42 protein-coding genes and 1 riboswitch (2 of these 43 cut by a window edge) are annotated in these 57,671 nt (G+C 48.4%); of the genes, 6 read left to right on the forward strand and 36 right to left on the reverse strand.

The genetic code is table 11. The annotated features are described in order from the left end of the window. From OCV59_RS01620 to OCV59_RS01660, 9 genes are all read right to left on the reverse strand, one after another. Nucleotides 1-328: the 5' portion of a hypothetical protein gene (locus OCV59_RS01620; RefSeq protein ID WP_147592582.1), read on the reverse strand. 458 nt of this gene lie to the left of the window's left edge; only the first 328 of its 786 coding nucleotides appear in the window; it begins with the start codon at nt 326-328; its stop codon lies off the left edge, out of view. Nucleotides 329-346: 18 nt separating this feature from the next. After that, entirely contained in the window at nt 347-1,807 is a 1,461-nt protein-coding gene (locus tag OCV59_RS01625; protein WP_147592583.1) for a SipW-dependent-type signal peptide-containing protein, read from the reverse strand. 217 nt (nt 1,808-2,024) lie between these two features. After that, nucleotides 2,025-3,143 carry a SipW-dependent-type signal peptide-containing protein gene (locus tag OCV59_RS01630; RefSeq protein WP_147592584.1) on the reverse strand — a complete coding sequence of 373 codons (1,119 nt, stop codon included), beginning with the start codon at nt 3,141-3,143 and terminating at the stop codon, nt 2,025-2,027. A 126-nt stretch (nt 3,144-3,269) separates the two neighbouring features. Continuing rightward, on the reverse strand, nt 3,270-4,502 hold the full coding sequence (locus OCV59_RS01635) for a SipW-dependent-type signal peptide-containing protein (RefSeq protein ID WP_147592585.1): 1,233 nt from the start codon (nt 4,500-4,502) through the stop codon (nt 3,270-3,272). 192 nt (nt 4,503-4,694) lie between these two features. Beyond that, on the reverse strand, nt 4,695-5,921 hold the full coding sequence (locus OCV59_RS01640) for a SipW-dependent-type signal peptide-containing protein (RefSeq protein WP_147592586.1): 1,227 nt from the start codon (nt 5,919-5,921) through the stop codon (nt 4,695-4,697). A gap of 193 nt (nt 5,922-6,114) precedes the next feature. Next, a complete protein-coding gene (locus tag OCV59_RS01645) occupies nt 6,115-7,338 on the reverse strand; it encodes a SipW-dependent-type signal peptide-containing protein (protein ID WP_147592587.1) in 1,224 nt (407 codons plus the stop codon). Nucleotides 7,339-7,526: 188 nt separating this feature from the next. Beyond that, nucleotides 7,527-8,699: a SipW-dependent-type signal peptide-containing protein gene (locus tag OCV59_RS01650; RefSeq protein WP_262584042.1), complete on the reverse strand. Its 1,173-nt coding sequence runs from the start codon at nt 8,697-8,699 to the stop codon at nt 7,527-7,529. Between the two features lie 179 nt (nt 8,700-8,878). Beyond that, entirely contained in the window at nt 8,879-10,192 is a 1,314-nt protein-coding gene (locus OCV59_RS01655; RefSeq protein ID WP_147592589.1) for a signal peptidase I, read from the reverse strand. Between the two features lie 87 nt (nt 10,193-10,279). After that, nucleotides 10,280-11,626, reverse strand: a complete 1,347-nt coding sequence (locus tag OCV59_RS01660; RefSeq protein ID WP_147592590.1) for a M73 family metallopeptidase — start codon at nt 11,624-11,626, stop codon at nt 10,280-10,282. A 530-nt stretch (nt 11,627-12,156) separates the two neighbouring features. Between OCV59_RS01660 and OCV59_RS01665 the strand changes: the two genes are divergently transcribed. Beyond that, nucleotides 12,157-13,527, forward strand: coding sequence for a sodium-dependent transporter (locus tag OCV59_RS01665; protein WP_147592591.1), 1,371 nt, complete (start codon nt 12,157-12,159; stop codon nt 13,525-13,527). A gap of 654 nt (nt 13,528-14,181) precedes the next feature. On the opposite strand, the gene OCV59_RS01670 is transcribed toward OCV59_RS01665, so the two are convergent. From OCV59_RS01670 to OCV59_RS01700, 7 genes are all read right to left on the reverse strand, one after another. Beyond that, complete coding sequence (locus OCV59_RS01670; protein WP_147592592.1) at nt 14,182-15,381, reverse strand: VWA containing CoxE family protein; 1,200 nt, start codon at nt 15,379-15,381, stop codon at nt 14,182-14,184. Further along, on the reverse strand, nt 15,381-16,211 hold the full coding sequence (locus OCV59_RS01675; RefSeq protein ID WP_147592593.1) for an AAA family ATPase: 831 nt from the start codon (nt 16,209-16,211) through the stop codon (nt 15,381-15,383). The genes OCV59_RS01670 and OCV59_RS01675 overlap by 1 nt, the downstream gene beginning before the upstream one ends. A 722-nt stretch (nt 16,212-16,933) precedes the next feature. Then, nucleotides 16,934-18,100 carry a SipW-dependent-type signal peptide-containing protein gene (locus OCV59_RS01680; protein ID WP_147592594.1) on the reverse strand — a complete coding sequence of 389 codons (1,167 nt, stop codon included), beginning with the start codon at nt 18,098-18,100 and terminating at the stop codon, nt 16,934-16,936. A 251-nt stretch (nt 18,101-18,351) separates the two neighbouring features. Beyond that, nucleotides 18,352-25,890 carry a Spy0128 family protein gene (locus OCV59_RS01685; RefSeq protein WP_147592595.1) on the reverse strand — a complete coding sequence of 2,513 codons (7,539 nt, stop codon included), beginning with the start codon at nt 25,888-25,890 and terminating at the stop codon, nt 18,352-18,354. Between the two features lie 297 nt (nt 25,891-26,187). Further along, nucleotides 26,188-26,445: a TIGR04076 family protein gene (locus tag OCV59_RS01690; RefSeq protein WP_147592596.1), complete on the reverse strand. Its 258-nt coding sequence runs from the start codon at nt 26,443-26,445 to the stop codon at nt 26,188-26,190. Nucleotides 26,446-26,638: 193 nt separating this feature from the next. Further along, nucleotides 26,639-28,264 (reverse strand): amidohydrolase, encoded by a 1,626-nt coding sequence (locus tag OCV59_RS01695; RefSeq protein ID WP_147592597.1) that lies wholly within the window; start codon nt 28,262-28,264, stop codon nt 26,639-26,641. Nucleotides 28,265-28,329: 65 nt separating this feature from the next. After that, on the reverse strand, nt 28,330-29,775 hold the full coding sequence (locus OCV59_RS01700) for an MFS transporter (protein ID WP_147592598.1): 1,446 nt from the start codon (nt 29,773-29,775) through the stop codon (nt 28,330-28,332). Nucleotides 29,776-30,575: 800 nt separating this feature from the next. Between OCV59_RS01700 and OCV59_RS01705 the strand changes: the two genes are divergently transcribed. Both OCV59_RS01705 and OCV59_RS01710 read left to right on the forward strand, forming a co-directional pair. Next, nucleotides 30,576-31,106 carry a hypothetical protein gene (locus tag OCV59_RS01705; protein WP_147592599.1) on the forward strand — a complete coding sequence of 177 codons (531 nt, stop codon included), beginning with the start codon at nt 30,576-30,578 and terminating at the stop codon, nt 31,104-31,106. Between the two features lie 126 nt (nt 31,107-31,232). Then, complete coding sequence (locus tag OCV59_RS01710) at nt 31,233-32,597, forward strand: MFS transporter (RefSeq protein WP_147592600.1); 1,365 nt, start codon at nt 31,233-31,235, stop codon at nt 32,595-32,597. A 307-nt stretch (nt 32,598-32,904) separates the two neighbouring features. On the opposite strand, the gene OCV59_RS01715 is transcribed toward OCV59_RS01710, so the two are convergent. Further along, the gene (locus OCV59_RS01715) at nt 32,905-33,609 is read right to left on the reverse strand and encodes a pseudouridine synthase (RefSeq protein WP_147592601.1); all 705 of its coding nucleotides are present in this window, start codon (nt 33,607-33,609) and stop codon (nt 32,905-32,907) included. Nucleotides 33,610-33,750: 141 nt separating this feature from the next. On the opposite strand from OCV59_RS01715, the gene OCV59_RS01720 reads away from it, so the two are divergent. Continuing rightward, a complete protein-coding gene (locus tag OCV59_RS01720; RefSeq protein WP_147592602.1) occupies nt 33,751-34,944 on the forward strand; it encodes an ATP-binding protein in 1,194 nt (397 codons plus the stop codon). A 98-nt stretch (nt 34,945-35,042) separates the two neighbouring features. On the opposite strand, the gene OCV59_RS01725 is transcribed toward OCV59_RS01720, so the two are convergent. The 17 genes from OCV59_RS01725 to metK all read right to left on the reverse strand — a co-directional run bounded on the left by OCV59_RS01725 (nt 35,043) and on the right by metK (nt 53,135). Next, a complete protein-coding gene (locus OCV59_RS01725; protein ID WP_147592603.1) occupies nt 35,043-36,875 on the reverse strand; it encodes an AMP-dependent synthetase/ligase in 1,833 nt (610 codons plus the stop codon). Between the two features lie 205 nt (nt 36,876-37,080). Then, nucleotides 37,081-37,812, reverse strand: coding sequence for an ABC transporter permease (locus OCV59_RS01730; protein ID WP_147592604.1), 732 nt, complete (start codon nt 37,810-37,812; stop codon nt 37,081-37,083). Beyond that, entirely contained in the window at nt 37,809-38,537 is a 729-nt protein-coding gene (locus OCV59_RS01735) for an ABC transporter ATP-binding protein (protein ID WP_147592605.1), read from the reverse strand. The genes OCV59_RS01730 and OCV59_RS01735 overlap by 4 nt, the downstream gene beginning before the upstream one ends. A 15-nt stretch (nt 38,538-38,552) precedes the next feature. Next, nucleotides 38,553-39,191: a TetR-like C-terminal domain-containing protein gene (locus OCV59_RS01740; RefSeq protein WP_147592606.1), complete on the reverse strand. Its 639-nt coding sequence runs from the start codon at nt 39,189-39,191 to the stop codon at nt 38,553-38,555. A gap of 308 nt (nt 39,192-39,499) precedes the next feature. Continuing rightward, nucleotides 39,500-40,195 (reverse strand): HAD family hydrolase, encoded by a 696-nt coding sequence (locus OCV59_RS01745; protein WP_262584045.1) that lies wholly within the window; start codon nt 40,193-40,195, stop codon nt 39,500-39,502. A 152-nt stretch (nt 40,196-40,347) separates the two neighbouring features. Continuing rightward, nucleotides 40,348-42,837, reverse strand: a complete 2,490-nt coding sequence (locus tag OCV59_RS01750) for a phosphatidylinositol-specific phospholipase C domain-containing protein (RefSeq protein WP_147592608.1) — start codon at nt 42,835-42,837, stop codon at nt 40,348-40,350. A gap of 239 nt (nt 42,838-43,076) precedes the next feature. After that, nucleotides 43,077-43,454, reverse strand: a complete 378-nt coding sequence (locus OCV59_RS01755) for an SdpI family protein (protein ID WP_317239665.1) — start codon at nt 43,452-43,454, stop codon at nt 43,077-43,079. Nucleotides 43,455-43,464: 10 nt separating this feature from the next. Then, nucleotides 43,465-44,001 carry an LOG family protein gene (locus tag OCV59_RS01760; RefSeq protein WP_147592610.1) on the reverse strand — a complete coding sequence of 179 codons (537 nt, stop codon included), beginning with the start codon at nt 43,999-44,001 and terminating at the stop codon, nt 43,465-43,467. Nucleotides 44,002-44,200: 199 nt separating this feature from the next. Beyond that, nucleotides 44,201-44,578 carry a type II toxin-antitoxin system death-on-curing family toxin gene (locus OCV59_RS01765; protein ID WP_147592611.1) on the reverse strand — a complete coding sequence of 126 codons (378 nt, stop codon included), beginning with the start codon at nt 44,576-44,578 and terminating at the stop codon, nt 44,201-44,203. After that, nucleotides 44,575-44,817, reverse strand: a complete 243-nt coding sequence (locus OCV59_RS01770) for a type II toxin-antitoxin system Phd/YefM family antitoxin (RefSeq protein WP_147592612.1) — start codon at nt 44,815-44,817, stop codon at nt 44,575-44,577. The genes OCV59_RS01765 and OCV59_RS01770 overlap by 4 nt, the downstream gene beginning before the upstream one ends. A 242-nt stretch (nt 44,818-45,059) precedes the next feature. Further along, nucleotides 45,060-45,422, reverse strand: coding sequence for a type II toxin-antitoxin system HicB family antitoxin (locus OCV59_RS01775; RefSeq protein ID WP_147592941.1), 363 nt, complete (start codon nt 45,420-45,422; stop codon nt 45,060-45,062). Next, a complete protein-coding gene (locus tag OCV59_RS01780; protein WP_147592613.1) occupies nt 45,406-45,663 on the reverse strand; it encodes a type II toxin-antitoxin system HicA family toxin in 258 nt (85 codons plus the stop codon). The genes OCV59_RS01775 and OCV59_RS01780 overlap by 17 nt, the downstream gene beginning before the upstream one ends. A gap of 418 nt (nt 45,664-46,081) precedes the next feature. Continuing rightward, nucleotides 46,082-46,951 carry a KilA-N domain-containing protein gene (locus tag OCV59_RS01785; RefSeq protein ID WP_147592614.1) on the reverse strand — a complete coding sequence of 290 codons (870 nt, stop codon included), beginning with the start codon at nt 46,949-46,951 and terminating at the stop codon, nt 46,082-46,084. 216 nt (nt 46,952-47,167) lie between these two features. Continuing rightward, a complete protein-coding gene (gene guaA / locus OCV59_RS01790; protein WP_147592615.1) occupies nt 47,168-48,736 on the reverse strand; it encodes a glutamine-hydrolyzing GMP synthase in 1,569 nt (522 codons plus the stop codon). A gap of 21 nt (nt 48,737-48,757) precedes the next feature. Next, nucleotides 48,758-50,266, reverse strand: a complete 1,509-nt coding sequence (locus OCV59_RS01795) for an IMP dehydrogenase (RefSeq protein WP_147592616.1) — start codon at nt 50,264-50,266, stop codon at nt 48,758-48,760. 191 nt (nt 50,267-50,457) lie between these two features. Continuing rightward, a complete protein-coding gene (locus tag OCV59_RS01800) occupies nt 50,458-51,774 on the reverse strand; it encodes an aspartate kinase (RefSeq protein WP_147592617.1) in 1,317 nt (438 codons plus the stop codon). Between the two features lie 167 nt (nt 51,775-51,941). After that, nucleotides 51,942-53,135 carry a methionine adenosyltransferase gene (gene metK, locus OCV59_RS01805; protein WP_147592618.1) on the reverse strand — a complete coding sequence of 398 codons (1,194 nt, stop codon included), beginning with the start codon at nt 53,133-53,135 and terminating at the stop codon, nt 51,942-51,944. A 420-nt stretch (nt 53,136-53,555) separates the two neighbouring features. Beyond that, nucleotides 53,556-53,681, reverse strand: a riboswitch (SAM riboswitch). A gap of 264 nt (nt 53,682-53,945) precedes the next feature. Between metK and OCV59_RS01810 the strand changes: the two genes are divergently transcribed. After that, a complete protein-coding gene (locus OCV59_RS01810) occupies nt 53,946-55,145 on the forward strand; it encodes a hypothetical protein (protein WP_147592619.1) in 1,200 nt (399 codons plus the stop codon). Here OCV59_RS01810 and OCV59_RS01815 read toward each other — a convergent pair. Both OCV59_RS01815 and OCV59_RS01820 read right to left on the reverse strand, forming a co-directional pair. Beyond that, nucleotides 55,129-56,211 carry a serine hydrolase domain-containing protein gene (locus OCV59_RS01815; RefSeq protein WP_262584046.1) on the reverse strand — a complete coding sequence of 361 codons (1,083 nt, stop codon included), beginning with the start codon at nt 56,209-56,211 and terminating at the stop codon, nt 55,129-55,131. The genes OCV59_RS01810 and OCV59_RS01815 overlap by 17 nt on opposite strands. Nucleotides 56,212-56,370: 159 nt before the next feature. Further along, the gene (locus OCV59_RS01820) at nt 56,371-57,429 is read right to left on the reverse strand and encodes a serine hydrolase domain-containing protein (RefSeq protein ID WP_147592621.1); all 1,059 of its coding nucleotides are present in this window, start codon (nt 57,427-57,429) and stop codon (nt 56,371-56,373) included. 105 nt (nt 57,430-57,534) lie between these two features. On the opposite strand from OCV59_RS01820, the gene OCV59_RS01825 reads away from it, so the two are divergent. Beyond that, nucleotides 57,535-57,671: the beginning of an aldo/keto reductase gene (locus tag OCV59_RS01825; protein WP_147592622.1), read on the forward strand. It continues 994 nt past the right edge of the window; 137 of the gene's 1,131 nt are visible here — the first part of the coding sequence; its start codon is at nt 57,535-57,537; the stop codon falls past the right edge of the window.

Consider the following 57,671-nt stretch of genomic DNA (forward strand, 5'->3'; position numbering starts at 1 on the left):
CTGACGGATTCAGCGTCACTACATACTGCGTATTTGCAGCCAGCGTATAAGTGCCGTCTGACTCTTTTTTTAGTGTACCGGTATTTGCCGCATCGGCGGAATTGCCGGAAGTGCCGTCTGTCTTCACTTTCACGGTCTCGTTAAGAGTGTAGCTCTTCGCAGTTATCGTGGACTGCGACTGCACGCCTGCCGTGAACCACGCCCAGGACATCCCCGCGAGGCAGATCAGGCAGACCATGATCCCCAGAAGAGACGGGCAAAGCATTCGCAGGATCGAGCGTTCCTCCGTATTTTTGCTGTTTATCAAATTGTTCTGTCGTCTTTTCAACGGTCACACGTCCTCTCGTTATTTTTTCGAAAACCCAGTCAGTTTAGCGTTATTATCGATAGAAATTTTTCCATCCTGGTCAAACGTATTTTTATCAAAACTCATATTCGCATCAGCTATCCCGCTGATCTCAACTGCCGCAGCTGCATCGCAGTTTTTCAGGCCGGTGAATGTGTTTCCAGTCAGCACAAGCTCTTTCGTCTCTGCGCCTTTTATGCAAAGCACGCGGTGTGCGCCTGCAGCGAGCTTCTGGTCTGATGCCGCAGCTCTAGCGTCGGCATTCTGGATCTTGCATTTTTCGCTGTCGTATTGATGCCCTGCCGAGCCTGATGCTTCCGGTACTGTAAAGGTGCAGTTCGTGATGCTTATGGACGCATCTGCTTTTGCATCTATCTCGATGCTCGACCACTGCGGTTCTTCAAATCGACATCCGTCCACGGCCAGATCACCGGAATAATTCTCAGCTTTCAGGCTGACGCCTTTATTATCCGATGTCCTCGGTGATCTGAACGTGATGTTTTTCAGCGTTACATTGCTGCCTGAGCCGATCTTGATAGCTCCGCCTGAGATTACCGCACCGCCGACGCTCTTGATCGTAACATTTTTATTTACAGTCAAGTCTCCATTCAGCGCAATGTTCCCAGTCAATTCGATGGTATCGCCGTCAGAAGCCTTTTCCAAAGCAGTCTGCAGTTCCGAAGCATTCCCTGCCGGATATGTCGCTTCCCTGTCATAATCATTTCCGCTGCTGTCCGACTCCTCCATCGCCTGCGTTGCGCCGAGGCTGATACCCAGATCGATCGAAAGCCTGTCCTTGCCGTCGCTGGTCTTGTCTACAGATTTTCCATCCGAATCCTTGTCCGGATAGTTCGCAAGGTTGTATTCGTAGTCTGTATCTGAGTTTGGCTGCCAGTACAGGATCACCCCGTATACAGCGCTTGACGTGCTCTTAGCAAGCTTCTGCGTGCCGTTACCTGCAGCCTTTTCCAAAATATTCAGCTGATTGCCGGCTACAGCCTTAAAACCCTGGTCATTCTTGAGACTGTCTTCCTTCAAATCATTAGCCGTCACTGCCCGATCTAAAACCTTGACCTTCAGCACATCCTTCAGCGACTTGTTAGTCCCTTTGATAGTATTCGCATTGTTCAGATCGAGCGCAAGCCTGTAGTTCAGCGCCAGATCGCCTGCATTCTTTACTGTGAAATTTTCATAAGCCACCGCGCCCGGCTCCCAGCTTATCGCCTCGCCGTTCTTGTCCGTGAACAGCAGCGTGCTCTGCGTTACAGCTTCTTCCTTCGTAACTTTAGCATTCGTATGCAAAAGCTCGACCTTCAGGCTGCCGGTCGTGATCTTGTTGCTGCCGGTGCTGACGCTGTCGGTGAACCATGCAAATGTGCTGCCCGCCATCATCAGCATGCTGAACAGCAACGCGCACGTACTTATGAAAAGAGCTTTTTTCGTGATACTGCTCCGAGTCATATCCGAATCTCCTTCTGTTGAATCTTTGATAATATTTTTCAGTGAATCGTGTTCCAAAACACTGCGGTTTCTTTCTATTCAGAAATCAAAAGGCACCCGCTCAAGGGTCTTCCCTTTTATGTAAAGCCGCCAGCCGCGGCATGCCCGTGCCCTTTGATCTCCGCCCGCCTGACGGCGGGTGGAAAGTTGAACGCCGGATAGCGTTTAGTAAGCTTTATTATTTAGGAACTACTGTGTACCAAACGTCACCGTTTGCCTTTGTTTCTGAAGTAACTTTATAGCCACTAGCTACGAAGTTGCCGCCATTATTGTCATCACCCTTGCTCGGATCGTAGTTTACGAATGTACCACCCTTGACAGTGATAGTTCCAGGGTTGTTGTTCTGCTGATTCAGGACATAGTAGAACCCTCTCCAATTATAGTCTGTCTGGAAGAATCCTCCCTCAATAATGATGTTGCCGCCATTACTTTCGATAACAGAGTTTCCTCCACCTTTGGCATCGCTTCCAACTGTAAATGTGCCACCTTTAATTGTAACTGTTGCACCATCTGCTACATGTATACACTGGTTATTTCCACCAGAGCCGCCATCGAATGTACCTGCAGTGATAGTAACATTAGTATTTGCACCTGTTGCTTTTACTGCAATAGCATTTGCATTCGTTGCTGTTATACCAGTATCAAGAGTGTGCGTTCCACTTTTGAATGTTTTACCAGCAGCGATCGTTTCAGTGTACTGAGCATCCTTATCGTACTGATTATCAATGCTGTCATTTTCTACTGTATCCTGCGTTGCGTATACTGTGATGCTGATGCCTTCGATAGTCAGTCCCTGATATTCATTGCCTGCTGATTCCTGCATGTGTCCCTGGAGAGTCATAGGCTCAGATTTAGCTCCTGCCTTAAGATGCTGTTCTGTACTAATATCAACACCATTCATCGTCCAGTCGATTACTTTATTCAGCTCTTTATCGCCTTCGATGCCAGTCACTTTTACTTTGTACTTCAGTGCAAGATTACCATTATTCACAACCTTGATCTGTGGCAATTTGTAAGTACATCCCGGTTCCCAAAGGATGTTTTCACCTTCAGCTACAGTTTCATCTGCCTGCTTCTGTAAAAATTTCAGCGTCTTTCCTTCCGCATTATTCCATGTAGTTCCATCTGTCGAATACAGTAACTGCACATCCAGATTACCTGACTGGATCTTGTTCACACCTGTACTTGCAGTGTCTGTGAACCATGCGAATGTTGTTCCGATCAGCAGTACGATGCATAAGAATAATGCAAAGAGGCTGCCACGGAGCGCTTTTTTAGTCTTTGTACTCTCGTTCATTGCTCCATTTTCCTTTCTGATTTTTAATTGATTTTTTATTGTATCTCCTGAACCCTCTATCCCCTTATTTTTCACTCAACAACTTGTTAATAAAATTAAATTAACATATGCTCTCTGTATTTGTCACTATTTCGGAACTACCGTGTACCATGTATCTGATCCATGAGCTTCGGATACTACTTTGTAAGCATCTGCCACGAAGTTTGTTCCTGCACCTTCTGCAGTATTGTTTGAAGGATCGAAGTTCACATATGTACCGCCTTTGACAATAATTTTTGCTGTACCATTTTCGTAATTCGCATCAACACAGTTTAATACATACCTGTAATCATGTGTACCAATATCCGGTGCAACCTGGAAGAAACCATCATTTACAACCAATGTACCCTGCTGAACATTGAAAATCGTACCTCCGCCATAATAATTACCGCCATTAACAGTGACCGTGATGCCTTCACCTGCAATGTGAGCGACATATGGACCGCCTATGTATGATGCGCTTGCATCAGTCTTATCCAGACAGTTGATTCCGCCATTGCTCGATGCATTGATCGTAAGATCTTTCGTTACATATAATGCTGCCCAGTTATTCGAATCCTCCAGGCTTCCCGGAACTGTATAAGTAGCTCCTAAATATAATGTAGTTGGCTCCTTAACAATTACGCGATCAGCTGCTGTCGTTTTCGTCTCATCTGCAGTGATGTTATCATTTATCGCAATAGCGCCACCACTAGCAAATGCATCCTTCATATCAGAATACTTTGCAATCGGATAGCCTGCATTTTCATCATATCTATTATTGAAGCTGTCATTTTCTACTGTATCCTGCGTTGCGTAAACGGTGATGCTGATTCCATCAATTGACTTGTCCTGGTATTCATTCCCGGCTGATTCCTGCATATGTCCCTTTATTACAAGCTCATCAGAAGTTGCCTTTGCTGCAAGTTTATGATCCGCATCAAGAGCAGTATCGCTGATAGTCCAGTCGATGACTTCATTCAGCCTCTCATCACCCTGAATACCATTTATCTTGATTTTATATTTAAGTGCCAGATTTCCCTTGTTGACAACACGAAGTGCCGGCAGTTCATATGTACAGCCTGGCTCCCACAGTATCTTATCTGCCGCTCTGTTATCCGCAGTTTTGAAGGTAAGTGTCTGCCCCGTTGCATCTTGCCATTGATCTCCCACTTTGTATTCCAGGCCCACTTTGAGTGTGCCTGACTGGATCTTGTTCACACCTGTACTTGCAGTGTCTGTGAACCATGCGAATGTCGTTCCGATCAGCAGCACTATGCATAAGACTAATGCAAGGAGGCTACCGTGAAGCGCTTTTTTAGTCTTTGTACTTTCGTTCATTGCTCCATTTCCTCTCTGATTCTTACTTGTAAATCAATTTGACATATCTAAAATCCGACAATACCGTTTTCCTATTCGGAAAGTAAAGGGCACCGTATCGGTCTGCTCTGTCACGCGATAGCATGTCCTTTACTTTCCGCTCACCAGCCGGTGAGCGGAAGATTTAAATAAATAATATTTAAATATCAATAATTAGTTGGCTTTTACTACTGTGTAGTAAGTATCTTCACCTTTTGCTTCTTTAACTACTTTGTAACCATCTGCTACGAAGTTAGTCCCAGCTCCTTCCGCAGAGTTATTGGAAGGGTCGAAGTTAATGAATGTACCACCCTTTATGATAACTTTTGCAGTTCCATTTTTGTAAGCGGCGTCAACGCAGTTGATCAGGAAATTGTATCCATACGGATCACCAAACGGCTCACATGCAAATGTCCCGCCATTGATTGTCAGCGTACCTTCCTGTACCTGAACTGCAGTGCCACCGCCGTAATAGTATCCATTATTGATAATCAGGTTAGCACCATTGCGAACGTTGATTCCGTATCCACCATTCACACCTGTGTCTATACCACCGTTTTTAGTTGCATTAATCGTAGTATCTGCATCAACAATCAATGCGCAGAAATTTTTGCCGTTATTTCCCATGTTATCCGGGCTGATGATTTTTGCATCCAGATTCAGTGTCGTCGGGTTCGAAATGATTATACGAGCATCTGCAGTATCTTCACTATTATTAGTCTTGATATCCTTTGTTACAGAAACAGTACCACCATTACTCAGTGATTCTTTCAGCTCAGCAACTGACTTCACTGGATAAGTCGCACTCTTATCATATGTATTGTTGAAGCTGTCATTCTCTACTGTATCCTGCGTTGCGTAAACAGTAATGCTGATACCTTCGATGGACAGTCCCTGATATTCATTCCCTGCGGATTCCTGCATATGTCCCTGAATAGTCATCGCAGCTGATTCTGCTTTAGCAGTCAGTGATTTTTCAGCATCTAATTCGCCACCATCAATAGTCCAGTTAATAACTTCGTTCAGCTTCTTATCGCCCTCGATACCTGTCACTTCCAGTTTGTACTTCAGCGCCAGGTTACCGTTATTCACAACTTTAATCTTCGGTAGTTTATAAGTACATCCCGGTTCCCAAAGGATATCTGCATTTTCGACTAAACTTCCATTTGCTTGTTTCTGTAAAAACTTCAGCGTCTGTCCTTCTGCATCATTCCAAGTAGTTCCATCATCTGTCGAATACAGTAACTGCACATCCAGATTTCCCGCCTGGATTTTGTTCACACCTGTGCTTGCAGTGTCCGTGAACCATGCGAATGTCGTTCCGATCAGCAGTACTATGCATAAGAATAACGCAAAGAGACTGCCTCGCAACGCTTTTTTAGTCTTTGTGCTTTCGTTCATTGCTCCATTTCCTTTCTGCTTCTCAATGATTGAATTAATATGATCGCTCCAAATCCCATTACTGCCTTAATTCCAATTCGGAAAGTAAAGAGCACTGTATCACATATCATATGCATCAATAGAATGCCCTTTACTTTCCGCTCACCGGACGGTGAGCGGAAGATTTAAATAAATAGTACTTAAATCTCAATAACTAGTTGGCTTTTACTACTGTGTAGTAAGTGTCATTGCCCTTTACTTCAGATTTTACTGTGTAGCCAGATGCCAAGAAGTTAGTATCTTTACCTTCTGCCTGACAGTCTGCCGGGTTAAAGTTGATGAAAGTACCGCCCTTAACTATGATCTTGGCAGTTCCATTAGCGCGGTTTGCATCATAACAGTTCAATACGAATTCATCTGCCTTGGCTGCATCTGGGTATTTCTGCTGTACGGAGTATGTACCGCCTTCAATGATTGCAGTTCCTTCATAAACATATACAGCATGAATATTTCCTACAAATGTACCATTTTTGATAACTACAGTACTTCCGTCCTGTACATCTACAGCATAGCAGTCGTTAGCCTTTGCCTTGAATGTACCGTTACCGTCGATTGTCAGACTCGAGCCATTCTGTGCAGAAACCAGCGACCAGTTGTTTGGGGCTACATCCCAAATATCACTAGTATTAGCAATCGTTTTGCCATTCATATTGAGTGTAATGTCTTTCTTTTCAGCGATTAAAGTTCTCTCCGGAGCAACACTTTCGTTTACATTGATCACCGATCCAGCTTTTTTCATAGCATCACTGATTGCGGCTACACTATTTGCGTCTACACGAGCGTCTTTATCATACTGATTATTGAAGCTGTCGCTTTCTACCGTATCCTGCGTTGCATATACAGTAATGCTGATACCATCAATCGACAGGCCCTGATATTCATTACCTGCGGATTCCTGCATATGTCCCTGAATAGTCATCGCATTCGAAGGTTGTCCAGCGGTCAAACTGTCATCAAAATCTGTCAATGCTTTACCATCAATAGTCCAGTCAATGACTTCATTCAGCTTCTGATCACCTTCTACTCCAGTTACCTTCATGGTGTACTTCAGCGCCAGGTTGCCGTTATTCACAACTTTAATCTGCGGCAGTTTGTAGGTACATCCCGGTTCCCAAAGGATGTTTTCACCTTCAGCTACAGTTTCATCTGCCTGCTTCTGTAAAAATTTCAGCGTCTTTCCTTCCGCATTATTCCAGGTAGTTCCATCTGTCGAATACAGTAACTGCACATCCAAGTTCCCTGACTGGATCTTGTTCACGCCTGTGCTTGCAGTGTCTGTGAACCATGCGAATGTCGTTCCTATCAGCAGCACGATGCATAAGAATAATGCAAAGAGGCTGCCGCGGAGCGCTTTTTTAGTTTTTGTACTCTCGTTCATTGCTCCATTTCCTTTCTGCTTTTCAATGATTGAATTAATATGATCGCTCCAAATCCCATTACTGCCTTAATTCCAATTCGGAAAGTAAAGAGCATTGTATCACATATCATATGCATCAATAGAATGCCCTTTACTTTCCGCTCACTTGCCAGTGAGCGGAAATACATAAAGCTTATATTGCTTCGCTTTTATTTGCTGACAACATACCAGTCGCCATCCTGGGTTACTTTACATCCGGCTCCAAGGAATACTTCATTTGGTCCCATCGCAGGATTGGATGGATCGTATTTGTAGAATCTACCACCGTTAACGATGATTTTCGCTTTTCCTCTGTCTGTGTCCTTAACATTAAGGGTATTATCCGGTGTAACCGCCTTAAAGGTTCCACCATTGATTTCAATCGTCGATTTATCCGTTGCATAAATCAAATCGCATATTGGATCATCTTTCGGAACTCCTACCTGACGGAAGTCTCCTCCATTGATGATAACCCTACTGGTTCCACCAGCTTCAACAGCCATGGCACCGCCATTATTGTACACGGCATATACGTCAGCATTAATGGTAAACTGAGCACTTCCCTCAGCCTGAACTGCACCAAAGCCGCCATTTGCCTGAATTTTTCCAGTAATGTTATGCTGTCCAGAACTGTAACTTACTGTTGAAAGAGTCGTTGCAGCGTTTTCATCATATGTATTATTGAAGCTATCAGATTCCACAGTTGCCTGAGTTGCATTTACAACCAGTCCCAGTCCTTTCAGTGAAGGCTTACGCCAAGACTGAACATTGTTCGCTTCATTACCAACTGTAGTCGGCATATAGAGAACAACCGCAGTTGGTGCACTCTTTTCGCCAGCCTTCAGAACAGTCCAATCTTTACTGATCGGAGTTTCTTTTGCTATTGTCTTCTCTGTATCAGCGATTGCTGCAATCGCTGCTTCGCGGTTTGCAAAAGCAGTATCCGTCTGCGCTGTACCAATCTTCAGATACTTGTCGATGTAGAAGAAATCACCAGCAGCATTTTTTCCTCTTTCCATATCATAAGAGTTTGTAGCTATATTGTATTTCAGTGCCAGATTTCCAGCATTCTTCACACGGAGATATACAACCTCTGTGTGCCCCGGTTCCCAAAGAGTGTCGTCATTAAACATCTGAGTATTCTGGTTTGCAGTCTTCCAAGTGCTGCAATCTGTACTGTATTCCAGCTCTACATCCAAGTTACCCGCCTGGATCTTGTTCACGCCTGTGCTTGCGGTGTCTGTGAACCATGCGAATGTTGTTCCGATCAGCAGCACGATGCATAAGAATAATGCAAGGAGACTGCCGCGGAGCGCTTTTTTCGTTTTTGTGCTCTCGTTCATACTTTTCTTTTCCTTTCTCAAAACGGCCTTTATTACCCCCCCCCTGTACAAAATTCTATACATTACTATATGCAGGAGAGGTGGGATAATCCGGCAAAGCTCCACTGCGAACAAACGCTGACCTGTATTATCGGATCATTCCCTGTTATTTCATATAAAGCATTGCGCTTTTATATATCTTATTTATCCTGATCGTCAGGCTGATCACCGACGATCGACCTGATGTCGAAGCTGCTGCGCTGCGCAGTATGTGCCGCCTGCGGTCTGGCCTGCTGAGTACGCGGTGCAGTGTTCTGTGCCGTGCGGGTCTGCTGATATCGCTGACTCATGTCCTGCTGCGGCATCTGACTGTGGCGTGAAGGCTGTGTATACTGCACGTCTGACTGCGTCGGACGCGCTGCCTGTGCCCGTCGAGCAGCCTGCTGTGTGTACTGTGGAGTTGCCTGTGCCTGCGGCTGTGCCGGTGCTTGTGCCGGTCGAGCCTGCGGCTGCATCTGCTGAGACTGCTGAGCGTATGTTCTGCTCTGCTGGCTCATCTGAACCTGCGGATCTGCAGTACGCTGCGGCTTTGCATTAGAAGGCTCTGCCTGGACTCTCGGCTGAACCGGAGTCTGAGGCTGCACCGTATGCTGCATATTTGCATCATGCTGGACGCCTTGCGGAGCGGAAGCCTGCGGATTTGCATAAGTCCTGGTCTCCGGCTGATGGTTCTGCTGAGTGCCTTGCTGAACGCCCGGCTGAGGCTGGGCTGCCTGCTGCGGCATCTGCGGCTGAGCCTGCTGTTGCTGCTGTATGTACTGCTGCATCAGTTCCGGCGATACCGTGCCGCCGTTCTGGCCCATCTGCTGCTGCATGCGCATCAGCTGTGCCATCATTTCCTGTGATTTCAGGCGCTCCTCCTCGAGCTCTTTCTTTTCCTTCTGTATCTCTTCCACCTGTTCTTTCTTGTACTTGCGGAAAAGCTTGATGCTGTTTCGCGCCTGTACGAGTATCAGTATGAAGAATGGTGTGAATATGCAGATAAAGTATCCGGGAACGGTCTTCAGGAACTGGAAGAATGTTCCGACGTTCGGTATGTGACCTTTGTATTTACCGATGACCAGATTGTATGTAACGATGCCCTGGTCGTTCGAATCGGTGGTGGTTCCGTATGTCACGAAGCCGGGGTTGCCGTCTTCGTCGGTGGTCACTTCGCGTATCTTATGTGTCACGATCTCGCCGTAGTTGGCTTCGTCCGGCGACTGGAACGAGATGATGTCGCCTTCCTTGAGTGTGCTCGGGTCGGTCTGTTTGATGATTACCAGGTCGCCTGCATCGAAGTCTGTCGCTTTCATGGAGTCGGACAGTACGATGAATACGCTGTAGCCGAACACGCTGCGGTCCGCGCGGTCGAATGTCGTGACGGAAATGATCGTGAATGCCATCATTCCCACTGAGAACACGACGATCATCCACACGATCACTTTTTTGATGATGTTCCAAGTTTTTTTCATTTAATCAGTTCTCCTTAACCGGTCTGTCGACTTGTCCAAGCCGATTTATTCAAGTCGCTTTATTTGAGTCGCTTTATTCGAGTCGATTTATTCGAAAGCGTGCCCCGGATTGTTGCGCACCTGTGTAGCTGTTGCGCTCATCCTGAACGACAGGTTTTTGTCCTGCGCTTCGTTGCCTCTTTCTTTAGGGAAGTAAAACAGTATCGTCAGGTTTTTGCTCTCACCTGCGGTGATGATGTCATCGCTGACTGCGGCCGAGCCTCTGGTGAGTTCGTCTGCCGTGCCCTGATACAGGACTTTACCGCTCTCGTCGTCGGTTATCGTCAGCTGGAGCACATCTGCAAGGTCGCCTGCGACGTCTTCCATATATACTTTATAATAGGCGTCTATCGAGCCTTCGTTTTTGATGAAGAAATGCTTCTGGACTCTCATGCCGGGTTCGAACAGGTACTCGTTTTCCCGGATCACCGGTTCACCGTCATTGAGGTTGATCCTGACGATGCCGGTCTCGAAGGTATTGTCCTTAACCGAAACGATAGAGGTTATCAGCGCGAATGTGGTCACGATCAGCATCAGAGCAAGCAGTACTGCGATCAGCATGCTTCGGTGCAGCTTCTTCTGGACTGCTGCATCTGCTTCGTCGCTGTTCGGGTCGTCCTGGCTGCCATTGCTGCTCCCTCCGCTTCCACTGTTGCGGTCACGGTCTATGCGGGATTTGATCAGCAGGATGATTATAGCCAGCGCGCATGCTGCGAATACCGTCCACAGCACCAGATTCATAGTGTCGCCGGTATTTGCCGTCAGACCGCCGTCGCCTTTGTCGCCCCCACCCGGTTTGGTCGGAGTCGTAGGGGTTGTCGGCTGGCTTGGCTCTGTCGGTTCCGTATGGCCTCCGTCGTCCTTTACATACCAGTACAGGTCAGCCTTGAGCAAAGCCTGCTGATATTCATTGCCTACGCTGGTATCGAGCCAGGCATCTACCCTGTACGTAACATCCGTACTGCCGCCCGCCGAGCCTGTGATGGTCTGCGAGAACTCCACTCCGTCCAGTTCTGCAAAGGTTCCGCGGCATACAGTCTCGCCGGAAGCCTCATCAGTGACGCTGACCTGCAGGACATCGCCCAGCTTTTTCGTCTGCTCGGTGACCTCGGCCTTGAAGTAAAGTGTCAGCGGGTCGTTGTGGTGGATGCGCACCGTGAAATCCTTCGTGACTTTGTCTCCCGGCACCATATTGCTCACATCGAAAGCCTCGTTGTCCGATGCGTGCCTTTTGTAAAGCTCAAGCGTCGGCGAATCTCCGCTTCCGGGTGCGGCCGATACGACCACAAGACCCGCGCCGCTCAGCACGAGCAGCACGCAGAGGATACAGATAATACGCCGCAATATGACCGGTGATTTTAAAGTTTTTTTATCGTTAGATTCTTTGTTTATCATGGTTGTTTTCTCATTCGTTTTTTTGAAAAATCATATCAATAATTTTTTATGTGCCTTTTGTGACCTTATTCTGTTTTTTGCGACACAAAAGACACATTTATATTACACCCGCCCCCTGATAGTTGGCAAGTATTTTTACATACCATTAACATTTTTCCACTACTATTTTATATATATAAAACTGCACTGCTGCCCGACGTTCTCAGAAGGTCCGAAAGTTGCTGCCACAAATCGCCGTTACCAACATTAAGTCTGCGTACCTGTCTTGTTGGTAATTTTATATGTAAAAGACCGGGAAGCGCGCGATTTGAGGCCTTGCATGAAAAGCCCGGGAAGCACGCGTACTGCGGCTTTGCACAGGAAACCGCAAGGGCATACTCCATGCAAGATCCGCATGTATCGGGATCCACCGGCGCACCTGCATCACGACCCCGCCCTGTGGGCTGATATTATAATTGAAATCCCCTGCTTTCTGATGGTATAATGAAACGCAATGCACTAATTCATGTACATCAGGAGGAAAATATCAGATGGAGAGAGAAACGTTAAAATCCCGGATGGGATTCATCCTGCTTTCTGCGGGATGCGCTATTGGTATAGGTAATGTATGGAAATTCCCGTACATGGCCGGTCAGGGCGGAGGCGGCGCCTTTGTTCTGTTTTATTTCATATTTCTTGTGATCCTGGGTCTGCCGATCATGACTATGGAGTTCGCTGTCGGCAGAGCGAGCCGCAGAAGTCCGGTCAAGGCTTATCAGGAGCTGGAAAAACCGGGCAGCAAATGGCACATACACGGATATTTCACACTCATAGGCTGCTATCTGCTCATGATGTTCTACACGACAGTCACGGGCTGGATGCTCTACTATTTTTATCTGACTGCCGCCGGAAAATTCGATGGCGCTGACGTCGATACAGTTTCCGGGACTTTTACAGGCATGCTCGGAAAGCCGGGCGTCATGACGCTCTGCATGGTGATAGTCGTATGCATCGGTATCTTCGTATGCATGAGAGGTCTGCAGAGCGGTCTTGAGCGCATCACGAAAATAATGATGATCGCGCTTCTGGTTATCATGGTCGTGCTGGCGATAAACAGCTTCTTCATGCCAGGTGCAAAGGAAGGTCTGCGATTCTATCTGCTGCCTGACTTTGACCGTATGCAGGAAGTCGGCATCATGAACACGCTGGTGGGCGCGATGAACCAGGCGTTCTTTACGCTGAGCCTCGGTATCGGCGCGATGGCGATCTTCGGAAGCTACATCGGCAAGGATCACTCGCTTCTCGGCGAATCGACCAGAGTCGTTATCCTCGACACGTTCGTTGCGATAACATCGGGTCTCATAATATTCCCGGCATGCTTCACATATAATGTAGACCAGACTTCAGGGCCAAGCCTGATCTTCATCACGCTGCCGAATATCTTCGCGAACATGTCGATGGGCAGACTGTGGGGAAGCCTGTTCTTCCTGTTCATGTCGTTCGCAGCACTTTCGACGGTTCTGGCTGTGTTCGAAAACATCATCAGCTGCGGCATGGAGCTTACGGGATGCAGCCGAAAAAAATCAGGTCTCGTGAATCTCGTTCTGATCACAGCGCTGTCGCTCCCGTGCGTTCTCGGATACAATCTCTGGAGCTGGGACGGATTCGCTGTTTTCGGCGGAGCTGTGCTTGACGTCGAGGATTTCTTCGTAAGCAACATATTCCTGCCGCTGGGTTCGCTCGTGTATCTGCTGTTTTGCGTCACGCGCTACGGCTGGGGCTGGAGCAAATACAAGGAAGAGGCCAACACAGGTCACGGTCTCAAGATGCATGACTGGATGCGTCCGTATCTCACATATATACTGCCGCTGATCGTTCTGTTCATATTCGTGTTCGGTATCTATGACAAGTTTTTCGCATAGTTTGTGTTTATGCAAAAATGCGGAAGACCCGTGTGTCATGGGTTTCCGGCGCGCCCCTGTCTGCTTGACAGAGGCGCGCCGGGGTCCATGATGTGCGGGTCGTTTTTGTTGCAACGGGTGTTGCTGCCGGGCCGGCGGAACTCGGAGAGGCCTGGTGGAATTCGGAGAGACCTGGCGACTCCGGCGGGCGCGCCGGAGTCTACGGAATCGCCGTGCCAACCGAAGCCGGCGGGCCCACTGGGCGCGCCGGCAGCTCGGATATTACCAAGATTGCCGCTGCAGGTCTTTTCTTTTGGTAAAAATCACCTGATATCCTTCATCTTAAAGAGACCGTTTACCAAACGACTTATTTTATCTATGTCTTTTGGGTAATTTTCTACGGAAAATATCGCTTTTTCCGTAATAAAAATACCAAAAGTAAATATCAGGAATCCTATTTTGGGTATTCCCCATGAAAAAAAACAGGCGAATAACTGCTGTTTTTACCAACAACAGCCAGTCGCCTGATAATCTTTGGTTTTTAATTGAGATCTATTGACCTCCTGTCGCCGCAAGCCGTCCGGGGCTCAAGGCCAAGCCGTCGATCCCATACAGGCGCCAAGACTCGATACCCCAGGGTGCAAGCATCACGCCTCAGGCGCCGAGACTCAGAACTCAGCGATCCCGTAGCAGTCTGTACATGCCTTCCTTCAGTCCGTCTATCGAAAGCCGGAACATCGGGAATACTTTTTCGATCTCGAGAAACGATTCCGGCATCCATGCAGGATTCTCCTCTCTTTCCTGAGGGTGTAGCCATATCGAATGCCTGTACTTTTCCTTAAAACGTCTGAACCACGTGATGCCGTCTGCGGGAGCACCGGCCCAGCTGCTGTACGTGCTGTATGAGCCGTCCGTCAGCTCATGCATCGCCATGTCCGCATCGCCCACGAATATCACCTTGTAGTCTCCTGAGATATTCCTCAGCACCCAGTCGGTCTTCAGCGTTTCTTCAGTATCGATAGATGGATCCTTGTAAAGCCTCTCCTCGAGGCAGTTGTGGAAATAATATATCTTCAGATCCGCGAACGTGTTCGCTTTGTGCAGCGACTGGAAAAGCAGGCTGCAGAGCTGTTCATAAGGGCGCATCGAACCGCCCGAATCGATCAGCAGCAGCAGCTTCAGTCTGTTTTTTCTCGGCGGCTGCATCCGTATATCGAGGATCCCCCCGCGGCTGCATGTGCTGTCGATCGTTCCGCGTATATCCAGCTCCTCTTCACTGTTTTCAAGCTTTCGCGACAGTTCTCTCAGCAGCCTGAACGCCATCTGGAACTGCCTGGACTCGATGGTGCAGTCAGTGCGCCAGTCCCTGAACTTTCGGTCGCCGCGCGCGTGTATCACGCTTTTCCCGCCGGCGCCCTGCACCATCGTACCGCCGCCTGCGCCAGGTCCCGCACCGATCCCTGCGGAAGCATTCCCCGCGACCTCGCTGCTCCCGAACACGGGACTGCCGTCGCTGTCACCGCCACTCTCCGAAAGCCGAGTTTCCATCGCCGCCATTATCGCCCGCAGATCCATATCATTTTTATCCATATAAGGCGCGAAAGCCCTTTCCACGAGCTCCGGACGAGCCTGGATCTCCGCGATCTCAGCCTGCAGCTTTTGCGAACCGGCATTCCTGAAATACCTGTAAAACAGATCCTCGAACTTGTCCAGATCGCTCTCCGATTTGACGAGCAGCGCCCGGCAAAGAATATAGAATCCCCGCATTGACTGCCCGTGAAGCCCTGACTGCAGCCCTTCCATCAGCGCCAGCCAGTCATGCATCGATACCTTGAAACCGCCAGCGCGCAGGAACAGCAGAAATTCCAGAAACATTATCTGAGCCCTCCCATGCTTTTCTTCACGTCTTCCAGATCCTCATCCTTCTTGATCAGGAAACTGAGAAGCGGCAGATCGCGCCTGAGACTGTCCACCGGCAGCCCGCTGAGCCTGAGCGCACTGATCCAGTCAAGCAGCTCGCTGGTGCTCGGCTTTTTCTTCATCTCAAAATACTCGCGCACGTAGAAGAACGCATCGAGCGCCTGCTCCATCAGTTTTTCCTCGATATCCGGATAATGTGCCAGTATGATCTCTCGCATCTGCGCTTCGTCCGGGAATTCGATGAAGTGGAAAGCGCACCTGCGCAGGAATGCGTCAGGAAGCTCTTTCTCGGCATTCGACGTGATTATCACGATCGGCGGGTTCTTCGCTCTGATCGTTTCATCGGTTTCGGGTATATAAAACTCCATTCGGTCGAGTTCCCAGAGCAGGTCGTTCGGGAATTCCAGATCGGCTTTATCTATTTCGTCTATCAGCAATACGCACTGCTTTTCCGCCGTGAAAGCTTCGCCGATCTTGCCCATTTTTATGTATCTTTTTATATCGTCGACGCCTTCATTCCCCAGCTCGCTGTCGTACAGCCTGCGAACGACGTCGTACTGGTACAGGCCATCCTGCGCCTTCGTGGTAGACTTGATGCTCCAGACTATCAGCTCCTTGCCGAGCGCTTTTGCGATGGCTTCCGCAAGTGCGGTCTTGCCGGTCCCCGGCTCGCCCTTTACGAGAAGCGGCTTGTTCATTTTTATCGCGATGTTCATCGTCAGCATGAGGTCGTCGCTGATGATATAGTCGTCAGTTCCTTTGAACTGATATGTGTTTTCGTTCATGTCTTTCTCCTGTTTTATGCAAAATTGCAGCATTGTTTTTTCATGCGTTTACAAACTTTACAATATAGGATTCTATCACGGTTTGGGCATTTCGTCCACTTTCATGGATATTTGATGTATTTTATTATATGTTTTGGAATCTTATGGTATCTCATGCGTGTTGTCGCTCCTACCGTCGCTCCATCGGGGGCCTGCTCTTTGATTGCTTTGACTGCTAGACTTTATCTTGTGTATTATTACGAGATTAATGAAAATCCTGCACAATCTGCGTTTGAGATGTGCAGGATAATATGAAGCTGAAAAGAATCTACACAAGGAAAATCGCCAAAACGATAAAAATCTACCAAAATCTCATAAAATCGTCTTATTTTTAGCATGATCTCCGATTTCCTTGTGTAATGATTTTTACTCTTTACGGTCATCTGCACAATCGGAGGAGCCATTGTGCAGATATTATCCGAAAGCCCGATTTCTACACAAAATGTATCCACTACACGCGTTTAATGCGCCGTAAAATGGCTCCGCCAATTTCTCTATGAGAAATTTCCTATTGCTGTAAAAAAACACTTGTCCCGAAATGTGAAAACAAGCGTACTTCTCCGATGATGATAGGTACGCTTGCTTTTATTTATCCGCACTTTCGATTACTTCTGCGTTCTCCGTTACAATAGGAGCAGAAAGTGCAAACCACCAGTTCAACTGGTGGTTGCGATTCTTATAGATTATTCTGGAACAACATTGTACCAGTCGCCGTTCTGAACGACCTTGTAGCCGTCAGCAATGAATATTTCACCTTCGCCGACAGTGACATTGGACGGGTCAAACTTGTAGAACGAGCCACCCTTAACGGTGATAGTGGCAGCGTCGCTGTCATTACAGTTCAGCGTCCAAGCCGGGCTGACGCACTTAAAGGTGCCGCCTTCGATGGTGATCTTCGCACTGTCCTCTGCATAAATCAAGGACAGCGCGGAACCTGCGGGAGCCTGGTTTGCAAATTCGCCGCCCTTAATGATAATCTCGGATCTACTGGAGGCGCAGACGGCCATCGCGTAGTTGCTGACATAAGTGCCGTAAACCGTTGTAGCATCTACGGTAATCTTTGCAGTACCCGTTCCGTGAATTGCACCGGATGTGCCGTTTGCCTGAATGTTACCGGTCACTGTATGTACGCCGTCAGTATATTCCACGCGCTTGAGCACGGTAGCCGCATTTGCATCGTAATTGTTATCAAAGCTATCGCTTTCCACAGTCGCCTGAGTAGCGCGCACCTCAATGCCGAGGCCGGAGACAGAGGAAGGTCTGTGCCTTGAAGCATTGGCTTCGTTACCGACAGATGTAGGCATGTAGATCGCTACGGCAAAGGGTTTGGACTCTTCTCCTGCTTTCAGAGTAATCCATCCGTCGGTGAGCATAACATCCTTCGCCAAAGTCTTTTCGGTGGCGGCAATGGCAGACCAAACATCCTCGCGGTTTGCAAACTTGGTCGCGGTCCCGGCAGTGCCGATCTTCAGATAATTGTCCACACGGTACCAGTCGCCGTTAACATTTTTGCCCCTGTTTGAGGTGTAATTTTTGGAGAAGCCGGTCTCATATTTCAGAGCCAGATTGCCGGCATTTACAACCTTCAGATACACCACCTGCGTGTAACCCGGCTCCCAAAGTGCATTGTCGTCAAAGAGCTTAGTCTGCTCGGTGGCTTCCTTCCATGTCTGCATATCGGTGCTGTACATGAGCTTGACGTCCAGGTTGCCTGCCTGAATCTTGTTGACACCGGTGGATGCGGTGTCGGTGAACCACGCAAAGGTGGTACCGATGAGCATTGCCACGCACATAAAGATGGCCAGTACGCTGATAATCAATGCCCGCTTGGTAGATTTGCTGTTTGTCATTATGTTTTACCTCCTTATTCTAGTTTTTTCAATGACAATATGTAAACACTGGTTTTACAGTGATTACACCGTAGTGATGTCGTACGGTATCTAGTCCTTTTATGTCGACATTTCGCCGTTACTTTTCGCCATCTGCGCTTTCATTTGCAGAAACAGAATGAGAATACAAGCGATATAGCCGGCTCGTACATTTTCATTGGATTCTCATTCAGTTTTCACTCAGCTTTTATCCCATCATGTGCGGCAAATACTTACTTGCGTGATTTCCTGCGCGATATGATGATCACCACTGCGATGATGCACAATGCAGCGATCATGATCGCTATGATCATTCCTACAGGCGTGCTGTCGCCGGTATTAGTATGGCTGCCGCCATTTGCACCGGGATCGTCGCCCTTCGAAGGATCATCCTTCTTCACCTGCTTGTTGTTGAAGACGATATGATCATCCTCTGATGCGCTGCTCGTTACACTGAGCGTGCCGTCTTTGTTGTCTTTTACCGATACATGCACGCTGTGGCCTGCGGTATCGAAGATAGTGTTCGCATCGCGTCCGCCTGCCGGAACGACTTCACGGATCACATAATCGTGTTCGCCCGGTTCGGAGTAAGTGATCTGACCGAAATCGACGCTTCCTGCCTTGCCGGCCTCCGCTGCGGCATTAGTGCCTGTCGCGATCACGGACTGCTCGCCGTCTTTCATCTCCAGAAGCTCGAACCGGAATTCGCCTTCCTTGAGATCACGTCCGGTCAGGATCTTGTCGACCCTGAACATAGTGCCGATATCGACAGTCTTGTCCTCTATGCCGTAAGTGTTGACAAAGCTGAATGCCTCTTCTTCATTTATATCCTCGACATAGAACCGTTTTTCGCTGTCGCTGTATTTTACCGTAACGTTCACGTCCCTGCTGACATTGCTGTCATTAGTGACGCCTGCAAAGCTGCCGCTTTCCGTGATCGTGTACCTGAATGTGCGCGTCCTCATACCGTTTTCGTCAGGTTCGACGCCCTCAAAATCGGAAGCCTGCAGGACTATACGGCCAAAGTCGATCTCACCTGTCGCACCGTTGACAGCCTCCGTCATCTCCCTGCCGTCAAGCACCGGAACAGGCGCAGCGCTTTCCACGACGCCCTGAGTAGTCTCAACGCCTGTCAGCGTGAATGTGAACCTGCCGGTGATATCAGCCGGAGTCAGAACCAGCCCTTCATGCTCATTTTCGAGCAGCTTCAGCCCCGTCACAGGGATCGAGGCCTTATTCGTATCGTACTCGTTTTCAAATGCGAGCTTATCACTTCCGTCCGGATACGTCACTTCCGTCTTCAGCGTGCCGTCACCGTTATCGCTCACCGTCACAAGGATGCCGAACGATGACTTCACAGGCGAAACACCTGCCGGCAGCTTGTCAGTGACCTCAGAAACGAGATACTGATAAACATACTTTCCGTCTTTCTTCACGGCAAGGCCGTCTTCGACGTCCTTTTTGAGCTGCTTCGTCGTATACGTTATCCTGCCGAATTCCACCGCACCGGCTTTGCCTGCTTCTGCTGCCGCATTTGTTCCCTCGGCGATCACAGTCTTCTGTTCAGCCTTGTCCTCCGCATTCGTGATGTGGAACCTGAACTCGCCGTCTTTCATGTCTCTTCCGGTCAGCGTCTTGTCAGCTGCGATCTTTACAGCTCCATCGCCGTTCAGCTCTCCGGAAGCTTCATACGTGTTTGCAAAAGGCACCTTCGCGATCTTCCTGTCGCCTGCAGCTCTGCTGCTGACGCTGGTCCTGTCGATCTGCTTTCCTGCAGCCTTGTCTTTCACTGTCGTCTGTGCCGACAGCACGCCTTCGCCGTCATCAGTGACCTTGATATCCACACGGTAGGTATGTCCGTCGTAGCTGTAGCCCGATTTACCGTCGTTCTGCTCCGAGATCTCGTAGCTGAACGTCTTGCCGCCGTCATTCTGTGTGAATTTCACTGCGGTTCCGTCAAGAACATCTATCGTGCAGCTCTGGCCGTCCAGTGCCGCGGTCGACTTGAATTCCTTCTCAGTCTGTTCGCGCCCGAAGCCCAGCTTATATGCCGCGTCATCTGCAGTCGTGTTCCCGTCTTCATTATCCAGAGCCTTGACGATGAATGTGAACTGTCCGTCCTCCATGTCTCTTCCGTCAAGAGTCTTTGTGATCACGATGCCTGCCTGATCGCTGTAAATGACTGATGAGCTGTATGTATTGTAAAAATCAAGATTCGTTATCGAGTCTTTTGCGACTTCCGCAGCGAGACTACCCTTGCCGTCGTCAGTCACATATACCGGTATCCTGTGCGGCTCGCTGTCATAGACGATGCCCTTCACTTCACTCCTGCCCGGAACAGTCTCGGTAATGAAAAATTCATAAGGTTCGCCTGCAGAATCCTTCGTGAACCTGATCGAATCGAAATCCAGCGTCACAGTCTGCTGTCCCTTTGCATCTTCATAATCTGCCGTAACTACACCGAACACAGCCTTGTCGCCCTCGACATGGTATGAATCATTCGGTACCGCAGCCAGCAGTTCCTCGTTATCCGCAGCTGCCCAGAGAGTGAACGTGAAGCTGTCGCCTTCCTTCCAGTCACGGCCTCGCAGCGTCTTCGTGCCTTCGAGCTTCATTGAACCTGCAGCGCTGTAGCTGTTAGTCCACGAAACAGTATCTGCATTCACTGCATCTGCTCCGCCAGCTTTCGCTTTCAGACTGCTGCTGATCGCGAGCTTTCCGTCTCTCGGATCACTGGCGCTCGATGTCAGCGTCAGCTCGTACGATGTCGTATCATACGTGACACCGTCCTTCACATTATTGTCGGCATCTGCCGGGATCTTTTCCCTGAGCGTATACTTATATGTCACTCCCGCCTTGCTGAACTTCACTTTGCCGAAATCCAGATCCGCGGAGTTTCCTGATGACGGCTTTATCGTCACTTCTTTGACTTCCTCGCCGTTTTCATCGACCGGATACGGCGCACTGCCGTCCGGTGTGATCGCGAATGTAAAGCTGTCGCCTTCTGCAAAGTCGCGGCCCTCGATCGTCTTCACGCCTGTGATGTCATAGCTTCCGCTTTCTTTGTATTTATTGACGAACTTCGCAAGGCCGGTCTCTTCATGACCGCTGTTATCATATGAAACCTGCGCTTTCAGCCTGCCGGTCTTGTTACCGTCATCGTCTTTATCAGTTACCGTCACTGTCACGGTGCTGATATTGTCATCATATGTTATCCCCTTCTTCACGCTGTCCTTCGCATCAGCCGGAACGTTTTCCTTTACACGGAATCTGTACGTGCCGACCTTATTGAATGTGACGGATGCTGCGTCTGCCGATTCAGTCTTCTGCCTTCCGAATGCAAAGGCTGCAGCGCTGCTTTCGTCTGCCGCTCCTGCATTCGCCTCGAGCGAAGTCAGCGCTTTATCAGCGTCTGTTCCGTCCTGAACGAAGTATACGCTGTCGTCAGCAAGAGCTGCCTTCGTGGCATTATCAGCCGCCTCGAGACTGAACGAGAATTCATCAGCTTCCATGTCCCTGCCTTCAAGAGTCTTGCTGCCCTTTATCACTGCCGTTACCGGATCTGCCGAATAACTATTGTTGAACCAGAGACGATATACGCCAGGCTCTATTTCATAAAGGTAATCGCTCGTATCCTCATTGGTTTTAGTGATCGGCCATACGCACTCTTCATCTTCAAAGTACTCTATGCTCGTTTCAAGTGCCTTTCCACCGTTTGCCGTCACTTTGATGCGTGCGTAAAACTCATTCGGATCGTACTTCGTACCGTTCACAGTGTAGTCATTATCTTCAGAAGCGCCTTTCGGCATCACTTCTGTAAGCTTGTACACGTAGGCATTGCCCGCATCGCCTGTTCCAAAGGTTATCGTCGGGAAGCTGACGCTGCCGCCTATCGTATTGCCGACCGTTACCGAATCATCACCGCGGTCATCAGGATTTCCCGGAAGCGGAGCGCTGCTCGCATTTTCCCCGACAGCCTGCAGCTTGAATCTGAACTGGTCATGGGTCATCGCATCCGAACCCGTCTCATTTTCATACGTTTTGTGGATACGTATGTCCATATACCCGTGATTATCTTTATATGTATTTGTAAATGTCGCCTTATCAAATGATTCAGGATCACCGTTTGACGGGATATCCACTCCGCCGTCATTTATCTCGCGAGTGATCTCCGACGATGCGAAAAGTCTGCCCTTTCCATCATCCGTGACTGTCACGACCACGTCATAAACTGCCTCTGAATATCGGACAGACGCCTCATCTCCGATGATTTCCTTTACAGTATAAATGTACGTTCCGGCATTAGTGAATGTCAGATCCTTAAATGAGCCTGTGCCGCTGACATATCCTTTTGAGTCCGCTTTCGAGCCATGCTCTGAGATCCTCTCAGTGGCAGTCCTCCTGCCCTCGCTGTCGAGCGCCGATCCCTCCGGCATAGTCTCATTGACATCACCTGATCCGGTATTCCCGATCGCCGTAAGACGGATGTCAAATGATGCCTTTTCAAATGCTTCATCATTCCATGCATTGAACTTCTTTTCTACCGGTATGCTCAGCGTCGCAGCTTCAGGCGAGTACGTGTTGTTGTATGCAGCGGTGCTCTTCCGCTTGCTGCCGTCATCAGCCGGCTGCGGCACTGTGCCCGTCACAGTCTTCTTGTCCATGTACGCTGCGCCGTCCTTTGAACTGCTGACATTCCAGTAGTCTGCAGCTTTTTCCACGACTTCGTACTCTGCGCCTGCCGGCAGATCCTGTATCAGTATGCTCTGACCGGTCTTGAGAGTCAGCACAGCCTTTCCGTCAGTGTCAAATGTTACGGTCTGCGCTTTGTCATCTGAGCCGGAGCTCTTTATCACACATGCAAAGTCGCCCGAAACCGGCTTCTTTGTCTCTGTACCGTCGCCGTTCTTTACTGTTTCGTAAAGCTTTACATCGAACTTGAATTCTTCGTCTTCGAATTTATTATCGCTGCTGTCGTTCGTGACTTTCTTTGAAATCTCCAGATCGCCGATCGTCTCATCTTTTACCATCACCATGGTCTCGAGAATGAGCAGGTGTGCCAGATTGGTATCTCCCAGGTCGGTTTTCTCCGCTTTGCTGCTTCCCGAATCGTGTTCAGGGCACTGCTGCATGAGAAGTAACGGCCATCCTGTATCCGTAATGAAAAAGTCAGCGTGCTGCCAGAACTCATCCATGCTGCCGTCTTTATTTCGGACTTTGTAACGCCCTGCATGACTCTCCTCTCCGACCTTGGTATATTTTATATGGAGCGGTTCATCATGTATTATCTTCGGATCCTTCCATGAACCGTCACCTGCCGGTTCGCTCTCCGATACTCTGAGATTTAACTTCATATCAGTCAGCGTCGTGTCGATATCATTGTTGTTTGCGAACTGCTCCATGCTATTCAGAAGAGTCCCCAGGCCTCCGCGGCCTACATAGATGCCGTCGTCTTTTTCTCCCGCATCTGCAAATACTCCGTCATCGTTCACCACGACTTTGGTGAGCTCGTCCCTTATTTTGTAGCCGCTCGGTGCACTTGCCTCCTTGAGGTAATACGTGCCGTTTTCCAGCTTTTTGAAAACCGCTGTTCCGTACAGGCTCTCAGAGCCGTACAGGTTTATGACATCACGCGTCGTCTGTTCCTGCACCGGCACGGCACCGTCCCTAAGCTTCACATCTCCGCGCAGCCTGCTGAGCAGCGTCGTCTGATCTTCACTGTAAAGCGCAAACTTGACGCCGCTGACGGAGTGTTCCTGGCTGTTGAAAGTAGTCGAATATTCGTCAAACTTCCTCACGTACAGATCGTTTCTTATGTCTGTCGCCACCAGCCTTACCGCATACTGATACTCGAACCCGCGCACATTGCTGTTCTGTGACATGATGCCCGTGTCCAGCCGCACCGTATTACTCGAGTCGGCACTGTTTATATCGCCTGTGGTGTAATAAAACAATATGGAATATTTGGCTTTTTCCTGAAGAGCTGCTGCCAGTTCTTCCACCGAACTGCCTTTGTTATCCGCTATGATCACCTTTGAATACGTCATTATATCGCCAGGAAGCTCGTCCAGCGTAGTTTCGTACGCACCCATTGAATTCAGCTTCAGCTCATACCTGTTTCCTTCAAGAGCGCCCTCGATGGTATCAGCTTCATGCAGCTGCCATCCATCGAGGACCGATCCGCTCACCGATGACCAGTTGCTGTCGTCTCCGAAATCTGCTTTCATATCGTTTCGCTTGTAAACTATCGCGAAAATCGATCCCTGCTTCAGTGAACCGTCTGAGTTCATCTCTATCTGATTGCCGAAACGATCGTACATATATGTAGGCGCCGTTGCCATGATACGAGGGTTGGCCTGTATGCCCGACTCCCACATATTCTCCGTAGTGACCGCACCTGTCTTCGGATCGTACTGCAGCCAGACATCCTCGGCTTTTTTGTAGCCTGCGGGAGCTTTCGTTTCCTTTAATATATAATATGGCCCTTTATTTTTCTTGTATAACTCCTCAAAGTTTATCGTCGCTCCGTCTGCCGCTTTCAGCTTCAGGCTTCCGTTGATATCGGTAGTTCCCGTGCAGATGCTTTCGCCTTTCGCGCTGTACTTGATCTTGCCGTCGTTTTCTGTGCGATCTGCCTCGTAAAGGCTGAAAGTCGCACCTTCAAGAGGATTTTCATACTGATCGACTTTAGCCGCCTCGTTGTCAGGCATCAGCTTCAGGTTGAACTTCAGAGACATGTTCGACGCATAGTTTCCTCGTTCAAGATAGAAAAACTTGAGTGTATGATATGTGCCGCCCGCAAAAGTGTTGCCGGACCAGTCGATGTCTCCGGCTTTTCCTGCCTCCTCGAACTTCGCCTTTATCGTCCCGTCGCTTTCACCGTTTATAGCGACTGCACCTGTACTGAAATTTATATTGAGGTCTGCCTTGTCATGGATACCGCCGAGGTCCCCTACCAGGACATCATCTATAAATACCCATACATCGTCATCACCGCTGAATTCATAAGTTATATCCTGTCCGCGCGTAGTCTTGCCGTCTGCAGGATGCAGGAAATGCGTGCTCATAGTGAGACCGAACCAGTGATTCACATTGCTGCTGTCTGCTCTGACGCCTGTGTTGGCCACGAGCTGTCCGCTGCTTTCATTAAACACTTTAGATGCGCTGTCGAACGGAAAGAACTGTCCGATCTTGCTCGAGCTCGACGACTCCTTCACTGCAGGTTTGTCGTAGAGCTTCATCGAATTTGTCTTTTCGTCGTACGAGGCGAAGTTCTTTGTGGAGTCATAATAGTAGTAGCCGTCGTCATCGACCTGCATCAGCCCTTCTACATTATTATATGCTTTTTTACCTTCCACTTTTGTATCGTCGAACAGATATGCCAGCGACTCCGAATAGAATATCCATGACCCGAAATCCGGGGCAAGACTCGGATATCCGCTGCTGTCAAGAGTCTTGTCGAGCATACCTGAGTGCGGGGCTTTGCCGCCTGTCCATCCATTGAATCCGTCTCCCTGACCGTTGGAGAACTTCAGGCTGTGGCTCTTGTTTATTCCTCCGCTCGAATTATTGTTAGAAGTGCCGTGATCCGGCGAGCTCTGTTCATTGACCCAGTAGTCAAATAAAGAAATAACTGTGCCCTGCGGAGTTTTCCCCTGCACGGTATGATCGTCCACCGCGGCAAAAACATCAGCTGTGCCAGCAATAAAAGTCACTGTAAAAATAATCGCAGCATACAGTATTGCGGCAGCTTTCCCTCTCCAAAACAACATAACTTATGAACCTCCTCGTACCAGTCAGCATATCATTAAAAAAACGAATAAACATCTGCAGGTCTGTGATCATCGAGCTTTTATCACTGTCTGCTGTAATGACTTATCTGCATCATATTTATTACAGGCACTAACCCCCCCCCGATAAATACCGGCATTTTTTCAGACACTTATCTGCCCCGTACCAAAACAGTCCGGGGCAACGAGGAGTTATTATACTTGCGTTGTCAAGTATAGACTTCAAGGTGACAAATGTCAACCATTATACGGGGAATTTTTTCAGTATTTAGAAACCTTTTAAACTTTCTCTATCCTGAATATATTCATCACATCGGCGTCAGGGCAGCAGAACCTGAAGTCTCCTGTCTTGCATGGCGGGAGCGTGCCCCCGTACCTCAGGATGTCTATGTACGGGAACGCGACATGCATCACCATCGGACATATGTCCCCCCTCTGCGTATCAAAGTCAAAGCTGTCACCTATCCTGTGTCCTCTGTGACATGGACATTCGCCTTTTTTGTCTACGAGCGTCAGCCTTATCTGCGGTTTTTTCATAAGAGTCCTCCTTCCAGATTTCATATGCATATATGCCGGCCGGAAACCGACATCGGGTCGTACTCCTGTGACGTTTCAAAAAACAGAAACAGGAAAGCTTTTAGTGATATTATATCACCTGTACAGCTTTCCCGCTTCCGTAATGTTGATCGTTACTATATAAAAGCCTTACAATAGGAGCTTATGGAGTCTCTTACTCTGCTTCATATATAACTTTGCCTTCGGATATCGTCTGCACGACTTTCACCTTGTAGATGTCTTCCGGCGGCACTTCGAATATATTCTTTTCGAGGATCACGAAATCTGCACATTTGCCGACTTCTACCGATCCTGTGATATCATCCATCCTCATCGAATATGCATTGCCCTTGGTGAATACTTCCACCATGTCTTCAACGCTCATCCTTTCTTCCGGAGCAAGCACCAGCTCCATATCATTAGGATCTTCATCTATACCGACTCTGGTTGCACCGATCTGGATGCCTCTGAGCGGCGCCGGTATCGGAGTAACGTTGTAATCGCTGGCTCCTCCCAGTATGATTCCCGCATCCTGCATGCTCTTCATAGGATACTCATGATATGCCCTTTCTCCGAGGTAAGGCACTTCTATATCCTCGAAAAATCCTCTGTACTTGAAATGCCAGTACGGATTAGTCACGACTGCCACTTTGTGATCTGCAAGTCTGTGATAATCTGCCGGATCCACGATCTGCAGATGTGTTATCACAGGGCGTCTGTCTCGGTCAGGATCTGCAGTCTTTGCAGCATCTATCGCATCGAGTGTCATCGCTACTGCAGCATCGCCTATGGCATGCACATGTATGTCAAATCCGAGTTCGTCTACTTTTTTGCAGAATTCATTGAGATGCTCAGGCTCCCATATCGGATCGCCAGTATATGTCTCGCCCTCATACGGCTGCTTGAGGTATGCTGTCTTTCCTTCCACTACTCCGTCAGCGAAAATCTTCACCTGATCGATCTTGAACATGTGAGAATCCACCGCGTCGCGGATCTTAGGGAAATCATCTATATGCTTGTATGAATCGATCTCCGAGCTCTTGAATGCACCTCTGAGCTTGCATATCAGCTCGCCGTTCTCATTGAGCTCTTTGATGGCTGCGATCGCTTCCTCCTCCGGATCGAGCACCGGATCGAGTATCGCAGTCACGCCGTGCCTTGCAAGATCTCTCTGGATCCAGTCAACGGCCTTCTTGTAGTGTTCTTTTGTAAATACAGGGCGTACCGAATCTATGAGCGCTATAGCAGCGAATTCTCTGAGTGTGCCGCCCGGTGTGCCGTCAGGCTCTCTCTCGATGACATTTCCTGCCGGTACAGTCGTATCCTTGTCTATACCGCAAAGCTCCAGCACGTGTGTATTCACCCATACCGAATGCTTGTCATGCGACCACATCAGCATCGGTCTGTCGCTGCATATCTCGTCGAGGATCTTTCTCGACGGTCCTTCCGGACCGAAGAAAGGATTTTCCCAGCCTGCGCCTTCGTATACGGGAAGATCCGGATTGTCCGCTACGAATTTTTTGATCGTATCTATATAATACTGTGCATCTTCCGCTCCGAACAGCGAGATCTTGAAAAGGCTGTCTATAGCTCCCCATGTGACGTGTCCGTGAGCCTCTATGAAGCCCGGCAGCAGCATCTTTCCATCCAGATCGATCACCTCTGCAGCCTCGATACCTTTTGCATCTTCATTGCTGCCTACGAATGTGATCCTGCCGTCCTTTACAGCTACCGCTTCTGCCCAGCTCCTGCTGTCGTCAACTGTATAGATCTGTCCGTTCTTGTATAAAACGTCGTTCATCTGTTATCCTCCATACAAATTTCTCTTAATGTCCAGCGGGGTCATTGCAACATCCCGCAAAGCTGCTATCTGTACTTTTTATTAAGCACGTGTGCAAAACCTTCTGTGTTGTATGCTTTTCCTGCACGCTTGTTCTCCAGCTGTGCATAAAGCTTTTTGTATACGTCCTTCTTGAGTGGGTACAGGATTATGATGATAGCACTCAGTACGAAGAAGATTCCTGCCGCCGCACAGATCATTGTCTGTATAGCGTTGAGTACGTGTTCAGGGTTGTTAGCTCCGAGAGTTTCATCGTAACCTACTTTTTCAAGCACTGCGCCGATGCTTGCTGCTGCTATCGCATATCCGCCCTTCTGGCAGAAGAGGAAGAATGACATCATAGTTCCTTCTCTTCTCTTTCCTGACTGGAATTCGTCTACTTCTATCGAGTCATACATGAGCGGTATATTTATCGACCAGTATGCCGATGATCCGATCACGTAGAATACACAGAACAGGCATGCTATACCCATCGAGTTCACGTTTACGAAGTTGAACACTATCATAGCGATACCCGAGAACATCACCAGTACAGTGTAGACCTTTGCCTTGTCGTACTTTTCGATGACTTTCATGAGGATCGTGATTACGATTATGCCTCCGAAGGAGATTATCGAAGTACAGATAGTCATTCTCATTTCTGAAAGTCCCACTACATAAAGCAGGAAGTATACCATAGTTGTCAGGAACAGGCAGTATCCTATTCTGAACATCAGTGATGAAAGTGTTGCCATCAGGTACGGCTTGATGCTGAGTACTGCTGCTGCATCCTTGAAGAAGCTTGTTTTTTCCACCTGGTCTTCATCTTCAAAGTCGATCTCGATGCCTTTCGTCGAAAGGAATACCACGATCAGAGTAGCTACGCACAGGCAGCCTTCGAGCCATGCTGTGTAGTGCCATGCCTGATAGTCTGTGCATCCGCCTGATTTGAAGAATGATACGAACATGGTAGGTGCTACAGTTGAGAAGAATACTCCTATGTACTGTATGATCTGAGCGAGCATTCTGATCTTTGTTCTCTCTTCGTTGTCGCCTGTCATCGATGCTCCCATCGAATAGTAAGGTATGCTGAAGCAGCTGTATGACAGCCAGAACAGCAGCGTCATGCACAGGAAGTAAATGTTTGTAGCTCCTGATGAAAGTCCGCTGATCTTAGTGAACAGAAGCAGATATGAAACGAATAACGGTATGATAGCGATGAGAAGCCATGTTCTCTTCTTGCCGAATCTCGTTCTCGTTCTGTCTGACAGATTTCCTACTATAGGATCCGAGAACATGTTCCATATAACACCGATCGTAAGGATCGCGCCTGCCCATGCAGGGCTCACTCCTGTGAAGTTCGTAAGGAAGAACAGCAGGAATGCTGCTACGAAATCGTAAGCAAGCGTATCTGTCGCTCCACCTATCGAATAGCCTATTTTCTTTGCGAAAGAAACTTTATTAGGCACCTGGTTCAAATTGTTAGCCTCCATAAAATTGACCTCCTAAAACTCCTGATTAAAAAAATGAATGATTTCTGCGATATTTTACCGCCAACATTAACTTTCGTTAAGTATACACAACAGCATATGGTGTAAAAATACTTTAGTTGCTTGGTTACTTGTCTTTTTTAAATTTTCTGTCTTTTCTCGAAGCCGGTACATTTATTTTTGTGCATGTTGGTGCCCGGCAAAAAATAGTATACGTAACAACTCGCACACGACCTTAAACCTGTGATTTCAGGCGTTTTGAATGCAACAGACGATTTCAAGACCGGCATATTTTATCGAAATTTTCATAATTTTCTTGACATATCTTCCTCTGCACGCTAAAATCAGTATTAACAAAACCATACCTCTATCCTTTCTGCGATATACAGCGGAACTTAACAGGATCTCGCATGCTGTGAGATCTCTGACTGGTATTTTACAATTTTTTCATTTATACCGACTGTGATCGCAGCCGCCGGGAATTCTCGACTGCCCGGCCCTGTCAGATCAGTATGCTTTCGAAAAGCATAACACCCCTAAGGAACGTGGAGAGCTCAGTTTCATATCGTGCTCTCCGTGTTCCGATTTCTTTATTTTCGGTTTTGTCCTCAGGTGTCACAGATCCGCACCGCTGATGTACATGGACTTTTGATGCCGCTTAGGGGGTTTGTTGATGAATTCACGGCGCAGATGTGTTATACTTGTTCTGTTATTATGCCTGTCCGACGCATGACCGGACGCCACACGCCCCGGCGCCGCACGGCACGACCGGGCGTCACAAAACAGTAGAAAGGATTTTTTATATGGCACAGAACAGTACTGTCAGCAGATTATATTTTGCAATCATAATAGAGGAAAACGACCAGGGTTTTCACAGGGAGTCACTGTGGTACGGCGGATCTCCGGAGAATCTCGGCCTCACTATCATCGATACGATGAAAGACTGGTATGAACCATTCAAAGATAAGCTCGATGGATCGATCGTCAGATATCATGAGATGCTCGAAAACAAGGATGAGCTCACATTTGACAAGATAGCCGGCGAAGCTTTCAATGCAGACGGCATGATGATGTACGTGGATATGAGCAACGACCTCAACGTCATGTTCAGCTTCATCATCCGTGAGATATGCAGCATATTCGGAAAAGAAGGCGAAACGCCTGAATCATTCGCAAGCCTGGCCGAATTCAAAAATCACTTCATCGAGAAGTACGACATCGACCAGGTGTTCAGAGATCTGCTCGAAGGCGTCAACGAGGCGACGATCTCAAATGCGCTCGTTGTGATAGACATGAAATACGGCTACACTGCCAGACATTTCCGCAGCAACTAGATCATGCTCACGCACGCCTGCCGGAACAGACATCCGCGCAGGCTTTTTAGTGCGCTGCCCTTTTGCATAAAAAAATCTGCTATCAAATATACTAACGGACTCACCAAAGGAGGGTGAAAATTTTAAATGACAAAAGCATCATTCATGGAAAAGACAGGTTATGGTATAGCTTCACTCGCCGACTCGATCTCATACAACTTTGTAGGCACGTTTTTCCTGTTCTTTCTAACCACGGTCGCAGGCATATCTCCCGGAATCGCAGGTATGATAATAGCGATCGGTTCAGGCTGGAACGCAGTATTCAATCCCATCATGGGATACTTTTCGGACAACGTTTCTACACGTTTCGGCAGGCGCAGGCCTATAATATTCGTGTCTTCCATACTGCTGGGAATAATGCTTTTCGTGATGTTCACCGATATTGACGCATCCTCCGCATTCAAGCCTATATACTACGGCCTGATGACGGTGCTGTTCTGGAGCTGCTTCACGGGTTTTTTCATTCCGTACAATGCGCTCGGCACCGATTACGCCTCAAGCTACGACGAACGGACTTCGATACGTTCATTCGCATCATTTTTCAATATGGTCGGCAATATGTTCTGCATGGTCATGCCCACGATCATCGTTGAATTTCTCGAGCACCGCGGGATGACCACTGCTCACGCATGGTCTGTGACCGGCGGGTTCCTCGGAGCACTGACGATGATAACGATAATAATCACCGTGATCGTCTCAAAAAACAGAGACCTGCCGCGTGAAAAACACGATGTTCCCGAGGCCTCAGTCCATAAAAAGCAGTTCTCGCTTCTGAACATATTCAGAGAATACATATCCGTAGCAAAGCTGCGCCCTATGAAATATCTCATCGCCGCGAGTCTGTGCTCACTGATACTTTACACGATGCTGATGTCGAACATGCTCTATTTTCTCACTTACAACCTCGGCATGTCGGCCGTACAGATATCGTTCTGCTTTTTCCTGCGTTCCGCACTGGGGATCGCATTCATCCCTGTTGCGGGAAAGCTGTCAGCGGTGTTCGATAAGCGTATCGCGCTCATCATCTGTTATATCGCGGGAATGACGGGAATGATCGTGCTGCGCTTCGTGGAGCTCAGCGGCTTTGGCGGTGCTCTTGTCTACATGTTTTTCATGAGCATATGCACTACTATATACTGGCAGATCATGCCGTCGATATTCTACGATGTATGCGACTATGACACCAGAGTCTCGGGGAAAAAACGCGAAGCGACGATCCTCTCGTTCCAGGGACTCGTCGAAGCGTTCGCCGCAGGTATCGGAGGTCAGATCCTCGGCATCATACTGCAGATCGCCGGCTTTGACGGAAACGCCGCGGCTCAGACTGCGACAGCGATGACATGGATAGAGAACTCCGCGACCGTGCTGCCCATGATCTTCATGGTCATAGCGATCATAGCACTTTACAAATATCCTCTGAGAAGAGAACATTCGCATAATGCAGGTCATTAGTCGAGATACCAATAATCAGTTTGCTGCATCGTATTTTTAGCATTTTTCTTGAAAAACAGGGGCTCGCGGCGGAGCCGATTACCAAAATACAAAACCCGGACGTTCCATATTGGTAATTTTTCAAGAAAAACTGCGCTTTTACATAAGAAAAATACCAAGAATGCCCCTCACAGATAACATCCTTGGTATTTGTCTCTCTGAAAACCCTTTACTTTCAAGGAAAAATGCCAAATCATATGGAGTAAGTACAGGTTCTTGGTAAAACTCGCATATGACTCTGTATTGCTCAGCTGTGTGCTCTGACGGCCTACAGGCTCCGGAGATACTCGATCTCCTCTCTGGTCAGCTTCCTGTAGTGCCCTTCCTTCATCCTGCCGAGCCTGATCTCCCCGATCGACACACGCTTGAGCTCCTGGACCCTGTTGCCGACCGCCGCGAACATCTTTCGCACCTGACGGTTCTTGCCTTCTCTGATGCTGATCTCCACGACCGCATACCGAGGCATCTGCTTTACCAGCTTCACCTTTGCCGGCGACGTCACAAATCCCCCGATGTCCACGCCGCGGCGCAGCTTTGCAAGTCTGGAACCAGAGATCACACCCTCGACTCTGGCAACGTAAGTCTTATAGACCTCATGCTTCGGATGCGTGAGCGTGTATGTGAGCTGCCCGTCGTTCGTCATTATCAGCAGCCCTGTAGTATTGTAGTCGAGCCTGCCGACAGGGAACAGTCTCTCCGGGATATCCGTCACGAGGTCCGCAACTGTCGCCCTTTCCCTGTCATCCTCCATCGAAGTGATGTACCCGAGGGGCTTGTTCACTGCGATATACACATTCTTGTGCGCCGCACTGATGACGCTGCCGTTGACCTCGACGACATCACCCTCGCCGACCTGCGCGCCCGCCTCCTTTACAACGACGCCGTTTATCCTGACGTTCCCGTTCGCCACGAGATCGTCCGCCTTTCGCCTGCTGCATATCCCTGCAGACGCTATATATTTATTGATCCTCATTATGCCCTCCATAAAGCCATGCTGCAGAGACTGCTGCACTTTGTCATAAATTTTAATACTTGATACGATATTTGCTCTGATATATAGTATAATAAATGAAACTTGTCAATACAACAGATTTTGATCCACAGGAGATGAGACATGAAAAAATATTTTAATCAGCTTATGATGGAAATAGAGTCGCTGACGGTTTTTTCGAGCATCAGAGACGACAGGGCGATCACCGGATTCACAGACATGCTCCGCGCGGTAGACGAGAAGGACACTGCGGCGGCAGTCAGACACTACAGTGAATTCGTGTCGCAGCTGTACCACGAAACAGCAAGCCTCACAGACTATATCAGGACACTCGTCCTGCAGGACGATAATTTTTATGTAAAGAACAGTGCCGCCGGCATGCATATGGATCACGAGATAGAAGTGGCTATGGAAAACGAGCTGATGATACTGCAGGAGCTCGCTTCGCTGAAAGCATCCACAGTCCGTGATTTTATCGGGTATGACGGATATCTGCCGTCGTGGACGGTACGTCAGATAGACCTGCAGTATGATTTCATGGAAAAGCTCAGCAATATCAGCAGGACAGGCTACGGCATCTATGCAAAATACAGCTTTTTCAGACTGGAGGACGGAGAGATCGTTCCTGTCGCTCATCCTGACTACCAGCGTCTCGACGAGCTGTTCGGCTACGAGAGAGAACGCGACATAATCATCAGGAACACGACATCGTTTGCAAAAGGCCAGGGAGCCAGCAACATGTTGCTTTACGGAGACGCCGGCACCGGCAAGAGCTCGACGATCAAGGCAGTATGCGCCAGCCTCGCGCCGAAGGGACTTTGCATCATAGAAGTGAAGAAGAACCAGCTCTACCAGATCCCTAAACTGATGGAGGAGCTCGCAGCCAACCCGCTCAGATTCGTACTGTTCATAGACGATCTCAGCTTCACGGGCAACGACGACAACTTCTCGGCGCTGAAAGCCACGCTCGAGGGCGGTGTCTCCGGCTGCGGAGACAATGTCGTGATCTACGCCACGAGCAACCGCAGACATCTCGTGAAGGAGAGCTTTGCAGACAGAGTCGGCGACGAGCTGCATCTGAACGATACGATGCAGGAGACGATGAGTTTATCGGCAAGATTCGGACTCACTGTGACGTTCCAGAAGCCTGACAAGGAAGAATATCTGCAGATCGTAAAATCACTCGCCGCAGAATATGGCGTCAAAATGGATGAAGCTGAACTTTTCCGCAGAGCAGAAGCTCACGCTATCAGGAAGAACGGCAGGAGCCCGAGGACCGCAAAGCAGTTCATCGAGCTTCTCAAGATCGGAGTATAACCGGTCGCACCGCCAAACACAACAATAAAAACAGGACAGTCCGCATCAGTATATGCCGATGCAGGCTGTCCTTTTGTATTTCGGATCTCACTGAGACATCACAGTGTCTTTTTGTTGTCTTCTACGAATCTCCTTATCTTTCTGGATGTATTCTTTTCGAATTCCGTATGTCTGAGATTTACTTTTTTTATCATCTTGTATCCCGGATTTGCAGCGTTGACCTTGTCCACGATGCTCCAGATGTACTTTCTGACTGCTTCATCGTCTTCCGCTTCATCGCCCATGGTCTCCTTTATCAGAGCCCAGTCGGGATAGATGCCGGCGACTATCAGCGTATCTCCGCTCTTGTCTCCGTCACCCCTGCCGCTGTCACCTTCGAAGACCATCGACTCGACGATCTCATCGTGAAGCGACAGCTGGTATTCCAGCTCTTCAGGGAACACGTTCTTGCCGTTCTTCGTGATTATTACGTTCTTCTTTCTTCCGGTGATGACGATATATCCTTCATCATCTATATATCCCAGATCTCCGGTGTAGAACCATCCGTCCTTTATCACTTCCGCCGTAGCTTCAGGATTTTTGTAGTATCCGAGCATGATGTTGTCGCCCTTCAGGCAGATCTCGCCTACTCCGTCAGCGCCCGGTTCATTTATCCTGGCGTCGAACCCCGGGAACGCGATACCGCAGGAGATGCTCTTCGGCTTGTTTTCCGGGTTCAGTGCTCCCATCGGCGCGGCTTCCGAAAGGCCGTATCCCTGAAGCGCCATTATCCCAAAGCTCTGCAGATCTTCGAGTATCTCGGGATTTATCGCAGCTCCGCCGCATATCATCATCCTCATCCTGCCGCCGAGAGTCTGCTTGATCTCTTTGAAAAACAGGTTCGTCAGGTCGATATTGAGTTTCTTCGCGGCATTGCATATCTTCATGGCCTTACGCACGGTCTTTTCCTTGCCCTTTGCGCGGATGCCCTTCCATATCGCCTTGTGCAGCGCCTCGAATATCGCAGGCACGGCCAGCAGGAACGTCGGATGGACCTCCTGGATGTTTTTCACTATATACTTCAGCCCCTCGCAGTGCGCGATCGCGCCGCCTTTATAAAGAGGCATGATGAAATTGCACGTGCATTCGAAGGTATGGTGTATCGGCAGCACCGAGAAAAATATGTCGCTCGGCAGGAAGTCCACCAGCGTCGGCGATACCATCAGGTCAGCGACGATGTTCCTGTGCGAAAGCATTATTCCCTTCGCCATTCCTGTCGTTCCTGATGTGAATATGATTATACTCATTTCTCTGCTGTCGATCTGCGCATCGAGGAACGATCTGTCGCCGTCCGCGATCAGCCGCCGGCCTTCTTCGAGCAGCTCCCACTGCGACAGGATACCGTCTGCGCCTTTACGCCTGTCCTGGGATATCAGCAGCTCCAGGCTCGTCCCGCCTTCCTGCATCATCCTGACGAAAGTATCCTCGCGCTTTTCATCAAAAATAACAGCAGAACACTCTGCTTCAATTATCAGATTCCTGAGTTCATCGTACGGCAGCTCCTTGTCGAGCGGCACCACGATGCCCGTACCGCACACCGTTCCCAGATATCCGATGCCCCACATGTATGTGGTCTCGCCTATCACCGCGATCCGGCGGTCCTTCATGCCGTTGGCGATCAGCGCCGTACCCATGGCATTCACATCATCAAAGACCTCCCGATGTGTTATCGTTTTGTACGGCCCTTTTTCGAATTTAGTGTAAAACGCGATGCCGTCGCCGTAAAGTTCTGCACTGGACTGCAGCATCTGCTTTATATTTATTACAGGTCTGTTGGTCAGATGCTGGACTCCCGGCCGCTTGTCATCTATCTGACACTGTATCAGCGCCTTCGCCCACTCCCAGTCCTCTGCCTGCATTCTTGTGTACTCTTCCTGTGAAACCGGCTTCATTTATCTCTCCTTGGATCCCGAGTCTGTATTTTTACACATGTAAATATATGTAAAGCTCTGGAATTTTCTAACTATTTAGACAGTATCATCTGCGCAGGCGTATGTCAAGAACAAAGTCTTGTTTTAAGTGCAGGTTTATATGTGTATTTATTCTAAATTTCATTTTAAGAGATCCCGCTGCTCCACATGTATCGCAGCGCTGCGTTTACTGGTTTCTCATCTGCCTGAGGAAAAGCAGCACGGCGGCAGCACCGACTGCTGCAGCATATGCAAGCACCCACCATATATGAGGGAAGATATCCGCATAACTGCCGCTGAGCACGGCCCTTTCCATCTCTACCGCATGCACGAACGGAAGCATGTCTGCGATCTTTCTGAATACACTGCCTACGAGATCCAGATCGAACCAGACTCCGGACAGCCACGCTGTCAGATTCGTGAGCAGCGCCCCGCAGACGCCGCCGACCTGCTTTACAGTAAAAACACTGCCGCACAAGAGCCCCAGAGCTATGAAAAACAGTGAAACAGGTATCACGAACAGTATCGCATATACTATCGTGACTGTGATATCAAGACCGAGTATCACCGCAGCTATATAGCACACTATGCTCTGCGCCAGCGCTATCGGCAGCACCGGCAGCATATATCCGAGTATAAAGTCTGCAGCCGCCATCGGCGTCGTGTAAAGTCGCTGCAGGAATGCGCTTTCCCGATCTTTTGCGATCAGCGTCGCAGCGAACAGCGTCATGAACGAAAGGCCGAACACGGTTATCCCGGGCGTCAGCGAATCTATTTTAAACAGATCGACCGGCACATTGGCCTGTATCGCCGAAAGCAGCAGTATCAGCACTATAGGGAATCCGAGCCCGAATATGATGTTCAGCGGATCTCTCATGATCTCCTTTGCCGTTCTGCCTGAAAAAGTAAGCATCCTCATTGGCGGGCCTCCTTTACTATAGCTACAAAAGCGTCTTCAAACCGTTCTCTGCCGCTTTGCTCCATGAGTTCAGCAGCCGTGCCGAGAGCCAGCAGCCTGCCGTCTTTCATGATTCCTATACGGTCGGAGAGCATCTCTGCCTCCTCCATGTAATGCGTCGTGAGTATGATCGTGATCCTGCCCTTGAGCTCTCTGATGACGTCCCACAATTCGCTTCGCGCGATCACGTCGAGGCCCAGCGTCGGCTCGTCGAGGAACAGTATTTCCGGTTCTCCGATGAGCGCCATCGCGATGCTGAGTCTGCGCTGCCAGCCACCGGAAAGTTTTCCCGCCTTTTTTTCCATGATCTGTCCGAGGCTGAACCGGCCTGACAGTTCTTTGGTCTTCTGCTTCCTTTTCCCATGGCTGAATCCGTGAATGCCGCACATAAACTCGAGGTTTTCCCTGACGGTCAGATTCGGCGCTATCGCGGTCTCCTGCGGGGATACACCTATCAGTTTTTTTACGTCCGAAGCCGCCGTCACTATGCTGCTGCCGTTCAGGAACGCATCTCCCGATGTCGGTTTCGCAAGACATGACAGCATCCTGATCGCTGTCGTCTTTCCCGCGCCGTTCACCCCGAGCAGTGAAAACAGTTCACCTTTATGCACTGTCAGATCCAGTGCATCGACCGCTGTCAGGTCTTTATATATTTTGGTCAGTTTTACCGTTTTTATAGCATCCATAGTCTGCCTCCTATTTTATATGTTGTCTCCGGCGGCGGCACTGCCGTCTGCCAGATCTTCAGCAGGGCCTGCCACAGTCGCAGATGACTTCTCTTCAGGCTCCGAAAACCTGTATTTCAATCCCGTATAAGCGTCGGTAAGTACACTGCTGACGAACTCATCACCCCAGTCGAGATATGATGTAGCCGCCATCGTCGCTATGCCGTGCACGTATATCCACATCTCGAGGTGGAACATGTATGCATCGTCTTCACTTATCCCCAGATTAGCTTTTATCAGGTCGATGAGCGGTCTGATCTCTTCTCTGTTTTCCTCGATCTTTTCGCCTGAGCGGTCCCGCATGAACAGCAGTTTGAAAAGATGCGGCTCTTCTTTCGCAAAGCGTATATATGCCATGCCACTGGCTTTGTACGGCGGGTACTGGCCCTTCGCCATGTCTGTCTTCAGATAATCTTCGTACATGCGGTTCGCTGCGGCCATCACTTCCTGCTGGACTTCCTCCATATTTTTGAACGCTCCGAAAACGGGTTTTACCGAGCACCCCAGCCTGGCCGCCAGCGCTCTGGCGGTCAGTGCCGACAGGCCGCTTTCTCTGGTGATATCCAGCGCAGCCTGTACGATCTCTTCTTTTGTAAATTTGAATCTTGGCGGCATGATCGTTCCTTTCTGTAAATAAATTTCTGCCGGCTGCCGATCGCAGAAGCACAGGTCGCAGACGGACATGAAAGTATTCCCCCGCGATGCTCCCGCTATTTGCAGGCAGCTACGACTATGACTGCGGCCAGCGGTGGATAATATGTGTATGATCCTTTGCCGACGGCTACGGCCGCGGCTGAATTGCCGGCGTCTCCGCGCAACTAACGTTGCGCAACACTTGTTACTTATAATATAAACAAAAATCCCCCGGCTGTCAAGGCATATGCGTTTTGCACACCCTACAGCCGGAGGCTTTACATAATGTATCAGAATATCCTGTCTGCGACGTCTCTGAGATCGTCCACCGCTATACCGACATCTGCCGGGATCTCCTGCTCCCTGTCTCTCATATACCAGCACGTCTGCATCCCGTACTGCCTGCCGCCCGCGATATCCGATGTCAGCGAGTCTCCGATCATCACGGTCTCATGCGGCAGGATGCTCTCTTCTCTGCTACTGTTTATCACGGAAAACGCATGCTCGAAAAAATCCCCTGACGGCTTGGACGCGCCGATTTTTTCCGAAATGAAAACATGATCGAAATACCTGAGCATATCTGCGATTTCCAGACGGCGCAGCTGCTGCTCGTAAGGGCCGTTACTCGCCGCGCATATCAGGCATCCCTTTTCCCGCAAAGCTTCCAGCATCTCATACGATCCGGCTACCGGTATCGCGCTGTCGTTCAGCGCCGCACGGAAATATTTCTCGAACACCGGTCCGTCGAACTCTATGCCAAGTTCATTGAAAATGATGTTCCAGCGCACTTTTTCCAGTTCCTTAAAAGTGAGTTCTCCTTGCTCGATCCTGCGCCACAGCCTGCCGTTTTCCCTTATGAAAACATCATACATGTACGGCTCGTACGGCTTGAGCCCGAAATGCCTGAACCCCGTTTCCATCGTGTTTCGGACGTATTCGTCAAAATCAAGAAGTGTATTGTCGATGTCTATGAATACTGCTTTCATCATGCCTCCTGTGCTTTTCTGCATATCTGTCGTTTATATAAGGATATCATTCTGAAAGCGATATTGCCAGTGCGAATGTGCATTTTGCCGGTGCGGATGTGCCGGCAGCCTGCCCGCCGGATGCAAGCCTCACTCTAAAAGCGATCCCTGTCTCAGTTCTCCTTTCTGAGCCTTACTGCTGCCAGTGCTCCTAGCAGCGCCAGTACTGCGATCATCGCAGCAGCTGCAAGCACAGCCATATCTGTGCTGTCGGACGTATTTGCTCCGGATACACTGCCCTTCTTGTCCGCATCGGTCCGTCCGGCCGGAGTCTTCTGCTCAAAGCTCGTTATCGTCACGTCTTTTTCAATGCCCTGGAGCCTGTCGTCATCAGGGACGAATCTGAGCCGGAAAGTTCTGCCGCTCTTGAAATCTTCCAGTGTAGGAACATAGTCGCCTTCCTCGAATACCCATCTGCCTCCGCCGAGCTGACCTGCAAGCTTTGCATCAGAAAGCCTCTGTCCCTGACTGAGAGTTATGCTTTCCGGGAACACAGCCTTTGCAGTAAGAAAATCATTATCTTTGAGGTTTGTCTCGTAAATAAGTCTGCTCATCGGTCTGTCGACAAAGTTGAGCATGACCATACCGAGTCTGCGGTTGTCTATGTATCCGCTCTTGTCTTTGCCGAACTCGTCCGCGAAGAGCTGCGGGTTCAGATCCTTGGTGACGTTGAGCGGTATCCACTTGGAACAGCTTGTATAATTGAAAATCCAGGAGTCGGCCGGGATAGCGTGGGTCGTATCTGCGCCGGTCGTCTGAGCCATCGTTCCTTCTATATATTCGATCTTTCCGTTTGCATTTTCACTGTAGGCATCCTGCGCGTATACCGCTGTGCCGTACTGATCCTGGCCGTATATCTTTATCGCATATTTGGTATCTCCGTAAGAATGATCATCCCACTTCGACAGGTCTATTCCAAACCACCTTTCCTGAAGACCGTCGGCCGCCGGATCATATTTAGACTTATCGATCTCGTATCTTCTCAGGAACACGATCTTGCCGCGAGCCTCTTTTACCGATGGTATCTCATTACCCGTCCACACGTGGCATTCGTCGCCCTTGGCGACCTCAGCTTTGATGAAACTTGCCATCGCTTTCACCAGACCTACAGTACTTCCGTCATCAGGCTTTACCATCATGACGACAGTCTCCGTCGGATGTTCATCCAGGAACCTCACGCTTTCATTCAGGATGTTGTCGAGCGTAAGATCCGTTGCATCTCTGTTGCTGCAGTGCCACCTCTCATTGCCGTGGATGATTATTACATCTGACAACGCCGCATCATCCGACAATGCATTACAGCGGATATCGAAGCTTCTGACTCCTACATTCAGCTGTTCTTCATAATAGTACTTCTGACATGACGTGAACGAAACCTGTGGTATGCCATCCTCTACTATTGCTGCTGTCCCGGCGTCATGGCTGCCTGGCAGATTTACCGATGAAAGCACTGCATCGTCCGGAAGCTGTGCCATCCAGTCTTCAGAATAGTTATAGCTGATCTTGTCGCCGTCGCTGGCGAAAAACTCAACCTCAAAAGCCGTGCCGTCACTCGTCTGCGACAGCCACGGCAGACTCTGTCCATTACTGTCTATCTGTCCGTCATGTGCAAATTTGCCGGTACGTGCGCTCTGGATCTTGTAGCTGCCGTCTTCCTGTTTTATAAAGCGCCACAGGTTGCTCGTATTTCTGTTCTGGTCGTTGCTGTTATTGTCCCAAATATGTATCAGCTCATATTCGTCTCCACCCTGATTCCTGACATCCCATACTTTACCGCCTCCAAGATCGGCTTCGCCGTCTGTCAGCGCATATATTTTATATGCCTTGTATTTGTCTATCCACTCGATGGCCCATTTGCTGCTGGTACCCATAGTGTACATGTGGATAGCGCCACCTTTTAAGACTGTATCGCCGTTTCTGTTTAGAGCCTCTATCGTACCGGGTTTGAAGATCTCACAGTATGCTCTGCCTTCTTCGGTCTTCACCAGATCCTCGACCTCATCGCCGCTCTTCGGGATAACTGCAGGCGTTATGATCCATGCCTTTCTGTTTGCCTCTTTCGTCTGTATTATCTTGTCTCCATAGCTCGGCTTGCCGTTTTTGTCGGTATCTTCATAACCCATCCACAGGCCGCTGTTCCTGTTCTTTATATAATAGCTCTGATTGCCGTTGCTGTCTGTGCCTGCAGGGTAAAATGCAAACTGACGGTGGTTGTTGCCTTTTACTTTATTATCATTGGACTCCCACAGATGGAGGACTTTACCTTCATCCTTGCTCTTGTCTTCGATGTCTGCAAAAAGATCTGTGCCGCCGCTCTTTATGTGTTTTATTCCGTACCATCCATCTTCTACTTTGTCGAAGCGGAAGCTGCAGTTCATGCCTTCATTATCGTCAAGGTGTATCTCATTGCTTTTGAGCGCTTCACCATTGGCATTCCACCTGAATGCAGTGTTTTCCTGCAGCGTTATGTATTCGAGTTCTCCCGTCGGCATATCGGTCTCCGCGACTTCACTGTCTGCCGACACGTACCCTCCCGGGCTTATCAGGACCGTGCCGAGACCCAATACTATCGCCATAACTGCGATCATCACACGTCTTTTCATATTTCTCCTCCTGCCATGCTGTTCTCCATATGATCCCTTGTCATACGTTTCTAAAATCAACTCTAAATCTAAATGATTATATCACAAAATCCCCCTGTAGCAAACAAAAACACCGCCAGGATCCGCCTGACAGTGCTGGATTTTAGAATCAGTTCGAGATCCATTGTGCAGAAGGCGGTCCCTGCTTTCTTCCGCGTAAAAGTGCAGCGCTTCTCCCTTATCGCTCTGAGCTTGAGCTGTCACTGCATTTTCCTGCGTCCGTCATCTGCAAATTCCCGCTTCAGAGCTTTTTCAGTCGGAAAGATCGATGCGATCAGGATCGTGCATTCGATTATACAGATCACCAGTCCCATCACGCTTATCGCCGCATCCGTGGCGCCGTACATCGGTATCTGTACCAGCACTGTCGGTATCAGCATGATCCATCCTGTTTTCCACCATCGCCTGCCGCAGTTTTGATTTGCAAAGCTCCAGGTTTCGGCATTTCTCATGGATCGGCTCGTCCTGTATCCGATGAACGAATTTATCTTCTTCGGACAGTGCTTCCACATCAGCCATCCGCCGGCGATCATCACGACCGAATATATCATATTGCAGATGAACATAAACCACCACATAGGCATTTCATCAGCTCCTTTCCAAAAGCGTTTTGATCTCCTCAAGATTCTCCGCAAAACAGATGCCCTGCTGTTTTTCTTCTGAAGAAAGGCCCATATGTATCATATGTTCCAGCAGCTTTTTCAAGCCGTCATAATATCCATTGAGATCATATAAAATGCACGGTGCGTCAAGCTGCCGCAGTGAACGCTTTGACATGATCTCCGTGATCTCCTCCAGTGTTCCGGTCCCTCCGGGGAAAGCTATGAAGGCATCCCCAAGCTGTATCATTTTCGCCTTTCGCGCTGCCATGTCCTCCGTCACTATCAGCTCTGTCAGGCCTTCGTACTGAAGGTCTTCATCTATGAAAAACTGCGGTTCTACACCAGTAACCCGGCCGCCTGCGTCCAGCACGCTTTTCGCCAGCAGCCCCATAAGGCCTGTCCTCGACCCGCCATACACCAGCGAGTTTCCGCTTTCCCCGATCCAGGTCCCCAGCTCCTGTACAGCATGTTTCAAAGCCGGATCCCTGCCTTCGGTCGATCCTAGATATACGGTTATGTTCATGAGAGAGTCCTCCTTTGGCTCTTGAGCTAATATTTTTTCTTTAGTCTAAAAAGAAAACCCTTGTATTTCAACGATACCTTCTTAACTCTTAGACTAAAATATAATCGCTTGAACTGATTTAGCTCATTTTAAAAATCCAAATGTCTATAAAATGCATTACCTATAAACGCTTATTAATCGAAAACATACAGATCTTTGATTATGCCTGATGCTGCAATATCCACTCCAACAGTCCCTGCGCATGGATTTTTCCACTTGCCACCTGAAGAATAACATCAATCAGTTCCTCCTGCGTATAGCTCAGTTCAATTCCATTGATTGCCAGAAAAACTAACATTACATGAGCACCGATTCTCTTATTTCCGTCTACGAATGGATGATTACTGACCAGACCAAATCCCAACTGTGCTGCTTTTGCCTGCAAAGAAGGATACAGGTATTTCCCTCCAAACGTAGCAAATGGTGTATTCAATGCAGAGTCAAGAAGTCCCTGATCCCGAACTCCTGCGGTCCCTCCGAATTCCCTCAGCAGTGCATCATGCAGCTCCAGTACCTGTTCACTGCTCAGCCTTCTCATTTTGCCAGCACCTCATATGCATGCTTATTTTTTACCATAAGACGCTTTGAAATCTCTTGTATATCTTCATCTTCTGCAAGCTGTTCCGCTTCCAATTGGTTGAACTCCATGAGGATATAGCGCGGTACATTATTCTTTAAAATGATTGCTGCTCCGTTTTCATCAACCATTCTTGCAACACGCGAAAAATTCTGATTTGCATCTGTGATGGAAACCAGATTATCTGTATTGATCATCATATTTATCGCCTCCTTTATCTATATAGTAGCACGTTTTAGGATAAATTCAACCTATTTATTGAGCATGAAATATAATACTTACATTAATTATTATATTGAAAATTCTACAACTGCTACAATGTACTCCAAAACATAATCATAGATCTGGATCTTCCGGTATGATCTTTTTTACAGATTATAGAGATAGTAAAATCCCGAATCGTTGATTTTTCAACAGATTCGGGATATATTTTTCTCAGGCTTTATTTTGAATATACTGCGTCATTTCTGGACAGAAGATACACACAATACTGATTCATGCTGATCCCCTCTCTCTGAGAATGCTCTGCCAGTGACCTGTGCAGACTTCGTGGAATTCTCAATTTAAACTGTCCAGAATAATCTTCCAAACTATCCGGCTCATGAATTTCTATACCTTCTTCCAGCGCTGCTTCAAGCCATGTTTTTTTTGCATCCAGCGCATTTGCTACTGCACTTTCTACGGTTTCGCCACAAGTAATGCATCCAGGCAAATCCGGATAAGAAACCACAAATCCGCCTTCATCCTTGTCCTCCACAATTTCCATACGATAGGACATTGCCATATAATCATTCAGCGTCTTCATCATTCTTCGCCTCACTTTCTACAATCTGCCTTACCATTTCCACATATACTTTTTTAATCGGTTCGTGTTTTGGGATCGTAATTGGCATACAACCTTGCTTTCTGAAAGTGTAATGACTACTTCCACTTCTTGGTGCATTCATTTCATATCCGTAGCTTTCCAATACCTTCCGTAACTCATTAAATCGAAGATCGTTCGATAAATTACATATACGTGTTATCAGTTTATCCCATTTTGACATTCCTATACCCCTTATCTATATTATATGTGGTGTCATATACGGTGTCAATCATTTTATATGTAGAACGGTTTAAAACAGAAGAACTCATTATATCACGCAAACCAGCTCATCTACACAAGATGCGTCAAAAATGCGTCAAACCAAAAACTCAAAAATCCCGAACCATTGAAATTTCAACAGGTTCGGGATTTATTTTCTTAAAATCGTTTATTCAAACTCGACAATTACTAATCAATTTTGTTTAGAGATTATTTGTTGCCGTATTTGTTTTTCTTTCGATTTTTTGATTTATCCATATTATCCTGCCTATATGGGCTAATGTTATCAGTTTGTTATCGCTGTTGATAACACTCTCTCCGTAACTGTGGATAATAGCAATATGTTACGATTCAGATTATAAGCGAGTTTGCTTAGGAAATCAACCATTTGTTTCTGTATCTTCAATAAGATTTTTCTTTAGTGCCTCTATCGTATCTTGGTTCTTTCTTAAAAGTTCTAATTGCCTGTACGCTTTTTCTCTTAATATTTTCAGCCTTTCAATTTTAGGTACTTCCTGTCTTATCAGGTCTGCATTTGTATCTTCCAGATTGATAAGCACAACCAATTCTTCCGCTGAAGCAAAATCTCGGATATTAGGAGTTTTCCCTTTTATTCCTTTTTCACTTCTCCACTGTGCTGCTGTTTTTCCAAACAAAGCCATATTTAGAATATCTGCTTCTGAAGCATATGTATATGCCATTTCCTGCGGAGATAGTGTGGGAGTTATCAAGAATTCTTTTACTGCATCTGTATGGATACGATAATTTATTTTTGAAAGTTCTCTCTTTACATCCCACCCAATCGCTAACCGATCTGCTTCGTCTTTCTTTAGTCGCTGATAATCTTTGATGATATAAAGCTTAAATTCCGGCGAAATCCATGAAGCAAACTCAAACGCTATATCCGTATGAGCATAAGTGCCGCCATATCGTCCTGATTTTGATACGATACCAATTGCATCTGTGGCTTTTATCCACTGCTGTGGTGTCAACGTAAAAGCATTATCTCCCGACTCTGCTTTAAACCTATCGAATTCGATAGGTTTAAAATTAGGATTGTGAATCTGTTCCCACAATCCTAAGAATGAAATTGTAGAATAGTTACGCATCCAATTGGCAACTACAATAAAAGCATTATCCGGATTTTTATATTTAGCAATATCTGTAAGCGAAATGTATGCTTCCTCATTAACAACATCGCCCATTACTCTGATTTCTGTTCCGTTAGCATCTATTTTCATATTCTTCATATTTTCTCTTCACCCCCTCATGTTATTTTTCAAATATACTCTATACTTGTGCTACAAGTATAGCACACACCATCTCTTAAACAAATCCGCAGTTAAAATTTTACGTTAGTAATAAATTTCAATGTCTATTTCCTTGAAATACAACATAATAAAAATACAGCAGGCAATCCTATAGACTACCTGCCATATAAAATACTCTGTGTAAAATTTTCAAACTCACTCCAGTTCTATCGTCCCCGGCGGTTTCCCCGTGCAGTCGTACATCACGCGGTTGACGTGCTTTACTTCGTTGACGATCCTCGTAGTGACCTTGTCGATTACTTCCCACGGCAGGTGAGCCGCTTCAGCGGTCATGAAGTCGCTTGTCAGCACTGCGCGCAGTGCGACAGCATAGTCGTAAGTCCTGAAGTCACCCATGACTCCGACGCTTCGCATATTCGTCAGCGCCGCAAAGTACTGACCCAGTGTGCCTTCCTCACCGTATTTCGGTATCAGACCGGCATCCATCGCAGCCGCGATCTCCTCACGGTAGATCGCATCGGCATCCTGCACGATCTTTACCTTTTCCTCAGTGACCTCACCGACGATCCTCACGCCGAGACCCGGTCCCGGGAACGGCTGACGGAACACCAGATATTCAGGTATGCCCAGCTCAAGACCCGCTTTTCGCACTTCATCCTTGAACAGCATCCTGAGAGGCTCTATGATCTCCTTGAAATCAACGTGATCAGGCAGACCTCCGACATTGTGATGCGACTTTATCACAGCAGACTTGCCGAGGCCGGACTCGATCACATCCGGATATATCGTGCCCTGCACCAGGAAGTCCACAGCGCCGATCTTTTTCGCTTCTTCCTCGAATACACGGATAAATTCCTCGCCGATGAGCTTCCTCTTCTGCTCAGGTTCAGACACACCTGCGAGCTTTTCATAAAAACGCTGCTGCGCATTGACCCTCACGAAATTCAGGTCATATTCGCCGTCAGGCCCGAAAACAGCCTCGACCTCGTCGCCCTCGTTCTTTCTCAGAAGACCGTGGTCAACGAACACACATGTGAGCTGCCTGCCTACCGCCTTTGACATCAGCACCGCCGCAACAGATGAATCGACTCCGCCCGAAAGCGCACACAGCACCTTTCCGGAGCCTACCTTTTCTCTGATAGCCTTTATCGTATCGTCTACAAACGATCCCATCTGCCAGTCACCGCTGCATCCGCACACATCTCTTACGAATGCACCGAGCATCTTCATGCCCTCCACAGTGTGCATCACCTCCGGATGAGGCTGCAGTGCGTAGATCTTCCTCTCACGGTTTTCCATAGCCGCGATCGGGCATACCAGCGTGTGCGCCGTTACTGTAAAGCCTTCAGGCGCCTGGCTTATATAATCGGTATGGCTCATCCAGCAGATCGTTTTATCCGCAACATCTGCAAAGAGCCCGCCCTTGTCATCTATCTCAACTTCTGTCCTGCCGTATTCGCTGACAGGCGCAGTCTCCACCTTGCCTCCCAGCTGATGCGCGATCAGCTGCGCGCCGTAGCAGATCCCGAGCACAGGCACGCCCATGTCGTAGATCTCTTTTGAATACTGAGGCGAATCATCACCGTAAACACTGTTCGGACCACCGGTGAAAATGATCCCCTTCGGAGCCGCCGCTTTCAGCTCCTCGATGCTCATCGTGTAAGGATGCACTTCACAGTAAACGTTGCACTCCCTGACACGTCTGGCGATCAGCTGATTGTACTGCCCTCCGAAATCCAGAACTATAATTTTTTCATGTTCCATATATCAAAATCCTTCTCTCTTCTATCTCTTGCTGCTTCCCGATGTATCCTTCAGGATAACGTCATGCGCTCCGCCTTCCACGATACTTGTCGCAGAAACGACCGTGAGCTTTGCATTCCTCTGAAGATCAGGAATAGTCATGAGTCCGCAGTTGCACATAGTCGACTTCACCTTCTGCAGTGACTGCCTTACATTGTCGCTGAGCGGTCCCGCATAAGGCACATACGAGTCGACACCTTCCTCGAACGAAAGCTTGCTGTCACCGCCCATGTCGTAACGCTGCCAGTTTCTCGCTCTGTTCGAGCCTTCTCCCCAGTACTCCTTGACATAACTTCCGTTTATGTTGAGCTTTGCTGTAGGCGACTCGTCAAATCTCGAGAAATATCTTCCGAGCATCAGGAAGTCCGCGCCCATTGCCAGCGCCAGCGTCATGTGATAGTCGTAAACGATGCCGCCGTCCGAACAGATCGGCACATACACACCGGTCCTGCGGTAATAATCGTCTCTGGCCTTTGCGACCTCGATGACCGCAGAAGCCTGTCCCCTGCCGATACCCTTCTGCTCTCTCGTGATACATATCGAACCGCCGCCGATGCCGACCTTTACGAAATCAGCTCCGGAATCAGCCAGGAAGTTGAAACCTTCTCTGTCCACGACGTTTCCCGCACCGATCTTCACGCTGTCGCCGTACTTTTCACGCACGAAATCAAGCGTGATCTTCTGCCATTCAGTGAAGCCCTCGGATGAATCTATGCAGAGCACATCAGCACCGGCTTCGACCAGCGCCGGGATCCTTTCCGCATAATCCCTCGTGTTCACGCCGGCTCCCACGACATATCTCTTGTGCTCGTCCAGCAGTTCGTCAGGATAAGCCTTGTGAGTATCGTAGTCCTTTCGGAATACAAAGTATGCAAGTCTCTGATTTTCATCTACTATAGGCAGTGCGTTGAGTTTGTTGTCCCACAGCATGTCGTTGGCCTCTGACAGCGTGATGCCCTCCTTGGCATACACGAGCTTGTCGAACGGAGTCATGAAATTGCAGACTTTTTCATCGAGCGGAGTCCTGCTGATACGGTAGTCTCTGCTCGTAACGAGTCCTATCATCCTGCCCTCAGGAGTTCCGTCCTCAGTTACAGCAGTTGTCGAATGTCCTGTCCTTCCCTTCAGTTCGAGCAGCTCGGCCAGCGTCTGATCCGGCCTGATATTGGCGTCGCTCCTTACGAATCCGGCCTTGTGCGACTTTACCTTGCGCACCATTTCAGCCTGACTTTCGATGCTCTGTGATCCGTAAATAAATGAAATGCCGCCTTCCTTTGCAAGAGCTATGGCAAGCCTGTCACCTGAAACGGCCTGCATCACCGCTGACACGAGAGGGATATTCATGCTTATCGCGGGTTCCTCCCCTTTTTTGAATCTCACGACCGGAGTTTTCAGTGATACGTTGTCCACTCTGCACTCTGTCGAAGAGTATCCCGGTACTAAAAGATATTCGTTAAACGTTCTTGATGGTTCGTCAAAAATATATGCCATGGTTACCTCCTGCTTTCACTATCTACTTCAAACTATAATATTACATTTTATCGCAAAACGCGCTGTTTTACAATTTTAATTTCATTATTTCCGTAAATCTTTTCGCTTCCGAAAATGTCAAGTGATATTTGCATAAAAGCCCCGGTGCCCGGGTCCCTTGATTTCCCTGGCATCGAGGCTTTCTATGTACTTTACGATACGAATGCTTCGTATATCGCTTTTATGGCTTTTTCAAAATCTTTGTTCTCGACTCCGACGATTATGTTCATCTCGCTCGAGCCCTGGTCGATCATCCTGATGTTGATCTTTTCCTTTGCAAGTGCTGTGAACAGTGCTGCCGATACGCCTGTTCTCGATGACATGCCGTGACCTACTGTCGCGATCAGTGCCATGTCTTCGAATACTTCGATGGTATCAGGCTTGAGCTGACGTGTGAATTCCTCCACAATCTCATCGAGCCTGCCGTCGATCACGTTGTTTTCGAGGACTACCGACAGAGTGTCTATACCACTCGGGATATGCTCGATAGGCACATCGAAATCCTCGAGTATGCCGGTCATCTTTCTGATAAATCCTCTTTCGCTGCTCATCAGGTTCTTGTACATCGCGATAACAGTGAAGTCCTTGCTTCCTGCGATACCTGCGATGATCTGTCCGTCTTCCAGCTTCGCAGGTTCTGCGGTGATTATCGTGCCCGGATCTTCAGGTCTGTTCGTGTTCCTGATGTTGATCGGGATATTCGCAACTCTTGCAGGATAGATCGCATCCTCATGCAGGACCGATGCTCCCATATATGAAAGCTCTCTCAGCTCTTTGTACGAAACCGTGCTTATCGGCTTAGGGTCCTTGACGATCCTCGGGTCTGCCATCAGGAAGCCCGATACGTCCGTCCAGTTCTCATACATGTCTGCACCTACCGCTCTCGCTATGATCGAACCTGTGATGTCCGAACCGCCTCTTGAGAACGTCTTTACAGAGCCGTCGATCTTCGAGCCGTAAAAGCCCGGGATAACAGCTTTCTCATGATTTGCAAGCTCCTTTTTGATAGCCTTGTCTGTAAGCTCTTCCATGAACCTGCCTTTTTCATCGAATTTGACAATCTTTGCAGCATCCACGAAATCGTAGCCCAGATATGAAGCGATTATCATCGCATTGAGGTATTCACCTCTGCTGGCAATGTAGTCTGCCGATGCTCCCGCTTCAAGGTTTCTCTTGATCTCTTCGAATTCATGCTCGAGATCTATATCGACATCCAGATTGACCTCTACAGCCATGAAGCGGTCGCAGATCACCTGGAATATCTGTTCATAAGGGATTTTATGCTCGATATGGGTCTTGCAAAGATACAGAAGATCGGTGACTTTGCTGTCCTCGGAAAATCTCTTTCCCGGCGCAGAAACCACGACGTACTTTATATCCCCGTCATTCTCGATAATATTTCGGATCTTCTCTATCTGTAAAGCATCCGCTACTGACGAACCTCCGAATTTTGCAACTTTAACTCCCATTTCTAAAAAAATCTCCTTTCATTTTTCTTTCACAACATCAGCATGCCGTCTGAAGTCCTGACATGCCGATCGCCCCGCGGCTCTGTTATGCTGCACCATGAAACCCCGGCATACCGGCCGGCTGCAGCCTTTACATACCTGAATACCGCAGGCAGCCACGCACACTTTTAAGCTTCAAACGCAGCCTTGAGTGCCTCTGCCTTGTCTGTCTTTTCCCACGGCACATCTATATCTGTCCTGCCGAAGTGACCGTATGCGGCAACCTGCCTGTAGATAGGTCTTCTGAGGTCCAGATTCTTTATTATTGCTGCCGGTCTGAGGTCGAAATTCTCTGCTACGATATCTGCGAGCTTTTCGTCCGAGACCCTGCCTGTGCCGAAGGAATCCACGAATATAGATACCGGTCTTGCCACGCCGATCGCATACGCGAGCTGTATCTCGCACTTGTCTGCAAGTCCTGCCGCAACGAGGTTCTTGGCAACGTATCTTGCTGCATATGCGCCTGAACGGTCCACCTTTGTAGGGTCTTTGCCGCTGAAAGCGCCACCGCCGTGTCTCGAATATCCACCGTAAGTGTCGACGATGAGCTTCCTGCCTGTAAGTCCCGAGTCTCCGTGCGGTCCGCCTATAACGAATCTGCCTGTCGGGTTGATGAAGTACTTCGTGTCATCGTCAAGAAGCGATGCATCGACAACCGGTTTGATCACGTGTTCCATCAGGTCTGCTCTGATCTGCGCCAGTTCCACGTCCGGATCGTGCTGTGTGGAAATAACTATCGTATCTATCCTCTTTACTTTATCATCTTCGTACTCAACTGTCACCTGTGTTTTTCCGTCTGGGCGCAAATATTTTAAAGTTTCGTTCTTTCTTACCTCTGTCAGCCTTCTTGCGAGCTTGTGTGCGAGGGATATCGGCATCGGCATGAGCTCAGGCGTCTCGTTGCACGCATAGCCGAACATCATTCCCTGGTCTCCCGCGCCGGTCTCGTCAGCCAGGTCTGCTTCGTCCGGAAGCTCTCCGTCCTTGTACTCAAGTGCCTTGTCGACGCCCATTGCTATATCGGATGACTGTTCGTCTATCGCTGTAAGCACTGCACACACATTTCCGTCAAATCCGTATTCGCTGTGGTCGTAGCCTATGTCGCGAATGACATCTCTTGCGATCTTCTGGATGTCGATGTAGCACTCTGTGCTGATCTCGCCCATTACCATCGCATATCCTGTATTTACCGTAGTTTCCGCAGCAACTCTTCCCATCGGGTCCTTCTCCAGGATCGCATCTACTACCGCGTCAGAAATCTGATCGCATATTTTATCGGGATGCCCCTCTGTAACTGATTCAGATGTAAATAATTTCTTCATTCTTACTTTCTTACCTCCATTTTTTAACTAATCCGTAATACCTTGCTGTTGATCTCGCGGTCGAGCTGCGTGGCAGCTCATTTTGCGGTAAAATTGCACTGCAGCCGGGCTCCTTTCAGTCCCCCGGACTGCGCAATTCTCGCGTTTGAGCTGCGCGCCAAATCTCGCAGTCGCTTTCTGCCAAATCAGAGATTTGGGAAAGCTTTGCATGAGACCTTCCGCGAAATCAAAGATTTCGGGATAGGGCTTCAAGATTTGGGCAGCTCATTTTGCGGTAAAATTGCACTGCAGCCGGACTCCCTCCAGTCCCCCGGACTGCGCAATTCTCGCGTTTGAGCTGCGCGCCAAATCAAAGATTTGGGCAGCTCATAAAAAAAATCTCTTTCTGAATCATGAAAGAGATATGTTTCAACGTTTCTTCCCTCATCTTTCAGAATAATTCTGTAGGATTTAGCACCATCTATCTCTGTATGCAGCGTCTGCTGCCGCAAAGATAAGGTTGCCGGGCTTCTTCGGGCCTAGTCCCTCCACCGCTCTTAATAAGGATCTATTAAGTTTACTTTACTATTATATATCAAATCTTTTTTCTGTCAAGTAGTTTAAACTAACTTGTGTATTTCTCTTTGCAGACTAACTCTTGCATTTCTCTCTGAAGCGCCTTCTATACTCCTTTAAAAGCACAATGCGCGACCGTTATCGATCACCGGGCCTCATTTTTTCCCGACTTGTATTTTTCTCGAAATAAGGTATACTTTCTTTAAAAGAAGCATTATTAATGTTAACACAATATTTAAAAACGAGGTATCCGATTTGAGCAGACCTGAACTTACTGTCATAGAGGGCGGATTATCCGTTCCCGTAAGCAAAAGAGAAAAATATTTTGTATCAGCCTATGTGACTGACACCAGACTCATGGGCGTACTTTCGATATACGCAAGATGGCGCCTTTCCGGAAGCAGCGACACAGAAGCTGATCTTCACCAGTTCTTCTATATCGACTGTGAAGAGATGGGGCTGGAAACCTACAAGAGCATCATAGGAAACGACAGCGATGAACTGAGCTATATAGAGCAGGCGCTGATGGGCGGTCTCGGCGCAAAAAAAATAGATCTTGCCGAACGTCATCTTCGCGGCCTGCTGACCTATTACAAAAAATTCAATGAGCACAACAAGCTCCCCCTTCCCGAAAACTACGAGGAATACAGCTTTATTTTCGAACCCGAGACCACACTGTCGCAGGACGAAGCCAGACTCATCATGCACAGGATATGCGGCGAGATCACGTCAGATTACCAGGCCATCAACTATTTTCTGATGAGATGTTTCGGCAGAGACCATATAGGCGCTGCCTACCTCGCAGAAAAAGGAGTGCCGCTTGACATATATGACAACTACAAACAGGCGACTTTCTGCAAAAATGTGATCGACCGCGACCACGTGTACGAAGACGGTGCAGTTTCATATCTGTGCGAATCACTGATAGAGCACAACAGCAGCTATGAGACCGTGATAACAAAAGTGGTAGTGAAAGACCTGAGGATCGCGGCAGTCACTCACTGCTCTGGCTTTGCGGTAAGCTCCGCAGAAGCGGCGATGATGCTCGCGAAACCCGAATTCGTGACGGTCTACGAAGTGCTGCTTTCCGAGGAAGACATGGAAAACAACATTGGTGAACTCACCGTCAACCTCAATACGGTGATGTCGTCCCACGAAAACGGCCGCATGTTCATGGCGTTCAAAAAAAACAACGACCATGTGAACAGCCGCGTTTTCCGTCTCAGTAACGACGTAAAGGGCGTATACTTCCTGACTGACTACGGTCAGCTCATAGCGTCAGCATACACCCTTTCTGATATACGTTTTATGGAGAACAAACTCAAGGCAAGCCCTCTGGCGCCATTCCTGATGACTACCGCCAAGTACGAATTCAAGGAACCTGTCCTGTTCGAATTCATCCAGAGCGGATTCGAGGATTTCGATGAGTTTCTCGATTTTATAAGATATGAATAAGCTCTGCGAACAGCGTCTTGCTTATTCTCTTTACCGGAGCGGCCGAGACATTTGACAGTACAGTGATCGTCAGGTCATGCTCCGGACATATCCAGAAGCTTGCTCTGAAGCCGATATCCGTACCTTCGTGTCCCATCAGATGACAGCCTTCCTGTTCTCTCATGAACCAGCCGAGGCCCATCTTTTCACCGTTGTTAGGAACTACCGCATACTCCTTCCACATCGTCTCATATGTCTCGTTCGAGAAAGCCTTTCTGTCGAGATTGAACCTTCCCCACTTGAGCATGTCGCCTACGTTTGTCGTAAGAGTCGAGCTCGGTGCATGCTGTCTGCTGTATGGATAGTACTTCGCCAGTATGAAATTCCTGTTTTCATCTCTCTCGTACGGCATAGCCATCCCCAGCTTGTCTATATCCTCAAACTCCAGGCTGCCGCCGGTCCTTTCCACGGTAAGAACAGTCGTATTGTCCATGCCTGCCGGCTTGAAGCAGTTTTCCTTTATGAACTCGTCGAAGAGCTGACCTGAAACTTCCTCTATGATTATTCCCAGCAGCTCATATGCGATGCTGCTGTACATGAAGCCGTTCGTTCCCGGCTCCCACAGCATGTTTCGCCTGCACACTTCTTCATGGAAAGCGTAGTTTCTCAGTGCATCAGGGTTTATCACCTTGTCGCCCCACTTCCACTCCCAGTCCTCTACAGGAACATCGTGCATGCCGGCAGTGTGGCTCAGCAGCTGATAAACTCTTACATCTTTACTTCTCTCGTCCTGCATCTTGAGAAAAGGCAGCAGGTCCACCATCCTATCGTTGAGATCGATCTTCTTCTGATCCACGAGCTTCATGATGCCCATCGCCGTGAACATCTTCGAAACCGATGCGCAGTGGAACACGTCAGTATCTTTGAGCGGATCCTTCGTGAAGAAGTTCCTGTATCCTCTGGCCGCCGTGTAGGAAACATCCCCCACGCTCACTCCGACCTGCACGCCCGGCACATCATAGATGTCCATCACCTTATCCATGAAATTTTCACATAAGTTATTGAATTTTGCTTTTTCTACAGCCATTATCGTATTTTCCCTCCTAATCATGCAGGGGATATTTTTCGTGCAAAGCGCCCGCTTTCGGTCTGAAAAAACCGTTCCTGCATGTATAATTTTAACATATTGCCGCTTGCTTGCAAAATATTTTATCAGTTTGAAATGCCTTAAGCAGCACGTCGCGACTTACTCGATATCCATACAAAAGCTTTCAGTAAGCGGTTCTATCGGAGCTTCTGTCGTATTTGCCAGGATCACCAGGGCCGCATCGCATTCCGGGCACGTCCAGAAACTGGTTCTGAACCCATCATCTCCGCCTTCGTGGCCGACGAACATATGTCCGTTCTCATGTCTGATGAACCATCCCATACCCATCATCGCGAACTTGTCAGGGATATTGACTCTCTCAGTCCACATTTTTTCATAGCTGTCAGCAGACACTGCCTTTTTATCCAGATTATATCTTCCCCACTTCAGCAGATCCGAAACATTTGAGGTCAGAGTAGAGCTCGGCGCATGCTGCCTCGTATACGGGAACATCGACTCCAGCACGATCTTTCCATCTGCATCCTTTACATGAGGCATTGCGATCTTCGCCTTGTCTATATCCTCCAGACCGAGACTTCCGCCTGTCCTCTCGAATGTCAGGAATGTCGTGTCTTTCATGCCTGCCGGATCAAAAAAGTTTTCCTTTATATATGTTTCGAACGGCTGCCCCGAAACCTCCTGAACAACAAGTCCCAGCAGATCGTATGCCATGTCGCTGTACATAGGTGTACAGTTTCCGGGCTCGCCAAGCATCGGCCTGTCAGTCACTTCATTCGCAAACGCATAGTTCTTCAGTGCATCCGCGCCCGTCAGACCCGCTTTCCAGCCAAGCTCACCGGCATCCTGCAGTCCTGAAATATGACTCAGCATGTGATTGATCTCTATTTTTTGACATCGTTTATCAGCGATTGACAAATACGACAGCACATCCACCAGTTTATCGTCAAGTCTCAGCTTTCCTTCTTCAACAAGCTTCATTACAGCTGTAGAAGTGAATGTCTTCGATATCGACGCGCAGTGGAATATCGTGTCCGCATCCATCAGCTCGCCGCTTTCTATATTTCTGTAGCCCCGAGCACCGGTGCAGATCTCATCGCCTGCCATGATGCCCACTGCCAGTCCTGCCATACCACTAAGATCAGCCGATGCAAGGATCGCCTCACAGATACGGCTGAGTTCCATCGTCCCTTTTTCCATTGAAATACATCTCCTTTTTCAGTATAATCATGTTATATGATACCATAAAAGTTTGTTTTTTCAATGAAGCCGCCAACATGGCGGCAAGTATTTCAGGAGTAAAAAATGCAATACAGAACATTTAAAAAGCTGGACAGAGAAGTCTCCCTGCTCGGAATGGGAGCGATGAGACTTCCTGAGACAGAAGACGGCCAGATCAACGAGCCTGAAGCTATCGACATCATCAGATCAGCGATAGATGC

The sequence above is a fragment of the Brotomerdimonas butyrica genome (assembly GCF_025567305.1).
In the GTDB taxonomy this organism is placed as follows: Bacteria; Bacillota; Clostridia; order Peptostreptococcales; family Anaerovoracaceae; genus Lentihominibacter; species Lentihominibacter butyricus.

Coding starts and splice junctions, on each gene's coding strand:
- OCV59_RS01625 (WP_147592583.1), bottom strand. CDS start 1,807: ATGACTCGGAGCAGTATCACGAAAAAAGCTCTTTTCATAAGTACGTGC.
- OCV59_RS01630 (WP_147592584.1), bottom strand. CDS start 3,143: ATGAACGAGAGTACAAAGACTAAAAAAGCGCTCCGTGGCAGCCTCTTT.
- OCV59_RS01635 (WP_147592585.1), bottom strand. CDS start 4,502: ATGAACGAAAGTACAAAGACTAAAAAAGCGCTTCACGGTAGCCTCCTT.
- OCV59_RS01640 (WP_147592586.1), bottom strand. CDS start 5,921: ATGAACGAAAGCACAAAGACTAAAAAAGCGTTGCGAGGCAGTCTCTTT.
- OCV59_RS01645 (WP_147592587.1), bottom strand. CDS start 7,338: ATGAACGAGAGTACAAAAACTAAAAAAGCGCTCCGCGGCAGCCTCTTT.
- OCV59_RS01650 (WP_262584042.1), bottom strand. CDS start 8,699: ATGAACGAGAGCACAAAAACGAAAAAAGCGCTCCGCGGCAGTCTCCTT.
- OCV59_RS01655 (WP_147592589.1), bottom strand. CDS start 10,192: ATGAAAAAAACTTGGAACATCATCAAAAAAGTGATCGTGTGGATGATC.
- OCV59_RS01660 (WP_147592590.1), bottom strand. CDS start 11,626: ATGATAAACAAAGAATCTAACGATAAAAAAACTTTAAAATCACCGGTC.
- OCV59_RS01665 (WP_147592591.1), top strand. CDS start 12,157: ATGGAGAGAGAAACGTTAAAATCCCGGATGGGATTCATCCTGCTTTCT.
- OCV59_RS01670 (WP_147592592.1), bottom strand. CDS start 15,381: ATGTTTCTGGAATTTCTGCTGTTCCTGCGCGCTGGCGGTTTCAAGGTA.
- OCV59_RS01675 (WP_147592593.1), bottom strand. CDS start 16,211: ATGAACGAAAACACATATCAGTTCAAAGGAACTGACGACTATATCATC.
- OCV59_RS01680 (WP_147592594.1), bottom strand. CDS start 18,100: ATGACAAACAGCAAATCTACCAAGCGGGCATTGATTATCAGCGTACTG.
- OCV59_RS01685 (WP_147592595.1), bottom strand. CDS start 25,890: ATGTTGTTTTGGAGAGGGAAAGCTGCCGCAATACTGTATGCTGCGATT.
- OCV59_RS01690 (WP_147592596.1), bottom strand. CDS start 26,445: ATGAAAAAACCGCAGATAAGGCTGACGCTCGTAGACAAAAAAGGCGAA.
- OCV59_RS01695 (WP_147592597.1), bottom strand. CDS start 28,264: ATGAACGACGTTTTATACAAGAACGGACAGATCTATACAGTTGACGAC.
- OCV59_RS01700 (WP_147592598.1), bottom strand. CDS start 29,775: ATGGAGGCTAACAATTTGAACCAGGTGCCTAATAAAGTTTCTTTCGCA.
- OCV59_RS01705 (WP_147592599.1), top strand. CDS start 30,576: ATGGCACAGAACAGTACTGTCAGCAGATTATATTTTGCAATCATAATA.
- OCV59_RS01710 (WP_147592600.1), top strand. CDS start 31,233: ATGACAAAAGCATCATTCATGGAAAAGACAGGTTATGGTATAGCTTCA.
- OCV59_RS01715 (WP_147592601.1), bottom strand. CDS start 33,609: ATGAGGATCAATAAATATATAGCGTCTGCAGGGATATGCAGCAGGCGA.
- OCV59_RS01720 (WP_147592602.1), top strand. CDS start 33,751: ATGAAAAAATATTTTAATCAGCTTATGATGGAAATAGAGTCGCTGACG.
- OCV59_RS01725 (WP_147592603.1), bottom strand. CDS start 36,875: ATGAAGCCGGTTTCACAGGAAGAGTACACAAGAATGCAGGCAGAGGAC.
- OCV59_RS01730 (WP_147592604.1), bottom strand. CDS start 37,812: ATGAGGATGCTTACTTTTTCAGGCAGAACGGCAAAGGAGATCATGAGA.
- OCV59_RS01735 (WP_147592605.1), bottom strand. CDS start 38,537: ATGGATGCTATAAAAACGGTAAAACTGACCAAAATATATAAAGACCTG.
- OCV59_RS01740 (WP_147592606.1), bottom strand. CDS start 39,191: ATGCCGCCAAGATTCAAATTTACAAAAGAAGAGATCGTACAGGCTGCG.
- OCV59_RS01745 (WP_262584045.1), bottom strand. CDS start 40,195: ATGAAAGCAGTATTCATAGACATCGACAATACACTTCTTGATTTTGAC.
- OCV59_RS01750 (WP_147592608.1), bottom strand. CDS start 42,837: ATGAAAAGACGTGTGATGATCGCAGTTATGGCGATAGTATTGGGTCTC.
- OCV59_RS01755 (WP_317239665.1), bottom strand. CDS start 43,454: ATGTGGTGGTTTATGTTCATCTGCAATATGATATATTCGGTCGTGATG.
- OCV59_RS01760 (WP_147592610.1), bottom strand. CDS start 44,001: ATGAACATAACCGTATATCTAGGATCGACCGAAGGCAGGGATCCGGCT.
- OCV59_RS01765 (WP_147592611.1), bottom strand. CDS start 44,578: ATGAGAAGGCTGAGCAGTGAACAGGTACTGGAGCTGCATGATGCACTG.
- OCV59_RS01770 (WP_147592612.1), bottom strand. CDS start 44,817: ATGATGATCAATACAGATAATCTGGTTTCCATCACAGATGCAAATCAG.
- OCV59_RS01775 (WP_147592941.1), bottom strand. CDS start 45,422: ATGAAGACGCTGAATGATTATATGGCAATGTCCTATCGTATGGAAATT.
- OCV59_RS01780 (WP_147592613.1), bottom strand. CDS start 45,663: ATGTCAAAATGGGATAAACTGATAACACGTATATGTAATTTATCGAAC.
- OCV59_RS01785 (WP_147592614.1), bottom strand. CDS start 46,951: ATGAAGAATATGAAAATAGATGCTAACGGAACAGAAATCAGAGTAATG.
- guaA (WP_147592615.1), bottom strand. CDS start 48,736: ATGGAACATGAAAAAATTATAGTTCTGGATTTCGGAGGGCAGTACAAT.
- OCV59_RS01795 (WP_147592616.1), bottom strand. CDS start 50,266: ATGGCATATATTTTTGACGAACCATCAAGAACGTTTAACGAATATCTT.
- OCV59_RS01800 (WP_147592617.1), bottom strand. CDS start 51,774: ATGGGAGTTAAAGTTGCAAAATTCGGAGGTTCGTCAGTAGCGGATGCT.
- metK (WP_147592618.1), bottom strand. CDS start 53,135: ATGAAGAAATTATTTACATCTGAATCAGTTACAGAGGGGCATCCCGAT.
- OCV59_RS01815 (WP_262584046.1), bottom strand. CDS start 56,211: ATGGCTGTAGAAAAAGCAAAATTCAATAACTTATGTGAAAATTTCATG.
- OCV59_RS01820 (WP_147592621.1), bottom strand. CDS start 57,429: ATGGAAAAAGGGACGATGGAACTCAGCCGTATCTGTGAGGCGATCCTT.